Annotated in this window: 41 protein-coding genes and 3 pseudogenes; 28 read left to right on the top strand and 16 right to left on the bottom strand. The window is 62.3% G+C overall.

Annotation, left to right across the window (positions count from 1 at the left end):
- Nucleotides 1–854: 854 nt before the first annotated feature.
- The 3 genes from rpsT to mutM form a co-directional block, all read right to left on the bottom strand.
- Nucleotides 855–1,133: a 30S ribosomal protein S20 gene (gene rpsT, locus N2A41_RS24160; RefSeq protein WP_003556028.1), complete on the bottom strand. Its 279-nt coding sequence runs from the start codon at nt 1,131–1,133 to the stop codon at nt 855–857.
- Between the two features lie 192 nt (nt 1,134–1,325).
- Nucleotides 1,326–2,099, bottom strand: coding sequence for an enoyl-CoA hydratase (locus tag N2A41_RS24155; RefSeq protein ID WP_260109923.1), 774 nt, complete (start codon nt 2,097–2,099; stop codon nt 1,326–1,328).
- A gap of 37 nt (nt 2,100–2,136) precedes the next feature.
- Complete coding sequence (gene mutM / locus N2A41_RS24150) at nt 2,137–3,042, bottom strand: bifunctional DNA-formamidopyrimidine glycosylase/DNA-(apurinic or apyrimidinic site) lyase (protein ID WP_260109922.1); 906 nt, start codon at nt 3,040–3,042, stop codon at nt 2,137–2,139.
- Nucleotides 3,043–3,191: 149 nt separating this feature from the next.
- Here mutM and ubiE point away from each other — a divergent pair, with 149 nt between their 5' ends.
- The 8 genes from ubiE (at nt 3,192) to N2A41_RS24110 (ending at nt 13,266) form a co-directional block, all read left to right on the top strand.
- Entirely contained in the window at nt 3,192–3,968 is a 777-nt protein-coding gene (ubiE, locus tag N2A41_RS24145; RefSeq protein WP_222292450.1) for a bifunctional demethylmenaquinone methyltransferase/2-methoxy-6-polyprenyl-1,4-benzoquinol methylase UbiE, read from the top strand.
- Nucleotides 3,969–4,030: 62 nt separating this feature from the next.
- On the top strand, nt 4,031–5,605 hold the full coding sequence (gene ubiB, locus N2A41_RS24140; protein WP_222292447.1) for a 2-polyprenylphenol 6-hydroxylase: 1,575 nt from the start codon (nt 4,031–4,033) through the stop codon (nt 5,603–5,605).
- A gap of 202 nt (nt 5,606–5,807) precedes the next feature.
- Nucleotides 5,808–7,376, top strand: a complete 1,569-nt coding sequence (locus N2A41_RS24135) for an aromatic amino acid lyase (RefSeq protein ID WP_222387242.1) — start codon at nt 5,808–5,810, stop codon at nt 7,374–7,376.
- A gap of 97 nt (nt 7,377–7,473) precedes the next feature.
- Nucleotides 7,474–8,853: a dihydroorotase gene (locus tag N2A41_RS24130; RefSeq protein ID WP_222387241.1), complete on the top strand. Its 1,380-nt coding sequence runs from the start codon at nt 7,474–7,476 to the stop codon at nt 8,851–8,853.
- Complete coding sequence (locus N2A41_RS24125) at nt 8,850–10,175, top strand: Zn-dependent hydrolase (RefSeq protein ID WP_260109921.1); 1,326 nt, start codon at nt 8,850–8,852, stop codon at nt 10,173–10,175. The genes N2A41_RS24130 and N2A41_RS24125 overlap by 4 nt, the downstream gene beginning before the upstream one ends.
- Nucleotides 10,156–11,253, top strand: coding sequence for a DUF917 domain-containing protein (locus N2A41_RS24120; RefSeq protein WP_222387239.1), 1,098 nt, complete (start codon nt 10,156–10,158; stop codon nt 11,251–11,253). Before N2A41_RS24125 ends, N2A41_RS24120 begins: the two co-directional genes overlap by 20 nt.
- A gap of 3 nt (nt 11,254–11,256) precedes the next feature.
- The gene (locus N2A41_RS24115) at nt 11,257–11,586 is read left to right on the top strand and encodes a TfoX/Sxy family protein (RefSeq protein WP_020052607.1); all 330 of its coding nucleotides are present in this window, start codon (nt 11,257–11,259) and stop codon (nt 11,584–11,586) included.
- Between the two features lie 18 nt (nt 11,587–11,604).
- Complete coding sequence (locus N2A41_RS24110; RefSeq protein WP_222387238.1) at nt 11,605–13,266, top strand: urocanate hydratase; 1,662 nt, start codon at nt 11,605–11,607, stop codon at nt 13,264–13,266.
- Between the two features lie 17 nt (nt 13,267–13,283).
- Here the strand turns inward: N2A41_RS24110 and N2A41_RS24105 are convergent, their stop codons facing one another.
- Both N2A41_RS24105 and N2A41_RS24100 read right to left on the bottom strand, forming a co-directional pair.
- Nucleotides 13,284–13,670 carry a VOC family protein gene (locus N2A41_RS24105; protein ID WP_260109920.1) on the bottom strand — a complete coding sequence of 129 codons (387 nt, stop codon included), beginning with the start codon at nt 13,668–13,670 and terminating at the stop codon, nt 13,284–13,286.
- On the bottom strand, nt 13,667–14,917 hold the full coding sequence (locus tag N2A41_RS24100) for an MFS transporter (RefSeq protein WP_260109919.1): 1,251 nt from the start codon (nt 14,915–14,917) through the stop codon (nt 13,667–13,669). Before N2A41_RS24100 ends, N2A41_RS24105 begins: the two co-directional genes overlap by 4 nt.
- Before the next feature lie 91 nt (nt 14,918–15,008).
- Here N2A41_RS24100 and N2A41_RS33475 point away from each other — a divergent pair.
- Nucleotides 15,009–15,131 (top strand): annotated as a pseudogene (locus N2A41_RS33475) (LysR family transcriptional regulator); the annotation flags it as partial.
- Nucleotides 15,131–15,379, top strand: a pseudogene (locus tag N2A41_RS33355) (LysR family transcriptional regulator); the annotation flags it as partial. The pseudogenes N2A41_RS33475 and N2A41_RS33355, both read left to right, overlap by 1 nt.
- A gap of 103 nt (nt 15,380–15,482) precedes the next feature.
- Here N2A41_RS33355 and N2A41_RS24090 read toward each other — a convergent pair.
- On the bottom strand, nt 15,483–16,388 hold the full coding sequence (locus tag N2A41_RS24090) for a LysR family transcriptional regulator (protein ID WP_260109918.1): 906 nt from the start codon (nt 16,386–16,388) through the stop codon (nt 15,483–15,485).
- Between the two features lie 126 nt (nt 16,389–16,514).
- Here N2A41_RS24090 and N2A41_RS24085 point away from each other — a divergent pair, with 126 nt between their 5' ends.
- The 3 genes from N2A41_RS24085 to coaBC all read left to right on the top strand — a co-directional run bounded on the left by N2A41_RS24085 (nt 16,515) and on the right by coaBC (nt 19,502).
- On the top strand, nt 16,515–17,279 hold the full coding sequence (locus N2A41_RS24085) for an SDR family oxidoreductase (RefSeq protein ID WP_260109917.1): 765 nt from the start codon (nt 16,515–16,517) through the stop codon (nt 17,277–17,279).
- Between the two features lie 128 nt (nt 17,280–17,407).
- Nucleotides 17,408–18,157: an SDR family oxidoreductase gene (locus tag N2A41_RS24080; RefSeq protein ID WP_260109916.1), complete on the top strand. Its 750-nt coding sequence runs from the start codon at nt 17,408–17,410 to the stop codon at nt 18,155–18,157.
- A gap of 139 nt (nt 18,158–18,296) precedes the next feature.
- On the top strand, nt 18,297–19,502 hold the full coding sequence (gene coaBC, locus N2A41_RS24075) for a bifunctional phosphopantothenoylcysteine decarboxylase/phosphopantothenate--cysteine ligase CoaBC (RefSeq protein WP_260109915.1): 1,206 nt from the start codon (nt 18,297–18,299) through the stop codon (nt 19,500–19,502).
- A gap of 30 nt (nt 19,503–19,532) precedes the next feature.
- On the opposite strand, the gene N2A41_RS24070 is transcribed toward coaBC, so the two are convergent.
- A complete protein-coding gene (locus N2A41_RS24070; RefSeq protein WP_260109914.1) occupies nt 19,533–20,345 on the bottom strand; it encodes a class II glutamine amidotransferase in 813 nt (270 codons plus the stop codon).
- A gap of 256 nt (nt 20,346–20,601) precedes the next feature.
- Here N2A41_RS24070 and N2A41_RS24065 point away from each other — a divergent pair, with 256 nt between their 5' ends.
- From N2A41_RS24065 to N2A41_RS24045, 5 genes are all read left to right on the top strand, one after another.
- Nucleotides 20,602–21,513, top strand: a complete 912-nt coding sequence (locus tag N2A41_RS24065) for a pirin family protein (RefSeq protein ID WP_260109913.1) — start codon at nt 20,602–20,604, stop codon at nt 21,511–21,513.
- 332 nt (nt 21,514–21,845) lie between these two features.
- Nucleotides 21,846–22,523: a FadR/GntR family transcriptional regulator gene (locus tag N2A41_RS24060; RefSeq protein WP_260109912.1), complete on the top strand. Its 678-nt coding sequence runs from the start codon at nt 21,846–21,848 to the stop codon at nt 22,521–22,523.
- A complete protein-coding gene (locus N2A41_RS24055) occupies nt 22,520–23,812 on the top strand; it encodes a CynX/NimT family MFS transporter (RefSeq protein WP_260109911.1) in 1,293 nt (430 codons plus the stop codon). The genes N2A41_RS24060 and N2A41_RS24055 overlap by 4 nt, the downstream gene beginning before the upstream one ends.
- Before the next feature lie 101 nt (nt 23,813–23,913).
- A complete protein-coding gene (locus tag N2A41_RS24050) occupies nt 23,914–25,446 on the top strand; it encodes a S10 family peptidase (RefSeq protein ID WP_260109910.1) in 1,533 nt (510 codons plus the stop codon).
- A 10-nt stretch (nt 25,447–25,456) separates the two neighbouring features.
- Nucleotides 25,457–25,858 carry a GFA family protein gene (locus N2A41_RS24045; protein WP_260109909.1) on the top strand — a complete coding sequence of 134 codons (402 nt, stop codon included), beginning with the start codon at nt 25,457–25,459 and terminating at the stop codon, nt 25,856–25,858.
- A gap of 26 nt (nt 25,859–25,884) precedes the next feature.
- Here N2A41_RS24045 and N2A41_RS24040 read toward each other — a convergent pair whose 3' ends face one another.
- Nucleotides 25,885–26,466, bottom strand: coding sequence for an Lrp/AsnC family transcriptional regulator (locus N2A41_RS24040; RefSeq protein ID WP_260109908.1), 582 nt, complete (start codon nt 26,464–26,466; stop codon nt 25,885–25,887).
- Nucleotides 26,467–26,493: 27 nt separating this feature from the next.
- Here N2A41_RS24040 and N2A41_RS24035 point away from each other — a divergent pair, with 27 nt between their 5' ends.
- Nucleotides 26,494–26,880, top strand: coding sequence for a RidA family protein (locus N2A41_RS24035; protein WP_222387229.1), 387 nt, complete (start codon nt 26,494–26,496; stop codon nt 26,878–26,880).
- 46 nt (nt 26,881–26,926) lie between these two features.
- Here N2A41_RS24035 and N2A41_RS24030 read toward each other — a convergent pair whose 3' ends face one another.
- The gene (locus tag N2A41_RS24030) at nt 26,927–27,634 is read right to left on the bottom strand and encodes a glutathione S-transferase family protein (protein WP_222387228.1); all 708 of its coding nucleotides are present in this window, start codon (nt 27,632–27,634) and stop codon (nt 26,927–26,929) included.
- 114 nt (nt 27,635–27,748) lie between these two features.
- On the opposite strand from N2A41_RS24030, the gene N2A41_RS24025 reads away from it, so the two are divergent.
- The 4 genes from N2A41_RS24025 to N2A41_RS24010 all read left to right on the top strand — a co-directional run bounded on the left by N2A41_RS24025 (nt 27,749) and on the right by N2A41_RS24010 (nt 35,979).
- Nucleotides 27,749–28,639, top strand: coding sequence for a LysR substrate-binding domain-containing protein (locus N2A41_RS24025; RefSeq protein WP_260109907.1), 891 nt, complete (start codon nt 27,749–27,751; stop codon nt 28,637–28,639).
- Nucleotides 28,640–29,275: 636 nt separating this feature from the next.
- Complete coding sequence (locus N2A41_RS24020; protein ID WP_260109906.1) at nt 29,276–32,818, top strand: DUF5801 repeats-in-toxin domain-containing protein; 3,543 nt, start codon at nt 29,276–29,278, stop codon at nt 32,816–32,818.
- An 81-nt stretch (nt 32,819–32,899) separates the two neighbouring features.
- Nucleotides 32,900–34,624 carry a type I secretion system permease/ATPase gene (locus N2A41_RS24015; protein WP_260109905.1) on the top strand — a complete coding sequence of 575 codons (1,725 nt, stop codon included), beginning with the start codon at nt 32,900–32,902 and terminating at the stop codon, nt 34,622–34,624.
- A gap of 20 nt (nt 34,625–34,644) precedes the next feature.
- A complete protein-coding gene (locus tag N2A41_RS24010) occupies nt 34,645–35,979 on the top strand; it encodes an HlyD family type I secretion periplasmic adaptor subunit (protein WP_260109904.1) in 1,335 nt (444 codons plus the stop codon).
- 91 nt (nt 35,980–36,070) lie between these two features.
- On the opposite strand, the gene N2A41_RS24005 is transcribed toward N2A41_RS24010, so the two are convergent.
- The gene (locus N2A41_RS24005; RefSeq protein ID WP_260109903.1) at nt 36,071–37,654 is read right to left on the bottom strand and encodes a peptide chain release factor 3; all 1,584 of its coding nucleotides are present in this window, start codon (nt 37,652–37,654) and stop codon (nt 36,071–36,073) included.
- A gap of 91 nt (nt 37,655–37,745) precedes the next feature.
- On the opposite strand from N2A41_RS24005, the gene dut reads away from it, so the two are divergent.
- Both dut and N2A41_RS23995 read left to right on the top strand, forming a co-directional pair.
- Nucleotides 37,746–38,216, top strand: a complete 471-nt coding sequence (gene dut / locus N2A41_RS24000) for a dUTP diphosphatase (protein WP_260109902.1) — start codon at nt 37,746–37,748, stop codon at nt 38,214–38,216.
- 70 nt (nt 38,217–38,286) lie between these two features.
- Nucleotides 38,287–39,057 (top strand): hypothetical protein, encoded by a 771-nt coding sequence (locus tag N2A41_RS23995; RefSeq protein WP_222385532.1) that lies wholly within the window; start codon nt 38,287–38,289, stop codon nt 39,055–39,057.
- 86 nt (nt 39,058–39,143) lie between these two features.
- Here the strand turns inward: N2A41_RS23995 and N2A41_RS23990 are convergent, their stop codons facing one another.
- Nucleotides 39,144–39,608, bottom strand: coding sequence for an Lrp/AsnC family transcriptional regulator (locus tag N2A41_RS23990; RefSeq protein ID WP_222385533.1), 465 nt, complete (start codon nt 39,606–39,608; stop codon nt 39,144–39,146).
- A gap of 99 nt (nt 39,609–39,707) precedes the next feature.
- Here N2A41_RS23990 and N2A41_RS23985 point away from each other — a divergent pair, with 99 nt between their 5' ends.
- On the top strand, nt 39,708–40,622 hold the full coding sequence (locus N2A41_RS23985) for a DMT family transporter (RefSeq protein ID WP_222385534.1): 915 nt from the start codon (nt 39,708–39,710) through the stop codon (nt 40,620–40,622).
- 41 nt (nt 40,623–40,663) lie between these two features.
- Here N2A41_RS23985 and N2A41_RS23980 read toward each other — a convergent pair whose 3' ends face one another.
- Nucleotides 40,664–41,182, bottom strand: coding sequence for a Dps family protein (locus N2A41_RS23980; protein ID WP_222385535.1), 519 nt, complete (start codon nt 41,180–41,182; stop codon nt 40,664–40,666).
- A 233-nt stretch (nt 41,183–41,415) separates the two neighbouring features.
- Here N2A41_RS23980 and N2A41_RS23975 point away from each other — a divergent pair, with 233 nt between their 5' ends.
- On the top strand, nt 41,416–42,033 hold the full coding sequence (locus N2A41_RS23975; protein ID WP_260109901.1) for a LysE family translocator: 618 nt from the start codon (nt 41,416–41,418) through the stop codon (nt 42,031–42,033).
- Nucleotides 42,034–42,177: 144 nt separating this feature from the next.
- Nucleotides 42,178–43,140, top strand: coding sequence for a cysteine synthase A (cysK, locus tag N2A41_RS23970; RefSeq protein ID WP_260109900.1), 963 nt, complete (start codon nt 42,178–42,180; stop codon nt 43,138–43,140).
- A gap of 218 nt (nt 43,141–43,358) precedes the next feature.
- On the opposite strand, the gene N2A41_RS23965 is transcribed toward cysK, so the two are convergent.
- The 4 genes and pseudogenes from N2A41_RS23965 to N2A41_RS23950 form a co-directional block, all read right to left on the bottom strand.
- A complete protein-coding gene (locus N2A41_RS23965) occupies nt 43,359–43,697 on the bottom strand; it encodes a hypothetical protein (RefSeq protein WP_260109899.1) in 339 nt (112 codons plus the stop codon).
- A 79-nt stretch (nt 43,698–43,776) separates the two neighbouring features.
- Nucleotides 43,777–44,343: a hypothetical protein gene (locus N2A41_RS23960; protein WP_260109898.1), complete on the bottom strand. Its 567-nt coding sequence runs from the start codon at nt 44,341–44,343 to the stop codon at nt 43,777–43,779.
- A gap of 123 nt (nt 44,344–44,466) precedes the next feature.
- A pseudogene (locus N2A41_RS23955) lies at nt 44,467–44,727 on the bottom strand (magnesium chelatase domain-containing protein); the annotation flags it as partial.
- Between the two features lie 41 nt (nt 44,728–44,768).
- Nucleotides 44,769–46,301 carry a YifB family Mg chelatase-like AAA ATPase gene (locus N2A41_RS23950; RefSeq protein ID WP_260109897.1) on the bottom strand — a complete coding sequence of 511 codons (1,533 nt, stop codon included), beginning with the start codon at nt 46,299–46,301 and terminating at the stop codon, nt 44,769–44,771.
- Nucleotides 46,302–46,444: the final 143 nt, after the last annotated feature.

Genomic DNA, 46,444 nt, shown 5'->3' with positions numbered 1-46,444 from the left:
AATGCCGCCTTTCAATTCCACCGGGCGGCATCCGCTAATACGGCCGCCCGATCATCCCCGCTTTGGCGGGCTGACGGATCCTCATGAGCCGCTCGCCTGCCGGTTCACTCAAACACTGCCCCATAAGGGACCGGCGCAGAACTCCGTTGCAGGTGGCGCGCTCATGCGGCAACCTTCATCGGCTTTCCGTGCCAGGCTGGCGGTCGAACCTCGTTTTCGGCCGACCAGCCCGAACGCAATATAACTTTAACCTTCTCCGCTGGCCTCGCCTTAAACGTGTGGCCAATGAAGGCACAAAACATCCCCGCTCCGTAACAGCCACGTTACGGCTCAAATCCGTCGAGTGCTTGAAAAAACGGAAGCGCAAGGCTCCGTAACAAAAGGCACAAACTCATCGCCCTGCCGACGTGGCAGTTAAAACCGAGCCTCTGCAGGTGATGTCCGCGCCCTTTGTTGGAAGCCATTTAGGCAGGATCAAACGGCAATATCAACGATGAATTTTACGCAAAATTAACAGGCGGGCATTGACTCCGCCTGCCCTTTTCGGGCGTCACACCAGCGTCAAAAAAGAATCGCAGTTGAATCAAAGAGATTCCCCCGTTCGGGCTATTTTGACACGCATTGAAAGAAAAAAAATAAAATCCTCTTGACTCCCCTGTGGTCCCGGAAGCTTGGGGCAGAGTCGCGCGGCGTGAAAGCATCCTTGCGCAAGCCATTGTTTTTAAAGGCTATTTCCTGTCATGGCGCTGACACGAAACAGTCGTGAGATTAACCATGCAGGGCCGATCGGCGGAATCGAAAAAGCCCGGTAAAATTACCGGGCTAATCATAAAGAAGAAGTTGTTAATGGAAGATTACGCGGTCGTGGTGACCGAAAGAGCCTTCACACGAGCGGCCAGGCGCGAGACCTTGCGCGATGCCGTGTTGGCATGCAGCACGCCCTTGCTGGCGGCGCGGGCAAGCTCGGGCTGAGCAGCCAGGAAAGCTTCCTTCGCCTTGGCGGCATCACCGGATGCGATGGCCTCTTCGACCTGGCGAACGAAAGTACGAACGCGCGAGCGACGAGCCTTATTGACGTCGGTACGGCGGGCGATCTTGCGGGTCGCTTTTTTCGCCGAAGTTGTATTGGCCATGGATGCCTCTCTCAAGAATTCGAACAAACTCCGCCATTACCGCGGGCCCTGCGGCCACAAAATCCAGCAATGCGGGAGCAATCGCGGAAAACCAAACCGGCTTTCCGAACCGTGGGCGGGCATATAACTCTAAAGCCGGCCCACGTCAACGCGGATTTTCAAGCTTTACCGCTGGCAACCGCCGAAAAGCATTCAACGGTGCGTAAAAGCCGGTTTGCGCTTCTCGACGAAGGCCGCCATACCTTCTTTCTGGTCGTCCGTGGCAAAGAGACTGTGAAACAGGCGGCGCTCGAAACGCAAGCCCTCCTCCAGCGTCGTCTCGAATGCGCGGTTGACCGCCTCCTTGGCCATCATCACCGAGGGACGCGAAAGCGAAGCGATCTTTTCGGCCGCGGCAAAAGCCTCGTCGAGCAGACGCTCGGGGGCCACCACACGCGAAACGAGTCCCGATCGTTCGGCTTCCGCCGCATTCATCATCCGGCCGGTCAGGATAAGATCCATCGCCTTCGCCTTGCCGACGGCGCGCGTCAGCCGCTGCGAACCGCCCATGCCGGGAATGACGCCCAGGGTAATTTCCGGCTGGCCGAATTTCGCCGTCTCCGAGGCGATGATGAAATCGCACATCATGGCGAGCTCACAGCCGCCGCCGAGCGCAAAACCGCTGACCGCAGCGATCACCGGCTTGCGCGCCTTGGCGACCTCATCCCAGCCGCTGATGAAATCACTCTTATAGATATCGGCGAACTCAAGCGGCTGCATCTCCTTGATATCGGCGCCGGCGGCAAAGGCGCGCTCGGAGCCGGTCAGCACGATCGCCCCGACCGTCTGGTCGGCGTGGAAGGCGGCATAGGCCTCTTTCAGCTCTTTCAGGACGGTGGAATTCAACGCGTTCAGCGCCTGGGGTCGGTTCAGCGTGACGAGGCCGACATTGCCTCGGGTTTCGACGATCAGGGTCTCATAGGCCATGCTCTTCTCCCGGTTTCTCACTCTTCTTCTGGCAGGCTTACTTCTGGCAGGTGGCGCAATAGAAAGTGGAGCGACCCGCCTGGACGATGCGGGCGACCGTAGCGCCGCAGCCGGGCGTGCGGCAAGCCTGACTTTCGCGATCATAGACGGAGAAGGAATGCTGGAAATAGCCGAGCGATCCGTCGGTCTGGATGTGATCACGCAGCGACGATCCGCCGGCGGCGATCGCATCGGCGATGACGTCGCGGATCGAGGCGACGAGCAGGTCGAGCTGCGCCTTCGGCCGGCCCCCTGCCGTCACCAGCGTGCCGGCGGCGCGGATCGGCGAAAGATGCGCGCGCCACAGCGCCTCGCAGACATATATATTGCCGAGACCGGCAATGTTCTTTTGATCAAGCAACGCGCTCTTCAGCGGCTGCGCCTTGTCCCGGAAGCGTTCGGCCAGATAGGCGGCGCTGAGCTCGTTTCCTGTCGGCTCCGGGCCGAGATCGCGGAAGAAGGGATGGGCTGCGAGATCGGCACGTCCCACCATATCCATGAAGCCGAAACGCCGCGGATCGTTGTAGATGACACGACGCGGGCCGCTTGCGGCTTGCAGATGGAAGACGACGTGATCGTGCTTCTCGTCCTTCGAGCGGGCATGGTGGAATTCGCCCGGCACGCCGGAGGCGGCTCCCTCCTCAATGCGGCCCTCCTCAATGCGAAAAGAACCGGACATGCCGAGATGCGAAATCAGCGTGTTGCCGTCGTCGAGATCGACCAGCAGATATTTGGCGCGGCGGCCAAGGCCAACGATGGTGCGGCCGGAAACTCTATCTGCGAAAGCGTCGGGAAAGGGGAAGCGCAGATCGCCGCGGCGCAGCTCCAGCCTGGTGATGCGGGTGGCCTCCATCGCCGGCGTCAGGCCGCGTTTCACCGTTTCGACTTCTGGCAATTCCGGCATCTTAACCCATCTATCTCTAACGTGTTTCAACCGGCGACGATGTGCGCTATAGCGCCAGTGTGCCGTGGAGAACGCGGCCCATAGATAACGTCGCGCGCGGTCTTTCGCTATGGCCGCGGCGCCCGAATCTTCAGGAACGGAGCAGTCTGATGTCAGAAAGCCGCACTTCCGCCGATGGCGGCATGGAGACCTCCTACGGCTTCCGCGAGGTGCCTGATGGCCAGAAGCAGGGCCTGGTCAACAAGGTATTCCACAAGGTCGCCAAGCGCTACGACATCATGAACGACGTCATGTCGATGGGCATGCACCGCGCCTGGAAGGACGCGATAATTTCGGCGCTGAACCCGCGCAAGGAGCCTGGCTACAAGGTGCTCGACGTTGCCGGCGGCACCGGCGACATAGCCTTCCGCATCGTCGAGGCTTCGGGCAGACAGGCGCATGCCACCGTGCTCGACATCAACGGCTCGATGCTCGGCGTCGGTGCCGAGCGGGCAGAAAAGAAGAAGCTCTCCAGCAATCTCACCTTCGTCGAGGCGAATGCCGAGGAACTGCCTTTCGATACAGGCAGCTTCGACGCCTATACGATCGCCTTCGGCATCCGCAACGTGCCGAGGATCGATGCGGCGCTGTCGGAGGCGTATCGCGTGTTGAAGCGCGGCGGGCGGCTGCTGGTGCTGGAGTTTTCCGAAGTCGATATGCCGCTTCTCGACAAGATCTACGATGCCTGGTCGTTCAATGCCATTCCGCAATTCGGCAAGGCGATCACCGGCGATGCCGAACCCTACCAATATCTGGTGGAATCGATCCGCAAGTTTCCGAACCAGGAGAATTTCGCGGCAATGATCCGCCAGGCCGGCTTTTCGCGCGTCACCTTCACCAATTATACCGGCGGCATCGCCGCACTCCATTCCGGCTGGAAGCTCTGACGCATGACGCCGAAAAGTGTAGAGCGGTTTTCGAATAGCGTCGCGCGAGAATCAAACAGAACATGAGTACTTTCGGCGCATATTTCCGCCTTTGGCGCGTCGGCTGGGTGCTCGTGCGTGAGGGTGTCGTGTCAGCCCTTCCTTCCGAAGGATTGCCGCCGCCGGTGGCGCTTGCCAAATCCTTCGTCACGATTTTCGAGCGAAGCAAGGCGCGGCATCAGAAGCGCAGCGACCGGTTGGCGAAGGCGGTCGAGCGGCTCGGCCCTTCCTATGTAAAGATCGGGCAGTTCCTGGCGACGCGGCCGGATGTCGTCGGCGTCGAATTCGCCAACGACCTGTCGCAGCTCCAGGACCGCATGGCCTTCTTTCCCTCGGCAGCCGCCAAGGCCAATATCGAAGGCTCGCTCGGGCGGCCGATCGGCGAACTCTATGCAAGCTTCGGCGATCCGATCGCCGCCGCCTCGATCGCGCAGGTGCATCCGGCCGAGGTCGACAGCGCCGAGGGCCGGAAGAAGGTCGCCGTCAAGATCGTGCGGCCCGGCGTGCGCCAGCGTTTTGCCCATGACATCGAGGCAATGTATCTCGTTGCTCATATGCAGGAGCGTTTCCTGGCGTCCAGCCGGCGGCTGCGGCCGGTCGAGGTGACGAAGACGCTGGAGCAGACGACGAAGGTGGAGATGGATCTTCGCCTGGAGGCGGCAGCCCTTTCCGAGATCGCCGAGAATACCGAAAAGGATCCCGGCTTCCGTGTGCCGAAGGTCGACTGGGAGCGTACCGGGCGCGACGTCATCACCATGGAGTGGATCGACGGCACGAGGATGTCCGATGTCGAGGGTCTGCGCGCGGCGGGCCACGATCTCAACCTGCTTGCCGATACGCTGATCCAGTCGTTCCTGCGTCATACGCTGCGCGACGGCTTCTTTCATGCCGACATGCATCCGGGCAATCTCTTCGTCGATGCGGGCGGCATGATCGTCGCTGTCGACATGGGCATCGTCGGGCGGCTGGGCAAGAAGGAACGGCGGTTCCTCGCCGAAATCCTCTATGGCTTCATCACCCGCGACTATATCCGCGTCGCCGAGGTGCATTTCGAGGCCGGCTATGTGCCCGGCCACCACAATGTCGAAAGCTTCGGCCAGGCGATCCGGGCGATCGGCGAGCCGATCCATGGACAGCCGGCCGAGACGATCTCGATGGGCAAGCTGCTGACGCTGCTGTTCGAGGTGACCGAGCTCTTCGACATGGCGACGCGTCCGGAACTGGTGATGTTGCAGAAGACCATGGTCGTGGTCGAGGGCGTATCGCGCATGCTCAATCCGCGCTTCAACATGTGGAAGGCCTCCGAGCCTGTCGTCGGTGACTGGATCCGTACCAATCTCGGACCGAAACGGATCGCCACCGATCTCAAGGACGGGCTGAAGGCGGCGGTCAAGCTCGCCGAAGCCGTGCCGGAAATTGCAGCGAAGACCGAAAAATTCCATCATCAGCTGCTGCATATGAGCGAGCACGGCTTACGTTTCGACGCTGAGACGGCGGAAGCGATCGGCAAGGCCGAGGCGCGGCACAACCGCTCGGCCAAGATTGCTTTGTGGGTTATCGCATTGACGCTTCTCTATATTGCCTGGATGCTGAGCTGACCGCCTGCCAAAAACATGCTGTGTTCGGGATTTGGGATATCCCATGTGACGGCGGGCTCGCTTAGTCTCGCAGTCAAAGCATGATGCCGAAAAGTATGAGCGGTTTTCGGGCGACGTCATGCTCTGACTCTTTAATTGAGAACAGGATTCAGATTTTAGGCCGATCGGCCTAAAATCATCTTGTTCTAGGGAGACACAGCACATGAAGCACGAACGCCCTGGCATCGAACTTTCCGGACGACCGCTCGGTTTTGCCGAGATGGTGACGATCGGGGCGGGCAAGGCTGCGGTTTCGGCTTCGGCGACAGGCATGGCCCGCATCGCGATCGCCCGCGAGGTCGTCGAGGATGCGATTGCCTCCGGCATGCCCGTTTACGGCTCGACGACAGGCGTCGGAGCCATGAAGGACGTGGAGTGGTCGGCCGACGAACTCGACACCTTCAATCTCGGCCTGGTGCGGGCCCACCATTTCGGCACCGGCACTCCCTTTTCCTGCAATATCGTGCGCAATGCCATGGCGATCCGTATCAACACGGCGCTGACCGGCCAGGTCGGCTGCACGCCGGAATTGATCCAGGCCTATATCAGGATGCTCGAGGCCGATCTCATCCCGGTCGTGCGCCGTACCGGCTCGATCGGCTGTGCGGATATCGGTCTGATGGGACAGATCGGCGCTGTGCTGACCGGCGTCGGCGAAGCGATGTATCGCGGCAACCGGATGCAGGCGGCCGAGGCTTTCCGGGCGGCCGGGCTGGAACCGATGCGGATGGCGCCGCGCGACAGCCTCGCCTCGCTCAGCATCAATGCGGTGAGCTTTGCCTCGGCGGCGGAAACGACGCGCAATGCTGCTGCCTCGATCCGCGTCCTGCTGGCGACAGCGATGATGGCGGCCGGCGCGCTCGGTGCTTCCCGCGATCCCTGGAAGGCGGTCAGGCATGTCGGAACGGCGCGCGAGGCGTTGATCGGCGCCTGGCTTTGCAATGCCTCCGACGAATGGAACTGGCCCGTCGCAACGCATGTGCAGGATCCGCTCAGCCTGCGCATGATCGCGCAGGTGTTCGGCGCGGTGATCGAGAACCTTTTATCGACCGGCCACAAGATCCTTGCCGCCACCGGGCGCTCGGACGACAATCCCGTCGTGGTCGAAGGCCGTGTGATGACGTCGGGCGGTTCGCTTCCGCTCGATGTGACGATCCTGCTCGAATCGGCAGCACTCTGCATGGCGCATGCAGCGCGCAACGCCTTCAACCGTTGCGTCATTCTCGGCAACGGCCAGCGGCGCGACCTGCCGGTCAATCTCGTGCCGCCGGGGCGGATTGCCACCGGTTTCGGGCCGATCATCAAACTTGCCGGCGAGATCTTCTCGCGTGTGCTGTCGATGTCCAATCCCGTGTCGGCCCAGTCGCTGGTCGTTGCGGCCGGGCTGGAGGACGAAGCTGCCTTTTTGCCGCTCGTTATCGAGCGTTTCGACCGGCAGATGCGGGCGCTGAAGCGCCTTGCAGCCCTCGAGGCGCTGCTGTCTGCCCAGGCAATCGACATTCTCGGCGATGAGCCGAAGGGCGTCGCCGCCATGCTCTATGAGGTCGTGCGCAAACATGCGGATTTCTATACGGTCGACCGGCCGCTTTCGGCTGAGGTCGAGGCAATTGAGGAGGAACTTGGTTCGGACGACTTCGTTTCGAAGCTGACCGATCAGGTTCCGATCGCGTCCTTCGACGATTTCTTCGCCCTTGCGTCGCAGGAGCGTGTCGAGGAGCGGCTGACCAGCTAAATTAAAGAGTTAGAGCATGATGCCGTCCGAAAACCGCTCACACTTCTCGACATCATGCTCCAGCCGGCAGTCTGATCCAGTTTAGGGAGGAAGCGGCATGGATTTCGATCTCGTTTTGCAGGGCACGGTGGTGCTGCCGGACCGCATTCTCGACGAGGGTTATGTCGCCGTGCGCGACGGCAAAATCGCTGAAGTCGGCCTCGGCGTGCCGCCTGCGGGCCGCGAACGGCATCTGCTCGGAAAAGCGCTGATCCTGCCCGGTGCGATCGACGCCCAGGTGCATTCGCTTTCCCAAAAAGACCAGGAAGATTTCCTCTGGTCGACGCGATCGGCAGCGGCCGGCGGCGTGACGACGATTGTCGACATGCCCTATGACGAGGGCAATCTCGTCTGCTCGGCAGCGGCGGTGAAGCGGAAGATCGACCACGCCGGTCCGCAGGCGCGCGTCGATTTCGCGCTTTACGGCACCGTCGATCCGGAAGAAGGCCCCGCACGGATCCGTGAAATGGTGGAGGCAGGCGTTGCGGCCTTCAAATTCTCGACATTCGGTACCGACCCCAAGCGCTTTCCGCGCATTCCGCCGGCCCTGCTCGACGCCTGCTTTGCGGCAATCGCGCCAACGGGACTGACGGCGGGCGTGCATAATGAAGACGAGGAGGCGGTGCGCACTTACATAGAACAGGTGGAGGCGAGCGACATCTCTGATTGGCGGGCGCACGGCCTGTCACGACCGCCGATCACCGAGCTGCTGGCGATGCATACGATCTTCGAGACGGGCGCTCATACCGGCTGCCCGGCACATGTGGTGCATTGCTCGCTCGGGCGCGGCTACGATATTGCGCGCGCCTATCGCCGCGACGGCTTTGCGGCGACGGTGGAATGCTGCATCCACTATCTGACGCTCGACGAGGAAAACGACGTGAAGCGCCTTGGCGGCAAGGCGAAGATCAATCCGCCCGTGCGGTCGCGCGCCGAGGTGGAGACGCTCTGGCGGAAGGTGGCCGAGGGCGATGTCTGGCTGGTTTCGACCGATCACGTCAGCTGGTCGGAAAACCGCAAGACCAATCCCGACATGCTCGCCAATGCCTCCGGCGTTCCCGGTCTCGAGGTGATGGTGTCGCTTTTCGTCAAAGGTGCCACCGAACGCGGCATTCCGTTGACATGGGCAGCCAGGCTGATGGCGGAGAACCCGGCGAAGCATTTCCGGCTCGACCATATCAAGGGCGCGCTGACCCCGGGCAAGGATGCCGATATTGTCGTGCTCGAGCCGCGCGACAGCGTCTATGACGCCGCCGCGAGCGGCAACAATGTCGTCGGCTGGAGCCCCTATAACGGCATCCGCCTGCCCTGGACCGTCTCGGCCACCTACCTCAGCGGCGAAAAGATCGCCGAGGGTGCCAAGGTGCTGGCCAAGCCCGGCACCGGCAGGTTCGTGCGGCCGCTGCCGCGCCAAGTCATTGCGGGAGCTGAAGCATGAGCCGCAATCTACCCGTCAATGCGGGCCGGATCGCTGAAGATATCGAGGCGCTGGCCGGGATCACCGAGCCGGGGCATCCCTGGACGCGGCGGGCCTTCTCGCCGCTCTTCCTCGACGGCAGGGCCTATATCGAAGCGCGGATGAAGGCGGCGGGACTGGAAACGCGGATCGATGCCGCCGGCAATCTGGTCGGCCGGCGGACAGGCCGGAAGCCGTGGCTCGGCACGATCATGGCCGGCTCGCATTCCGACACGGTGCCGGACGGCGGCCGCTTTGACGGCATTGCCGGGGTAATTGCGGCGCTGGAGGTGGCGCGCGCGCTTCGCGATCAGAATATCGAGCTCGATCACGATCTCGAAATCGTCGACTTCCTTGCTGAGGAGGTCAGCATCTTCGGCGTGTCCTGCATCGGCAGCCGCGGCATGACCGGCCAACTGCCGGAGGCCTGGCTTTCGCGTGTCAGCGACGGGCGCGACCTGGCCGAGGGCATCGCCGAGGTCGGTGGCCGACCCGACGTGCTGATGCAGCAGAACAGACCCGATATAGCGGGCTTTCTCGAGCTTCATATCGAACAAGGCCCGGTGCTCGAAGCCGAAAAGGAGGATGTTGGGATCGTCACTGCGATATCGGGCATCACCCGCATCGAGATCACCGTCGAAGGGCGGGCCGACCACGCCGGCACGACGCCGATGGACCGCCGGGCGGACGCACTGGTGGCGGCGTCACAGCTGGTGCTCGACATCCGCAATGCCGCCGCCGAGCTTGCCAAAACGCCGGGGCATTTCGCAGCGACGGTTGGCGAATTCAGGATCGAGCCGAACGCCGCCAATGTCGTGCCTTCGAAGGTGGTGCTGCTGATCGATGGCCGTGCCGAAAGCCGCGCCGACATGCAGGCATTCTGCCGCTGGCTCGACGGCCATGTCGAAAAGCTGGCGGGGGCCTATGGCGTGACGATCAAAACGCCGAACCGGGTTTCCGACAATCAGCCGACACCTGGCGATGCCGGTCTGCTGTCGATCTTGGAGGCTGCCTGCGAACGGGTCGGCGCGAAACATCGGCGCATGGCCTCCGGCGCAGGGCATGATACGGCCTGGATCGCCAAGGTGGCGCCGGCGGCGATGATCTTCGTGCCCTGCCGGGACGGCCGCAGCCATTCGGCCGACGAGTGGGCAGACAATGACGATATCGCACTCGGCGCCGCCGTGCTTTTCGAGGCGGTGCGCGAGATGGACAAGGGCTTGATTGACAGGGGCTTGATTGACAGGGGCTTGATTGACAGGGGCTTGAATCAGGAGAAGGCGAATGGGACGCATACTCGTTGAGAAGGACGTGGAAGCTGCCGTCAAGGGCGGCTCCGTCTATGCCGCCGGCGGCGGCGGCTGGGCCGATCACGGGCGGATGCTTGGGCTTGCCGCCGTCAATGTCGGCAAGCCGGAGCTTGTCTCGATCGACGAATTGCAGGACGAGGACTGGATTGCGACCGCAGCCGCGATCGGCGCACCGGCCTCCACGACGCCCTGGGAAATGCAGGGCATCGACTATGTGAAGGCGGTGCAATTGCTGCAGGAGGCGCTCGGCGAAAAGCTTTCCGGGCTGATCATCGGCCAGAACGGCAAATCCTCGACGCTGAACGGCTGGTTGCCGTCGGCAATCCTCGGCACCAAGGTGGTCGACGCGGTCGGCGACATCCGCGCGCATCCGACAGGCGACATGGGGTCGATCGGCATGGCCGGTTCGCCCGAGCCGATGATCCAGACCGCTGTCGGCGGCAATCGCGCTGAGAACCGTTACATCGAGCTGGTGGTGAAAGGGGCGACGGCAAAGATCTCGCCGGTGCTGCGCGCCGCCGCCGACCAATCCGGCGGCTTCATCGCCAGCTGCCGCAATCCGCTCCGGGCCTCCTATGTCCGCAGCCATGCGGCGCTCGGCGGCATCTCGATGGCGCTTGCACTCGGCGAGGCGATCATCGCGGCGGAGAAGCGCGGCGGATCTGCCGTCATCGACGCGATCTGCAAGACGACGGGCGGACATATCCTTGCCGAGGGCGTCATTACCCGCAAGGACGTCGTCTACACCAAGGAAGCCTTCGACATCGGTACGATCACCGTCGGCGCGGGCGAAAAATCGGTGACGCTGCATGTGATGAACGAATATATGGCGGTGGACGATGCGGATGGCAAAAGGCTTGCGACCTTCCCCGCGGTGATCACCACGCTTTCACCGGAGGGCGAGCCGCTCAGCGTCGGCCAACTCAAGGAGGGCATGCATGTCTTCATCCTGCATGTGCCGATGGAGATCATTCCGCTATCGGCAAGCGTGCTCGATCCAACCGTCTATCCTGTCGTCGAAAAGGCGATGGGGATCGAGATCGCACGTTATGCACTGGCAACGAGGGCCTGAGCCGTGGCGCGTGATCCAGGCCTTGAAGAACTGATGCGTGAGGAACTCGGCGATCGGCCGGGTCTTGCCGAAAAATCCATGTTCGGCGGCTGGGCCTTCATGCTGAACGGCAATCTTCTCTGCTGCGCGCGCCATGACGGCATGCTGATCCGTCTCGGCAAGGGCAATGACGGCTGGGCGCTGGCACTGCCAGGCGTGATCCAGATGCTGTCGGGCGAACGGGTGATGCATGGCTGGGTGCGAGGCGGTGCCGAAGTTTACGGCGACGATGCCCTGAGACGGCGTCTGCTCGATGCGGCGCTCGCCTATGTGGAATCGCTGCCGAGCAAGTAGCAAAACGAGGAACCCACGATGCCGAAGGCCAATCCACGTCATCCGAAATTTCCGATTCCCGGCGGACCGGAGCTGCGCGCCAAGGGCTGGCGGCAGGAAGCGCTGTTGCGGCTGCTCGAAAATGTGCTGTCCGTCGGCGAGGACCCCGACAATCTGATCGTCTATGCCGCGCTCGGCAAGGCGGCCCGCAACTGGGCGGCGCACAAGGGCATCGTCAAGACGCTGACCGAGATGGACGAGGACCAGACGCTGCTCATCCAGTCCGGCAAGCCGATCGGGCTGGTGCGCACCCATGCCAAGGCGCCGCTTGTTATCATGGCGAACTGCAATATTGTCGGGCAATGGGCAAAGGCCGAAGTGTTCTACGAGCTGCAGCGCAAGGGGCTGATCTGCTGGGGCGGGCTGACCGCCGGCGCCTGGCAATATATCGGCAGCCAAGGCGTCATCCAGGGCACCTACGAGATCTTCATGCGCATCGCCGAGCGGCGCTTCGGCGGCGATCTCCTCGGGCGGTTCGTGCTGACGGCCGGCCTCGGCGGCATGGGCGGGGCGCAGCCGCTCGCCGGCCGTATGGCAGGCGCTGCGATCCTCTGCGTGGACATAGACCCGGAACGCGCCCGCAAGCGCCAGCAGATCGGCTATCTCCAGGAAATCGCACCCGATCTCGATACCGCCCTTCAGATGATCGATGCGGCGGTGAAGGACAGGCGGGCGCTGTCCGTCGGCCTCGTCGGCAATGCGGCGGAGGTCTATCCGGAAATCGCCCGGCGCGGCATCGTGCCTGATATCGTCACCGACCAGACCTCGGCGCATGACCTCGTCTACGGTTACGTGCCGAAGGGCATGAACCTCGATCAGGTCAAGGGCCTGCGCGACGATGGCCAGGGCCAGTTGATGGCGGCAAGCCGCGCCTCGATCGTCGAGCATGTGACGGCGATGCTGGAATTCCAGAAGCGCGGCTCGGAAGTCTTCGACAACGGCAATCTGATCCGCACGCAGGCCAAGGAGGGCGGCGTTGCGAATGCCTTCGATATTCCAATTTTCACCGAAGCCTATCTGAGGCCGCTGTTCGCCCGGGCGATCGGCCCATTCCGCTGGATGGCGCTATCGGGCGAGGAGAGCGATATCGCCCGGATCGACGATTTGCTGCTCGAGATGTTCCCTGACAACAAGATCATCACCAACTGGATCCGGCTGGCGCGCGAGCACGTGCCCTTCGAGGGGCTACCGGCACGGATCGCCTGGCTCGGCCATGGCGAACGCACGGCACTCGCAAGGCGTGTCAATGCGCTGGTTGCAAGCGGCGAACTCAAAGGCCCGGTTGCCTTCTCCCGTGACCATCTCGACGCCGGCGCCATGGCGCATCCGAATATCATGACCGAGCGAATGAAGGACGGCTCCGATGCGATCGCCGACTGGCCGCTGATCGATGCGATGATGCTCTGCTCGTCGATGGCCGATCTGGTCGTCGTCCATTCCGGCGGCGGCGGTTACGCCGGCTACATGACGAGCTGCGGTGTCACCGTCGTCGCCGACGGCACGGACCCCGCCGACGAACGGCTCGACCATGCGCTGACCAACGATACCGCGCTCGGCGTCATGCGTTACGCCGATGCCGGTTACGAGGAGGCGCTTGATGAGGTGGCAAAGAAGGACGTGCCCTATATCCGGCTTGGTTGATGTGCGGGAGGCGGACGTCAAGCGATCCGATTGGAGACTTCGAGGAGGTTGCCGTCGGGGTCCCTGAAATAGACCGAGCGCAAACGCCCAGTCGCACCGGTGCGTTCGACCGGGCCCTCTTCGATTGCAACGTCCGCGGCCTGTAGATCAGCGATGACATCGGCAAGCGGCGTCTCGGCGATGAAGCAGAGGTCGCCGGAGCCGGCTGTGGGATGTCTCGCCTTGGGATCGAATTCGCGGCCGGCCTGATGCAGGTTGATCTTCTGCCCGCCGAATTTCAGTGCCTTGCGGCCTTCCGCGAAGGTTTCGACCGACATGCCGAGGATGCGGGAATAGAAATCGCAGGTGATCGCGATATCGGCGACGGTCAGCACGAGATGGTCGAGGCGGTCTATGCGGATCATGCTTTTCTCCTCGCAAGGCGCTGGGCGACACAGGCGGAGATAAAGGCCAGCGCCAGCATGGCAAGGGTGAAGATAACGACGGCGGCCCAGCCTTCAATCGCGAAGAACCACCCGCCCGCCGAACCCATGAGGCTGGAGCCGACATAATAGGCGAGCATATAGAGCGACGAGGCGTGGCCTTTGGTGCCATGCGCCAACTTGCCGACAAGGCCACTGGCGATGGAATGGCTCATGAAGAAGCCGGTCGTGAGCACTATTATACCGAGGATGATGACCGGGAGCGAGGCAAAGAGCGTCAACGCGCTGCCGGCGGCAGTGAGCGCCAGACCGAAGAGAAGCACGGAAAAATGCCCGATCCGGTCTCCGAGCAGACCGCCGATCGAAGAGGCGCCGATGCCGAAGAGATAGACAGTGAAGATCAGGCCGAGTTCGGTCTGGTTGAGGCCGTAGGGCGGCGCCACCAGGCGGAAACCGGCATAGTTATAGATCGTCACGAAGGAGCCCATCGCCAGGAAAGCTATGGCGAAGATGAAGGGCAGCGCCGGATTGGTGAGATGGCCAAGCCAGGCTTTTGCATGAAAGCGCGGATCGAAGCCCGGCCTGCGGACGAAATTGCGTGACGGCGGCAAGAGGGCGATGAAGCCGATCGCGGCGGCAAGGCCAATGGCGCCGATGAGAAAAAGCGCCGGACGCCAGGTGAGATATTCGGCGAAGATACCGGTCAGCACGCGGCCGGACATGCCGCCGAAGGCCGTGCCGCCGACATTAAGGCCCATGGTGGCGCCAAGACCGCGCGGATCGATTTCCTCGGCGAGATAGGCCATGGCGACGGCCGGCACGCCGCCGAGAACGAGGCCTTGGAGAGCGCGGATGACGAGGAGCAAGTGCCAGTTCGGGGCAAAGGCGGTGGCAATGGTCAGCAATGCCGCCCCAACCAGCGATATCGACATCAGGCTGCGGCGGCCAAGGCCTTCCGAGACGGCGGCGGCGCAGACGATGGCAACCGCCAGGAAACCGGTGGAGAGCGACAGCGACAGCGAGCTTTCGGCCGGGCTGACGGCGAATTGCTGCGAGAAAATCGGCAGCAGCGGCTGGACGCAATAGAGCAGCGAAAAGGTGGAGAAGCCGGAGAGGAAGAGCGCCAGGCTGGCGCGGCGATAGGCGCCCGTTCCGCGGGTCAGATAGTGTTTTTGCCCTGGGATCGCAGCTGTCTCGGCGGTCTTCATTGCATGCGCTGACGTCGGCATCTCTTCATCCTTCCGACCTTCGATCTAGTCAACGCCACGCCATTTGTCCAATATATGAAACTGGCGATTTCGATAGGTTTTGGAGATGACGATCGAGCTGCGGCACTTGCGATATTTCCTGGTGGCGGAAGAAGGCAACTTCACCCGTGCCGCCGGCAAACTCGGCATCGGGCAGCCGCCGCTCAGCCAGCAGATCCGCGACCTGGAACGGAAGACGATGTCGTGCTCGCTTGCCGCGGGGCGGGGTTCGAGCTGACCGTGGCGCAGGAGGCGCCGCAGATTTCCTTCTGGTGCCGCCGATCTCGGCGTCTCGATCGTGCCGGCCTTCATTTCACAGATGAAGCTCGAAGGTGCGGCCTACCGGCCGATCGAGGGGCCGCCGGCCGTGGCGGCCTGGCGCTGGCAATGCTGAAAACACATCGCTCGCCGGTCACCGAGAACCTGATCAGCTTGCTGAGCTAGCTAAAGCGCGTCGCGATCTTTCAGATTCGCTCTTCGCGCTTTAGGTCTTTGTTTTGCGCATGTCGTTTCCGCAAAACCGCTGCACACTTTTGCGCGACATGCTCTAACCAACCGGATCCCAATAGGGCGGATCACCAAAACTCTTCTTCAGATGATCGGCGATGGCGCGGAGCTTGGCGGAGGGATTTCGGCCTTCGGGATGGGCCATGTAGATGAATTCGGCCTCAGGCTTGTGGCCGACATCGATTTCGGCAAGCCGGCCCTCGCGGATGGCCGGGCCGGCGATGAAGGCCGGCAGCAGCGCGATGCCGAGCCCGGCAATCGCGGCGTCGCGGAGCATGTCGCCATTGTTGATGCCGAGCGCCGGTTTCGCGCGCACGACGATTGCGCCCTCTGGTGTCTGGAAGCGCCAGTCGGCAACGCCGCGATTGGTGTAGAAGATGCCGCGATGGCTGTTGAGATCATCAAGCGACGACGGAATTCCCTGGCGGGCGAGATAATCCGGCGAGGCGCAGAGAAGACGGCGGCTGCGTGTGAGTTTCCAGGCGACCAGCCGGCTGTCGGCGATCGCGCCGTTGCGGATGATGGCATCATAACCGTCCGAGGCGGCATCGACCCGCCGGTCATCGATATCGAGGGTCAGTTCGATCTCGGGATGTTCGGCAAGAAAAGGATAGAGCGCCGGGCCGAGATGCATGCGGCCGAAGGTGACGGGGGCGGCGATGCGGATCGGGCCGGACAGCGTTCCGCGCCGCTCGGCCATATCTGCGGCGGCCTCCTCGATCTCGCGCACGATGCGCGCGGCGCGCTCCAGGAAGACCGCGCCATCCTCCGTCAAGGTGAGCTTGCGGGTCGTTCGGTGCAGCAGCATGCCGCCCAGCGACTTCTCCAGTTCGGTCAGCCTTTCGCTGATGACGGATTTGGACAGCCGCAGGCGCCGCGCCGCCTCGCTGACCGAGCCCGCCTCAACCACGGCGACGAAAGCCGCAATACCTTCGATCCTGATCATCGTTCGGCTTTTCCGAATTCGAGTTCCCCGATCTGGAGACTAATCCGAACGAAAGGAAAATGCCATCTTCCCTTCATCGAAAGGGACGGCAGGGGCCGCCTCACCTTAAACGCAGGAGATGGAACCATGAACCGCTTGAACAACAGGGTCGCAATCGTCACCGGCGCAAGCTCCGGCATCGGCCGCGCCACGGCAAAGCTCTTCGCCGCCGAAGGCGCCAAGATCGTCGTCGGCGCCCGCCGCGAGCGCGAACTCGACAGCCTTGTCGCGGAGATCAAGGCAGAGGGCGGCGACGCCATCGCCATTGCCGGCGACGTGCGCTCGGAAGACTATCACAAGGCGCTGGTCGCTGCCGCCGTGACGAATTACGGCAAGCTCGACATCGCCTTCAACAATGCCGGCACGCTTGGCGAGGCCGGTCCGAGCACCGCCGTTTCGGAAGCAGGCTTCAGCGAGGCGCTGGCGATCAATCTGACGGCCTCCTTCCTCGCCGCCAAGCACCAGATCGGCACAATGGTGGAGAATGGCGGCGGCTCGGTGATCTTCACCTCGACCTTCGTCGGCTACAGCTTCGCTTTTCCGGGCGTTGCCGCCTATGCCGCCAGCAAATCCGGCCTGATCGGCCTGACGCAGGCGCTTGCCGCCGAATTCGGCCAGCAGGGCGTGCGCGTCAATGCCATCCTGCCGGGTGCTGTTGATACCGACATGTATCGGGACATGAACGACACGCCTGAGAAGCAGGCCTTCGTCACCAATCTGCATGCGCTGAAGCGTGTCGCGACACCCGAAGAACTTGCCCGCTCGGTTCTCTATCTCGCCTCCGACGATGCGAGCTTCGTCACCGGGACGGCCTCGCTGGTCGACGGCGGCGGTTCGATCACCCGCACCTGAGACGGCGCGGCGCGATTATCCGCTGCCGGTTGATGATCCTTCAACGCGCCGGCTTATCGCGCCGCCTTTTTCAGGGCATTCTCCCAACAACGGGCCGCGGCCCAAAATTCGATCAAAGGAACGTCATCATGTCACGCCTGCAAAACAAGACAGCCCTCATCACCGGCGGCACCAGCGGCATCGGTCTCGAGACCGCCCGCCAATTCATCGCCGAGGGCGCCCGCGTCGTCGTTACCGGCAGCAGCGCGGCAAGCGTCGAGGCGGCCCGCGCCGAACTTGGCGGCGAAGCCACCGTCATCCAGGCCGATGCCGGCAATGCGGTCGGCCAGAAGGCCGTCGCCGATAGCGTGAGAGAGGTTTTCGGCACGCTCGACATCCTCTTCGTCAACGCCGGGGTCGCCGAATTCGGGCCGCTGGAACAGTGGAGCGAAGCCGCCTTCGACAAGTCGGTTGATATCAACGTCAAAGGACCGTTCTTCCTGATTCAGGCGCTGCTGCCGATTTTTTCGAAGCAGGCCGCGATCGTGCTCAACACCTCGATCAACGCCCATATCGGCATGCCGAACTCCAGCGTCTATTCGCTGACGAAGGGCGCGCTGCTGACGCTTGCCAAAACATTGTCGGGCGAACTCATCGGCCGCGGCATCCGCGTCAACGCCGTCAGCCCCGGTCCGATCGCCACGCCGCTTTACAGCAAGCTCGGTGCTTCGGAAGCCCAATCCAAGGCGATGGCCGAGCAGATCCAGGCCCAGATCCCCGTCGGCCGCTTCGGAAATCCCGGCGAAGTCGCCAAGACGATCGTCTTCCTCGCCTCCGATGAGGCGGCCTATATCGTCGGCAGCGAACTCATCATCGACGGCGGGATGAGCAACCTCTGACCCGACGAAGATGACAGCTGACGTCATGAACGGGGCGGACCCGCCGGCTGCGGCCGATGGGTGCCGTCCCCGCGATTGCATGTTCAACGCCAAAGGCTTAGGGTCGAGGGTGGTCAGAAAAGGCAACGGGAAGAAGGCCATGGCTCTCAGCGGCAAACGCATCCTCCTCATCATCTCCGGCGGCATCGCGGCCTATAAGAGCCTGGATCTGATCCGCCGGCTGCGCGAGCGCGGCGCGAGCGTGCGCCCCGTCATGACCAAAGGCGCGCAGGAATTCGTCACGCCGCTTGCCGTTGGTGCACTGGCGGCGGACCATGTCTTCCTCGATCTGTTTTCGCGCCAGGACGAACAGGATATCGGTCATGTAAGGCTGGCGCGCGACTGCGACCTCGTGCTAATCGCCCCTGCCACCGCCGATCTGATGGCGAAGATGGCGAACGGGCTTGCCGACGATCTCGCTTCGACCGTGCTTCTGGCGACGAACAGGCCGGTGCTTGCCGCACCGGCGATGAACCCCGCCATGTGGGCGCACCCGGCGACGCGGCGGAATGCGGCGATGCTCCGAGCCGACGGCATCCGCTTCGTCGGGCCGATGGCCGGCGAGATGGCGGAAAGCCGGGAGGCCGGGCTTGGCCGGATGGCGGAACCGCTTGACATTGTCGCTGCGGTCGAAACGATGCTCGACGATGGAGAAAAGCCGCTCAAGGGACGCAAAGCGATCGTCACGTCAGGACCGACGCACGAACCGATCGATCCGGTGCGCTATATCGCCAACCGCTCCTCCGGCCGGCAGGGGCATGCGATCGCCGCAGCCCTTGCAAAGCTCGGGGCTGATGTGACGCTCGTATCGGGGCCGGTGGCGATCGCCGACCCCGTCGGCGTTGGCACCGTGCATGTCGAACGGGCGGAGGAAATGCGCGATGCCGTGCTTGCGGCGCTGCCGGCCGACATCGCGGTGATGGTCGCGGCGGTTGCGGACTGGCGCGTCGCCTCGGCCGCCGACCAGAAGCTGAAGAAACATCCCGGCGAATCCATTCCGACGCTGGCGCTGACCGAGAACCCGGACATCCTGAAAACCGTCGGCCATCATACGATGCGGCCGAGGCTGGTGATCGGCTTTGCCGCCGAGACGCAGGACGTCGAAAGCAATGCGAAGGCGAAACTCGAAAGGAAAGGCGCCGACCTGATCGTCGCCAATGACGTTTCCCCTGCGACAGGTATCATGGGCGGCAGCCGCAACAGCGTCAAACTCATTCGCCACAGCAGTGTCGAGCAATGGCCTGACCTGACGAAGGAAGAGGTTGCCGAAAGGCTCGCGGCGCTGATCGCCAAGCAGATCGGCTAACGCCGAGCGGCTCAGCTGATCGCAAGCGGCTCAGGCTGGAATAGCGACCCGTAGCGGCTTGGACGCGCTCCGCTTCTCCGGCCGGAAGTCGGCGACATCGATGCCGCCTTTACCGACGGTGACGGCGCTGCCGTTCGGGATCTCGGCCCAGGCATCGCCATCGTCGTTCAGCGGCTCGGACACAAGGCAATAGCCCGCGCCGACGGGAGAAGCATAGAGCGTCGGGGCCCTGCGATCTGTGGCATAACGGATCGCATAGAGCGTGTTGCCATCGGAGAAGGCAGCGGTAAAACGCAGCAAGATCGAGCCGATGGTGTTTTCCGCCAGGTCCTCGATGAAGCCGATCATTTCCGCCATCGCGGCGACCGGCGCTTCGCGCAGGCCGAACTGCAGCGCCAACAGGAACATCAGCTCGGAATCGGTCGTGCCGCCGCGGGCATTGAACAATTCATCGTCGAGCATCGCCTCCATCGGCCGGCGCAGGCGCTCGAAGCCGGAGATCTGGCCGTTGTGCATGAAGGACCAGGTGCCATTGGTGAAGGGATGGCAGTTGTCGCGGCGCGTGCCGCCGCCTGTGGCAGCGCGGACATGGGCGAGGAAGAGCGGCGAACGGATCTGCCGTGCCAGGCTCTTCAAATTGCAATCCGACCAGGCCGGCAGGATATCGCGGTAGCGGCCGGGCTCGGGCCTGTCACCATACCAGGCAATGCCGAAACCATCGCCATTCGTCGCCGTCTTGGCGCGGGTGGCGCAATGCGACTGCTCGATCAGGGAATGGGCGGGCGAGGATACCAGATCTTCGAGATAGAGAGGGTCTCCGCGATAGGCTGCCCAGCGACACATGGCTCTTTGCTCCGGAACCCGCCGCATCGGCGGGAAATGCTGAAACTCAACTGAATTGTCGAATGTCGTCGCTAATAACAGCTTAACGCCCGGCCGGTTTGCAAGTGAAACATGACGATTCCTTGACGCCTGACCTCTTCAAATTCGGCGAAACGCTGTGTTCTTTTGTGAACACTGCGTTGTCTGCCCCGCAGACTTCGCGCCCGGCAGCCGGGCGGCTATAGTCGCCGCCAAGTTGAACCCCTAGGAGGACGCCATGTCGATCCGCCCCGTCAAGCATGAAAGTACTGCCACACCGACCATGGAAGGCGCCGGCGTAAAGCTGCACCGCGTCTTCGGCTTCGGCGATCCCGCGATGACCGATCCATTCCTGATGATGGATGATTTCCGCAACGACAATCCAGCGGAATATATCCGCGGTTTTCCCTGGCATCCGCATCGCGGCATCGAGACGATCACCTATGTGCTCGCCGGCACCGTCGAGCACGGCGACAGCTTGGGCAATAGCGGCCTGCTCGGCGCCGGCGACATCCAGTGGATGACAGCCGGCAGCGGCATCATGCACCAGGAAATGCCGAAGGGCGATTTTGCTGGCCGAATGCACGGCTTCCAGCTCTGGGCGAACTTGCCCTCCTCGCTGAAGATGACGGCGCCGCGCTACCAGGACGTCAAATCCACCGATATTCCTGTCGTCGTCGATGATGACGGCACGGCGGTGCGGGTGATCTGCGGCGATTTCTGGGGCAAGGCCGGTCCGGTCGATGGCGTCGCCGCCGAGCCGATCTATCTCGACGTGTCAGTGCCGCCCGGCCGGAAGAAGCGCCTACGGGTCGATACCTACCGCAATGCCTTCGCCTATATCTTCGCCGGCTCCGGCACCTTCCGCGATGCATCGAAACCCTTCGGCGTGCGCGTCGAGAAGGAAGTCGACGGCGAGGAATTGAATATCCGCGACATGTCCGGCAACCGCACGCTCGTGGTCTTCGACAGCGGCGACGAAGTGACGGTGCAGGCAGGCGACCAGGGCATCCGTTTCCTGCTTGTCTCCGGCAAGCCGATCGAGGAGCCGGTTGCCTGGCACGGCCCGATCGTGATGAATTCGCGCGAGGAAATCATGCAGGCGATGCGCGAACTGCAGAACGGCACCTTCATCAAAGCTGCGCATTGAACGGATTTCTCTCTTGCATCTGCGAAGAATCAGCCTAACTTTAAGTCATCAGCAACAGAACGAAAGGAAGGTGATCCAATGTCTAATGAGATTTCGGACCTCGTAACGGGCATGGAAGAGGTGACGAAGGCGAGGCAGCCCTCGCTCTAATCCCCGCCTTCCTAGGGCTGCATAGACAGTCCAGGCCAGTTAGAGGCCAAACTCATGGAAAGGGTCGCTGAGGCGGCCCTTTTTTACTGTCTTGATGTCTTTATTGTCTTGATGCCAGGCGTTGACGAAAGATCGAAATTTCAATACTCATAAAGTCATCTGATGACTTTATGAGTATTGAAATGCGAGCGCTCAGCAAAACCAATCTCGCCGATGAGGCGATCGAGGCGATCCGCGGCGACATTCTCGGCAAACGCTGGGCGGTCGGCGAAAAATTGCCGAATGAAGCCTCGCTCTCGGCCATGCTGTCCGTCAGCCGCGGCACGGTGCGCGAGGCGGTGCGCGTTCTCGCCTCTCAGGGTTATCTCGAAACAAGGCAGGGTTCGGGAACCTATGTCCGCGCGACCAGCGACGCCGGACGGCCACTGACGATGGCGCGGCGCGCCAGCCTGCGCGACCAGTTCGAGGCGCGCCTGGCGCTCGACGTCGAGGCCGCCCGGCTGACGGCGATGCGCAAGACGCTGGAGACGATTGCCGGGCTTCGCAGGCTGCTTGCCGAACGCGGCAATTACGATGGCGGCAATCAGGCCGCCTTCATCGAACGCGACCTCGCCTTCCACAAGGCTGTCATCGCCGCTTCCGGCAACCGGGCGATGATCGAGATCTATGATTTCTTCTCGGCCTCGATCGCCGATACCATCGCGGCGACGCTCGGCAAGGATATTCCGGAACCCGATATGCAGGCGCATGCCGATATCGTCGACGCCATCGAGACCGGCGACCCCGATAGTGCGGATGCGGCGGTGCGCCGCTTCATGGCGCCGGTTCTTGCCGCACTCGACCGGATGATCCTGTCATGAACACGCCTGCCAACCATGCCGCCAGCGCGCTTGAGCCTGCCGACGATCTGCTTGTTGATGCCGAGGCCGGCAGCCTTCCACCGCCGCAGGCAACGCCGGTACGGGGAGTTGCGGATCGGTTTCTGCTGGGCGCAAGCCTGGTGCTGATCGCCTTCAACCTGCGCCCGGTCTTCTCCAGCGCCTCGGCGCTGCTGCCGGAAATCCGTGGGGAATTCGGCCTGAGTGCGCTGGGCGCCAGCCTGCTGACGACGCTTCCGGTCGTCTGCCTCGGCGCCTTCTCGCCGCTTGCCCCTCGTCTTGCTCAGCGCTTCGGGACTGAACGCACGCTGTTCGGCGTTCTCCTGCTTCTGGCTCTCGGCACCGCATTGCGCGGGCTTTCCTCCATACCGCTGCTCTTCATCGGCACGGCCCTTGCGGGCGCCTGCATTGCCGTCGGCAATGTGCTGCTGCCGGGGCTGGTGAAGCGGGATTTCGCCGGGCGCGCCGCGCTGATGACCGGCTTCTACACGATGGCGCTTTGCGCCGGGGCGGCCAGTGCCGCCGGGCTGACGCTGCCGATCGAGCACGCACTCGGCGGCTCTCTCGCGGGCGCGCTCGCCATCTGGGCGCTACCCGCCCTCGCCGTCAGCCTGCTCTGGCTGCCTGAGGTTCTTCGCAGCGGCACCCAGGCAAGACGAAACGGCTTCCACCTCAAAAGCCTCTGGCGTGACCGGCTCGCCTGGCAGGTGACGCTGTTCATGGGGCTGCAATCGGCGCTTGCCTATTGCGTCTTCAGCTGGCTGGTTCCGATCTTGCGCGAACGCGGGCTCGACGGGGTCACTGCCGGGGCAATCGTTTCCCTGTCGGTGATGGTGCAGGCGGCATCCTGCCTGATCGTGCCGCATATCGCCGTGCGCGGCCGCGACCAGCGGCTGATCAATGCGAGCCTCTGTGGCGTTGCCGTCATCGCCCTGCTCGGCCTGCTCTTTGCGCCGCTTTCGACGGTCTGGCTGTGGGCGGTACTGCAGGGCATCGGCCAGGGTGGGCTGATCGCGGCGGCCATGACGACGATCGTGCTGCGCTCGCGCGATCCCGATGTCGCCGCCCATCTTTCCGGCATGGCGCAATGCGTCGGTTACCTGCTCGCCGCCATCGGTCCGCTCATCGTCGGCCTCATCCGCGGCTGGACCGGAAGTTTTTCCTGGTGCGCGGCTCTCTTCATTGCGCTCGGGCTTGGAGCGGCGATCAATGGCTGGAAGGCCGGGCGGGCGGTCGAGATCAATGTCCATGCGGTCGAAAAGGACGGCTGAGCCCTTCGCTCACCTGTCCATCACCATCTCTTGATGCCCGTCGTCGGCCGCGGATGCTACGCTATCTCAGCCTCTCATTCCCCACCGCCGGAGGAGACATCTTGCGCATACGAACCCTGTTTCTGCTCGCCGCACTTGCGGCAATGCTGACCCCCGCCCTTTCCTATGCGCAGGAAAGCAGTCAGCCGAGGGCAAATGTCCACAGCGGCGCGCGCGACGGCGTATTGAAGCTGCTGCCGGCCGATTCCGTCACAGAGCACGCGCTGACGATCGGCGACCGGAAGCTCGCCTATACTGCAACCGCCGGCACGCTGGATCTCTTCGGCCAGGACGGCGCGCAGACCGGCGCGATCTTCTACACCGCCTATGTCGCGCGGGATGCCGGGCCGAACCGGCCTCTGACCTTTGCCTTCAACGGCGGGCCGGGTGCTGCTTCCGCCTTCCTGCATCTCGGGCTGGTCGGGCCGAAGGTGCTCGATTTCGGGCCGGACGGACGCGACGGCGCCAATGCGAAACTCGTCGATAACGAGCAAAGCTGGCTCGATTTCACCGATCTCGTGCTGATCGACCCGATCGGCACCGGCTGGAGCCGGACGGCGAAGGCCGACGACGCCTCCAATTATTATAACGTCAACTCAGATGCTGAGAGCATCGCCAAGGCGATCGCGCTCTATGTCGCGCACAACAACCGTTCCAACTCGCCAAAATATCTTCTCGGCGAGAGTTATGGCGGCTTCCGTGCGGCCAAGGTCGCCTCGGTGCTGCAGGAAAGCCAGGGAATCATTGTCGCCGGCGCGGTGATGCTTTCCCCCCTGCTCGAGGGCCAGTTGATGTTCAATGCCGATCAGTTCGCGCTCGGCGCAGCGCTGGAGCTGCCGTCACTGGCGGCAGCCGAACTCGACCGGCACAAGGCCTTTGACGAAGAGAAGCAGAAGGCGGCCGAGATCTTCGCGCTCGGGGACTATCTGACGACGCTGGCCGGGCCGCCGCCGACGGGTGCCGACGCCGCCGTCTTCTATGGCAGGATCGCCGGGCTGACGGGCATTCCCGAGGATATCGTTACCCGCAACCGCGGCTTCCTCGGCAATTCCTACGTCAAACATTCGGACGCCGGCAGCGGCGAGGTGATGAGCGCCTACGACGCTTCCTTTGCAGCACCCGATCCCTATCCGGAATCGGATTACGATCGCGGCGACGACGCCATCCTCGACGGCTTCGCCCGCGCCTATGGCGGCGCCTTTGCCGATTACGCCCGCAACGAGCTCGGCTTCAAGACCGAGATGACCTATTCGCTGCTCGACGGCGATATCAGCCGACGCTGGGAGTGGGGTGGAGGACGTGGCGGCGGATCGCGCTTCCAGGCCAGCGCCACCGACAACATCCGGCAGCTGCTCGCCTCGAACTCGGCCTTCCATCTGCTGATTGCACATGGCTACAGCGATGTGGTGACGCCCTATGGCGTCAGCCGTTACGTGGTCGACCATCTGCCGCCCTCGCTCGCCGGCGGCCGCGTCGGGCTGAAGCTTTATCGCGGCGGCCATATGTTCTATACGAAAGCCAATCAGCGGGCGGCCTTCACGGCGGATGCGAAGGCCTTCTACGCCACACACCCGGCCGCTCCGCCGGCAGACTGAGGAATCGCCGATGCATATCACCGGAGGATGCCACTGCGTGGCGATCCGCTATCAGGCGGAGATCGACCCGGAGCGGGTCTCGATCTGCCATTGCACCGATTGCCAGCGGTTGACGGGCTCCGCCTATCGCATCACAGCACCCGCGCGGCCGGGAAGTTTCACACTGACTTCAGGTGAGCCAAAAGGCTACGCAAAATATGGCGACAGCGGCGGTCTCAGCCGTCAATTCTTCTGCCCGAATTGCGGATCGCCGCTCTACCGCACAGACGGCGAAGGCGGCGCCATCGGCATCCGCGTCGGCGGCATCGACCAGCGGCGGGAATTGGTGCCGAAAAAGCAGATATGGTGCCGCTCGGCTTTGCCTGGGCTGGCGAATATCGAAAAGCTGCCACGCTTCGAGAGAGAGGATTAGGCTCAGGCCGGCTTACCATCGCGCCTTTATTCCGGCAGAGGCATACCAGGCCAGCTGTCGGTCACGCCGGCCTGGACCGGACGCTCCAGATAGGTGGATAGGGCGATATAGCTGCGGGTGCCGGTGACGCCGGGGACGGCATGGATCTGGGCGAGAAAAGCTTCCAAGGCCTGCGGGCTGGCGGTGCGGACCTTGAAGAGAACGCTGGCGTCGCCGGCGACCGAATGCATCTCCTCGACCTCGGGAAACTGCAGGAGCTGCACCAGCCGCTCGCTCTTGCCCCAGCCCGCCGCCTCCACATGCACGAAGGCAAGCAACGGTTTGCCAAGGGCTGCGCCATCCAGCGCGGCATGCACGCCCTTGATGGCGCCGGATTGTCTCAGTCGGCGCACACGCTCATGCACGGCCGGCGCCGAGAGGCCGACCGCTTCGCCAAGCCTGGCATAGCTCTGGCTGCTGTCGGCGGCGAGCGCGGCTAATATCCTTCGGTCGAAGGCATCGATGACCGGCTGCTGGGGCCGTCTCTGCCGAAGATCGTCTGTATTTTTCGCCATTCCGCAAACTCCCCTTTCTGCCGAAGAATAATCGCCGATACTGGCATTCTTCAATAGGATATTCGGAGGAAGAGAAATCTCATGGAGATGATCGCGCACAATCCAGCAAACGGGATCTATGCGGCCAGCCCTGATTACATCCATGCGCTGGAGGTCAGGCATCCATCCCGGCTGCTCTTCGTCAGCGGCACCATGGGTCTCGATCAACAGGGAATGGCGGCGGCCGATCTGGAAGGCCAGTTGGATCTCATCTGGTCCAATCTGCGCACGATCCTCACGTCCGCTGATATGACGGTGGACAATATCGTGCGGCTGACGAGCTATCTCAGCGACGGCGCCTTTATCGAGGCGAACCAGAATGCCCGTCTTGGAGCCCTTAACGGCCGCGCCGTGCCGACCACGGCGATCATCGTCGAAACGCTCCGCGACGACTGGCTCGTCGAGATCGAGATCGTCGCCGCCGGCTGACGGCAGATTGGCCGTCGCATCCGCAGGGGTGCGACGGCTGCGGCAATCAGGCCGCCTGTTTCAACAGGCCGAGCGCCTCGGCCAGGTCGACCTCGCCGCGGAAACCGCCACTGCTTTTCGCCTCCTGCCGATGCTCGATCGCATGGGCGAAACGCACGGCCGGCTCCTGCTGCATGCGCTCATAGAGGCGATGCAGGCCGGGAAACTGCCGGCGGTCGACGACCTGGTGAAAGTCGTTCCAGCGGGCGATGCCGACGAAATAGGCATCCGCCAGGCCCGGCCCGTTGCCGAGAAGCCATTCGCGGCCGTCGAGCAGACGCTCCAGCGTCTGATGCGCCTTTTCGACCGCGGCGATGCCATAGGCGGTGAGGACCTGCTTCTCTTCGGGTTTCATCGGATGCTCGATCGCATACCAGAGCGGGCCGAAGGCCTTGAAGAAGGTGGTGTTGAGAAAGGCGAGCATCTGGTTCAGCCGATCGAAATCCGCCGACCCCTGCACAAAACCCAGACCTTTGCCGACTGCGCGGGCGCCGATATGGTGGAGGATCGCCATGCTTTCGCTGATCGCCCTGCCATCTTCGAGCAGCAGCGACGGCGTTTCGCCGACTGCGTTGATCCGTTTGTATTCTTCGCTGGAGACTATTTCCGGCATCTCAACGCGGCAGAGCCGATAAGGCAGGCCGGACCATTCCAGCGCGACGATCGAGCCGAAGGAGCAGCCTTCAGGGACGCCGTAAAACAATATGGGTGACATCAATCGTTCCTTTCAGAATTGAACCCGTTTGGACGCGATGAATATGAGGATGTGGACGATCTTGCGGTAGAGGCTATAAATGCTTCGCAATGTCCACGTATCTGGAAGCTGACGATGGCGCTTTTCAACCTCAACGACCTCCATCTTTTCGTCCAGGCCGTCGACAGCGGCAGCTTTACGGCTGCGGCGAGACATCTCGCCATGCCGAAATCGACGGTGAGCAAGCGGGTTGCAGAGCTGGAGAGGCGGCTTGGCGTGCGGCTGATCCAGCGTACGTCGCGAAGCTTCGCGCTGACCGAACTCGGCCGGGCGTTCTTTCAGCATGCCCGGGCCTCGATCATCGAGGCGGAGATGGCCGAGGGCATCGTGCGGCGGCATCTGGCCGAACCCGCCGGCAGCGTTCGCCTGACCGCCTCGGTGCCGACGGCACAGTTCACGCTGAAGGAGCATCTGCCGGCGCTGGCGGCGCGATTTCCGAAGCTCCGGCTTTCCGTGCATGTGACGGACCGCTTCGTCGATATCGTCCAGGAAGGTTTCGACATCGCGCTGCGCAGCCACCGGACGCCGCTGCCGGATTCGGCGCTGGTGCAGCGGAAGCTCGCCAGCCATCCTTTCTTCATCCTCGCCTCGCCGGATTATATCAGTGCCCATGGCGAGCCGCGCCGGCCGGAGGAACTGACACAGCATGCGACGATCATGACCAGCCTGACGGAGGACCAGTGGCGGCTTTATTCGGGCGGCGATGAGGCTCTCGTCACGCTGCATTCCGTCATGGCGGCGGATGAGCCCTACGTCTTGAGGGAAATGGCCATGGCGGGGCTTGGCATTACCTGCCTGCCGACATCCGTCTGCCGCAAGGCGCTGGCGGACGGGCGGCTGGTGCGGGTGCTGCCGGAATGGACGGCCGGCAGTATCGAGACGACGATCCTGATGCCGCATCGGCGTGGCCAACTGCCGGCAGTGCGCGCCGTCGTCGACTTCCTGGCGGAACGGCTGGCGGGATAACGCTCCGCGGCATAACGCAGCAGACGGAGAAACACTACATTTCGAAGGGTATTCGGCCATCAGCCGCTCCTTCAGGACGTCGAGCTGCGGGGCCTTTAGCCTCCTCTTATCACAACCACTGCCTCGCTTTTTCGACGATCCGCGACGCCCCGGGTCTCCCGCCAGTACTCAGTAAAATCTGAAATGCGGTGTATTCGTCCACGAGCAGATACAAAACGCTCAATGCAGTTCAATACAGCTCCACATTGTAGCTCGAACTGGCTAAGTGCATAACAGTTGAATTTGTAGTATATATAATATTGAGGAGAAATTCGCGTGAGGGGCGCGAGGGGTTAACATAGCTTTCAAAGGACATTTCCGAACTTTACCAACTCTTTCTTGCATATCTGAGGAAGTAATCTTGGGAGTTGTCATTATGCAGCCCTAGTTACGGACTTTAGTCCTAATGTGCTTATAGGCTTTGGTCTTAATACCCTTCCAACTGAGATGGACTAGTGCGCGCTATCGACGACACAATGCTCGTCGATAGAGAGCCGCAAATTCAATGCGCAAAGGGGTAGACCCGCGCGGATGCAATTCGGCATCTGGGGCCGGTATCTCCCCTGCTAATGCGACAGAAACCGAGGGAGAAACTCCATGGCACTCGACATCACGACCCAAGACATCATCATCGACGAGACCACCGGTCTAACGGACAACGATATCAACCCCGCCACTCCGCCGCACAACAATACCACGGTGCAATATTTGTTGGGTCTCGACGCTGCCGGCGGGCTGACCCCACCGGAGGTCGCCTACCAGAGCAATTTCGTCGTGGCCTCGGCGAGCGCCGGGGAAACCATCACCTCGGTCGTTCTCACCCAGAGCGCCTCCGGGACCCCGTTTTCCACCACGGTCGGCGTCAACAGCGGCATCCGCACCGTCGACGGCAATTATGTCTGGCTGTTCCAGGACCCGACACATTCGAACGTGGTGATCGGCGTCATCGGGACCTCTAACCCGCTCACCGAGCCGGCTGAAACCGGGCCGCTCGCCTTCTCGCTGGCGCTGATCGGCACCAGCGCCACCAATGCCGACCTGTACACAGTCCAGTATGTGCCGTTGTTCCATCCCGATGCGACCAATGCCGACGACCGCATCGATCTGACGAACAAGGTGTTCGCCTCGGTCAGTGGAACCTCGGTGGTCAATTTCAGCCAGCTTGGCGATGCCCCGTCCGGACATAACAACTGGTATATTCTCGACGCCGATGCAGCCAGCCCCCAGAAGATCCTGGTCACCGCGCACGACAATGGCGTGCAGGCGGAAGTCAACGTCAGTACCCAAGGCCTGGGTGTCGCATCGCAAGACGTGCGTTTCGGCCGCGAGCTCCAGATCGACCTGATCACCGGCGGCACCCAGAGCGCCGGCAAGAACTTTACCAGCACGCCAACCGCGCCCGACTACGGCACCCACCTCGAGAACGTCTCCACCGCCGGCTTCTCGATCTCGCAGTCGACGCCGACCAGCACCGTCGCCGACATTGAGATCCACGCCTACAATAATAACGACAACGTAGAAGGTGCTGCCTTCCCCACAGACGACAACGATGCCGAGATCAACATCACCGGCGTGACGTTCAAGCTGAACGGCGTGACAAAAACAGCCGCGGAGCTCGGCATCACGGTCAATCTCGCCGGCACTGGATTGATCCTCGGGAAAGTCGGCGAGGGCGTGACGATCGACTTCACGACCGCAGGCGGAGCTGGCGGAACATTCGATCGCTTCACCATCAGGAATATCGACACGGAGAAAGACTTTTTCGATGTCAAAGAGGTGCATTATGGTGGCGAGGTCGGCAACGCTCACAACGAAGAGGTTGGCTCCTTCATCAACTTCGACGACGACGGGCCAAGCATCACGGCAACCGGCACCCCGCCGGTACTGACGGTCGATGAGACCAACCTGACCACCGATGCCAGCGGCGACTTCGCGACCTCCTTCACCGCGAATGCCGGCGCCGATGGCGACGCCATCACCTATGCGCTCGGCATCAGCCAGATCACCAATGTCAGCGGCCTCACCGACACCGCAACCCACCAGTCCGTGCTGCTCTTCCTCGAAGGCGGCAGTGTCGTTGGCCGCGCCGGAGCCGGCGGCCCGGTCGTCTTCACCGTCAGCGTCACCGCTGCCGGCCTCGTCAGCCTCGACCAGGCGCGGGCCGTGGTCCATGCCGACGCCAGCGACCCGGACGACAGCATCACTCTGGCCGCCGCCGACCTCGTCACGCTGACCGCGACCATCACCGACGGCGACGGCGATCACGCCGCAGCCACCCACAATATCGGCCAGAATTTCAACTTCGAGGATGACGCGCCGATAATCGGGATAAAAGGCGGCCCGTTTCCACTGATCGTCGACGAGACCGACCTGACGACCGATGTCAGCGCCCTCGGGGCCGCCTTCGTCGCCTTCCCCGGAGCCGATGGCGTTGGCAACGGTATCACCTATGCGCTCGGCATCAACCCGAACAACAATGTCAGCGGTCTTACCGATACCGAAACCGGCCAGTCCGTCCTGCTCTTCCTGGAAGGCGGCAGCGTGGTCGGCCGCGCCGGAGCTGGCGGTCCGATCGTCTTCACCGTCGGCGTCAGCGCTGCCGGCGTCATCACCCTCGACCAGACAAGGGCGGTCGTCCATGCTGATGCCAACGACCCGGACGACATCACCACCCTGGCGGCTGCCGACATCACCCTGACCGCAACCATCACCGATGGCGACGGCGATCAGGCAACCTCCACCGCCCATATCGGCCAGAGCCTCTACTTCAAGGATGACGGGCCTACGATCACGGTGCCGTTTGACGGCAACCCGGCTCTCATAGGCATCCAGCACGAAACCCTGGCCAACGTGCTCAACGCCTCGGCCAGCGGCGCCTTCGGCTACAATATCGGGGCGGATGTCCATCCGGCGGCTTTCTACACCGCTGGCGGTTCCGACTTTGTCGACCAGGATAGCGGGACGGCCGGTGTCCAGATCGGACTGACCGGCGCGATTACCGGCGGTGGCGGCGGCAATCTCGTCACCTCGAATGTGACGCTGGCGTCAGAGAGCCTCACCTCGGCGACGTTCAACTTCAACTTCACCTATGACAAGGATCCGGCAGCCGGCGTCCAGGCGGGCACGGCGGGCGGCACGCTTGTCTTCGACAAGGCCGGCGACACCTATACCGTCAACCTGACCGACCCGCTGGAAGGCTTCAGCTTCGACGTTCTCCACACCAGCGAGCTCCTGTCCAAGGAGCCGACGAGCAATACCGGCCATCCGCAGATCGTGGTGGAGGGGCTGCAGAAGGATGACCCGAACACGCCTGATGATGAAGACTTCTACGTACAGTTCACGGGCAACGCGATCGACAGATCCCACCCATTCAGCTTGACGAGCAATGGCCAGGGGTCATCCGCCGACTCCACCTTCACCCTCGGTGGTCACGAGATGGTGAGTAACACCAATGAAACATGGGTGTCTGCGACGCAGAGCACCAATGGTGTTGCCGGCGACACCATCCAGAAAGACGAACTGCTCACCCTGCGGTTCTTCAGCAGCAATGTCGGCATTGCCAGCGAGGCCACGACCCCGACGGCGACCGCCGGCGCAATGGCCATCAAGTTCGACGGCATCGGCAACAGCGAGGACCTGATGCTGATCCTCAATCTGATCGACAAAAACGGCGCCGACAATATCGCCGGCACCGCGGACGACAACACGACGATCACCCGGGCCATGTATGTGTCGAATGACGCCATCTACAAGACAGGCCAAGTCCCGACCGCCTACAGCAGCGAGTTCACGCTCGACCAAAATGACGGCCTCGTGATCGTCGAGCAGAACGACTACAACGCCGCCGGCGAAGACTACGTGCTGCAGGGCGCGCAGATCATGCAGTCGGGCAACGGGATCACCGGCAACAATACGGCGATCGACCTGGTGAAGGCGACTGGCGCCAATGGCGGCAGCAATGCGATCGGCGGTCTGGTGAACTTCGACGCCACCGATAATGACGTGTTGAAGATCACCGACATCGGCTTCACCTCGACCGTGACCGAGACGCCGAACGCCAACCTCGACTTCGCCTTCCAGGTGGTCGATGCGGACGGAGACCAGACGGTGATGCAGCACATCCTTGTTGACGTCGCCTGACATATGACCAGCGGGGGCAGCGAAAGCTGCCCCCGTTCTGCCATTGCATGACGTGTTGTCTCGAGTACCAGAGCTGGAAAGATGAAAACCAAACAGCCGCCCCCGGCGCTTCAGGTGGTGATGAAAGAAGCCAGACGGGCGATCCGACCGCTTATCTGGTTCAGCGGCGGCATCAATGTGCTGATGCTGACCGGGGCATTTTACATGCTGCAGGTCTACCACCGTGTTTTGTCCAGCCACAGTCTGGAGACGTTGGCAATGCTGTCGCTGATGGCGGCGGGCGCACTTGCGGCTATGGCGGGGCTGGAGGTGGTGCGCGGCCGCCTTCTGGCAACCGTCGGATCGTGGATGAACGCGCGTCTGGCGCCGGTTCTGCTGACCGCATCGGTGGAATATGCCGCCTCAGCGCCCGGCCAGGTCAACGCCCGTCCGCTGCGCGACCTCGATCAAGTCCGAAATTTCTTCACCAGCCCAAGCATCTTTCCGATTCTTGACGCGCCGTGGGCGCCGCTGTTTTTCGCCGCCATATTCTTCATGCATCCGTGGCTGGGCTGGTTGGCGCTTTGCGGCGGGGCGGTGCTCTTTGCGCTGGCCTTGCTCAACGAATGGCTGACCCGCAAGCCGTTGACCGAGGCGGCAGGCGCACAGTCGCGCGCCTATGTCCAGGCCGAGGCCGCAATCCGCAATGCCGAGGTCGTCCAGGCGATGGGGATGTTGAAGCCCTTGATGGAGGGCTGGAAGACGCAGCAGGACGAGGCAAACAGGGGCCAGGTGCTTGCCGCCAACCGCGGCGGCATCATCTCCGCCATCGCCCGTTGTCACCGGCTGGCCCTGCAAATGGGGATACTCGGCCTTGGGGCTTATCTCGTCCTTCGCAACGAAGCTTCAGCCGGAATCATGGTTTCCGCCTCCATCCTGATGGGTCGCGCCTTGTCCCCGGTCGAACAAGCGATCGGCACGTGGAAGGCGACGGTCGGAGCGCGTGCCGCTTACCGGCGTCTCACCGCCGTCGCCGGGCAGCACCCGGAGGCGACACCGGTTCTGCCACTCCCGCGGCCGAAAGGTAAGTTTGAGGCCGACAATATTGTGCTTACCCGACAGGGCGGCGAGCCTATCCTGAAAGGGATCGACTTCCACCTCGAGGCCGGTGAATCGATGGCGCTGATCGGCCAGAGCGCGGCCGGCAAGACGAGTCTGGCGCGAATACTGGCCGGCGCCTGGCGTCCATCCGGAGGGCGTGCATTACTTGATGGCATGGACGTTGCCCAATGGGCGGCAGAAGACCGTGGTCACTATGTCGGTTACCTGCCGCAGGACATTGAGCTCTTCGCCGGTACCGTCTCGGAAAACATCTGCCGCTTCGCAAAGCTCAGCCCGGTGGTCTTCGACAAGGTGGTCAAGGCCGCGCAATTGGCGGGTGTCCACGAATTGATCAAAGGACTGCCGAAGGGTTACCTCACCGAGATCGGCGAATCCGGCGCGGTGCTGTCAGGCGGACAGCGCCAACGCATCGGCCTGGCGCGAGCACTCTACGACGACCCGGCGCTCATTATCCTGGACGAGCCCAATTCCAATCTCGACCGCGAAGGGGAGGAGGCATTGATCGCCGCCCTCAGCACGGTCAAGGCGACAGGCACGACTGTCATCCTGATCGCGCACCGGCCGAACATCATGGAGACGGTTGACAAGATATTGATCCTCAACCGGGGCCAACAGGACCTCTTCGGTCCACGCGACTATGTCTTCAACGAGCTCGCCGCGCGCGCCCGCAAGGTTAGCCAGATGCCGACCATAGTGGCGAAGTAAGCACGGAAGAGAAAACAGATATGCAGGATATGAAGGTCGTTCCGCTACCCGTTTCGCCACCCGCCGCGCCGGTCCCCCTGCGTCTCACCGGCGTGACGTTCACCGGCTTCGCAATCATGTTCCTGTTCTTCGGCATGGCGGGGGGGTGGGCGACGCTTGCACCATTGGACAGCGCCGCCGTGGCACCGGGCGTTATCAAGGTTGCCGGCGACCGCAAGCTCATCCAGCACCTCGAGGGCGGCATCATCGCAGAGCTGCACGCCGCCAACGGTGATATCGTCAAGGCGGGCAAGGTCCTCATCCAGCTCGACAACACACCGGCAAAGGCGAGGCTTGATCTGATCCAGAACCGGATAGCAACGCGTGAGTCGCTTGCCGCTCGTCTCAGGGCTGAGCGTGACGGCAAGGTCGACATCGAGTTTGATCCGGCATTGCTCGCAAACCCCGCCAAAGCCGCAAAGGACGCGGTGGCCTCACAGCGTGACGTGTTCGCCGCGAAGCACGACAATTTGAAGGACGAGCGGGAAATTCTCAGCCAGCGCCGTCACCAGACCGAGGAAGAGATAACGGGACTGGAGGGGCTTATCGTCACCGAGGACAAGCAGATCGAAGCGCTGGAGGGCGAAACCAAAGACCTAGAAAGCCTGATCAAGCGTGGGCTGGTCACACGCGAGCGGAACCTGATGCTCAGGCGACAACAGCGGGAGATCGAGGGGGAACGCGCCACCAACGTCGCGGCCATCGCTCGCGCCAAAAGCGCCATGGCCGAGATCGACATGCAGATCTTGAACCTCGGCACGGTGCGCCTCAACGAGGCCGTCGAGGAGTTGAGCAAGGTCGAGGCGGAGTTGTTTGACCTCAGACAGGAGGAGCGTTCCGCCAAAGACGTGCTTGCCCGTACCAATGTCGTCGCCCCCGTTGACGGCATCGTCATGGATTTGAAGGTCCACACGGCGGGCGGCGTCGTAAAACCCGGCGAGACACTGATGACCGTCGTGCCGCTCGGACAGCAACTCGTGGTCGAGGCCATGGTCAGGCCAGAGGACGTCGAGACGATCGCCCCCGGACAGCTCGCGCGCGTCAGTTTCCCGGCCTTCGCCCGCTACAGCCTGCCGCCGCTCGACGGCGTCGTGGAGGTCGTATCGGCTGACCGGATGACGGAGGAGCGCAGCGGTGCACCTTATTTCGCCGCGACCGTGGTGATCGACAAGAGCGAACTCGCCAAGCTGGAGGGCCGCAAGCTGATGCCCGGCATGTCGAGCGAAACGATGATCCGGACGGGTGCTCGCACCGTGCTTTCTTATCTGGCTGAGCCGATCGCCCAGAACTTCCGCCGAGCGATGCGGGAAAAATAGCCGTAGGCGGCCCAACGGCTTTTTTGTTATCTGATTGGGCTTGATGACGTGCCAACATCAGCGCCGCCGCGACCGCCTCCCGGTCAATCGCTCACGCCGCCTTGGCGGCGTGATATTCCTTGATGGCGACCATCTTGATCGCCGGATGGCGCTCGGACTCGTAACGCAGCGAAAAACCGTCCTGGGCGAGGAAGACCGGATCGCCGTCGAGATCGCGGGCGATATCGCCGCGTTTGACGGTGAGGAATTTTTCCAGATCGGCCGGCAGATCGGCCGAGATCCAGCGGCAGACGGAGAAACGCGACATTTCGAAGGAGACCGGCAGGCCGTATTCGGCCATCAACCGCTCCTTCAAGACGTCGAGCTGCAGGGCACCGACGACGCCGACGATCGCCGGCGAACCGTCTTCCGGCGAAAACAGCTGGACGACCCCTTCTTCGGCCATCTGCTGCAGGGCTTCCTTCAGCTTCTTCGCCTTCATCGCGTCTTCCAGGCGCACGCGGCGCAGGATTTCCGGCGAGAAGTTCGGCACGCCCTGGAAGACCAGCGATTCACCCTCGGTCAGCGTATCGCCGATCCGGAGCGTGCCGTGGTTCGGAATGCCGACGACGTCACCGGCATAGGCGGTGTCGGCGAGCTGGCGCTGCGAGGCGAAGAAGAATTGCGGCGCCGTCAGGCCGAGCTGTTTACCGGTGCGGGCGAGCCTTGCCTTCATGCCACGCTCGAGCTTGCCGGAGCAGATGCGGGCAAAGGCGATGCGGTCGCGGTGGTTGGGGTCCATGTTGGCCTGGATCTTGAAGACGAAGGCCGTCATCTTGTCGTCGGTCGCATGCACGGTCCTGGTATCGGCGACCTGGTCACGCGGCGGCGGCGCAAAATCGCCGAGCGCGTTGATGAGGTCGCGAACGCCGTAATTGCGCAGCGCCGAGCCGAAAAAGACCGGCGTCATATGGCCTTCCAGGAAGGCTTCGCGGTCGAAGGGACGGCAGGCCTCAATCGCCAGCTCGGTCTCCTCGATGAAGACCTGGCGCTCGTTTTCCGGCAGCCTGTTGGCGACGCTTTGCGGGCCGTTGACCGGTGTTCCCTCGATTTCGGTATCCGAACCGCGCACCGTGTTGGCGGCGATATTGTAGGAGCCGCAAAAGGTCTTCGAGCGGCCGATCGGCCAGGTGATCGGCGCCGTATCCAGCGCCAGCTTCTCTTCCACCTCGTCGAGGATCTCGAAGGGATCGCGGCTTTCGCGGTCCATCTTGTTGATGAAGGTAATGATCGGGATATCGCGCATGCGGCAGACTTCGAAAAGCTTCAGCGTGCGCGGCTCGATGCCCTTGGCGGCATCGATCACCATGACGGCGGCGTCGACGGCGGTCAGCGTGCGATAGGTGTCGTCGGCGAAATCCTCGTGACCCGGCGTGTCGAGGATGTTGAAGACATTGTCGTTATATTCGAAGGTCATCACCGAGGTGACGACGGAGATGCCGCGTTCGCGCTCGATCTTCATCCAGTCGGAGCGCGTCTGCATGCGATCCTTCTTCGCCTTGACTTCGCCGGCAAGCTGAATGGCGCCGCCGAACAGCAGCAGCTTTTCGGTGAGCGTCGTCTTACCCGCGTCCGGGTGGGCGATAATAGCGAATGTGCGGCGGCGGGAGACCGCCTCGGCGAGACTTTCGGCCATGCTTGTGAATCCTGTGGAATTGCCGCGTATCTAGCGATTAAAGCCCGGCAATGCAATTGACCTCGGGCCCTCGGGCGCAAAGTAATAGGCCATGACCATTCATCACGATCTCAGCCCGACGCTGAACCTGATCCGCTTAGCCAATGGCGAAGGGCTCGATCTGCCCGCCTATGAAAGCAAGGGAGCGGCCGGTTTGGACCTGCGCGCTGCCGTCGACGAGGCAGCGCCGCTGACGCTTCTGCCCGGCAAACGGGCGCTGGTGCCGACAGGCTTCATCTTCGAGATTCCCGAAGGATTCGAGGGACAGGTGCGGCCACGCTCCGGCCTGGCCTTCAAAAACGGCATCACCTGCCTGAATTCGCCGGGCACCGTCGACAGCGACTATCGCGGCGAGGTGAAGGTGCTGCTGGTCAATCTCGGCGACGAGCCCTTCGTCATCTCGCGCGGCATGCGCATCGCCCAGATGGTGATCGCACCGGTGACTCAGGCACGGGTGGCGGAGATTACCGCGGCAAGTGAAACGATGCGCGGCGGAGGCGGCTTCGGCTCCACTGGCGTGTGATCGACCGGCTCAACCATTGAAGCCGCTGATGGGTTGATCGGCGGCGAACAGCATTTTGTTGGGGGCGCTTATGTTATTCAAGAGGGCGCTATGGCGCCTGGTTGCGGGACTGGCCGCAGCGCTGGTTGGAACACCTGCGCTTGCGATCGATACTACAAAGCTGCAGTCAATTCGCTCTTCGTTGTCGGTGGAAGAGATCGTGGCTTTTGCCATGGCGAAATCAACAGCGCCGATTCTCGACATCAACAGTCCAATCGACATCAACATCGTCATCAATGCGAAGGGCATGGAGAGGAGTGATATTCAAGCTTTGCAGCTAGAGTTTTTCCGCGTGTTTTTTTGGCTAATGGCTTACGCAGACGTTCGTCTCAATTTCAACGCCAGCCAGTCGATAGATTATTCAGTTGGAGCGCCATATGCCCCTTTCGGTGATCAGAACCAGCTGTCAAACGCCCAGACCGTCGAAGTGTTCGTTGATCGTGATGCACTCAAGCTGGCAAAATTGGGCCAGATAGCAGTGCACGATATAGACACGCTTCGAAGCAAGCCGGACACATTAGAATGCTACCATGAGCGCCGAAAAGGATACCCGGTTATCAACGTGATCGTTGACCGTGATATTAATCCGGTAGGCTGCCTTTACTCAGTGCTGCTGCAGTCGATCGGAATTGAGGGACCTTTCGGTGGGGTTGCTCCAACATATCGCGCCGGGGACGTTCCCGGCTTCAGACGCAATGCCGAAATGGCGGCAGCATATGCCATTCGCGAATGCCGATCTGTCGTCGATAAAAAAGATCAGCTTGAGAAATGCCTGAGAGGAGTTCTCAAGGAAGGGAACTAAGGACCGCGGATTGGCCGATGCCGCCTCGAATTTCCGCGCGAGGCGCCGGCGATGGCAAATTTCCAGGGCTCCTGCTCAGCCAATACCTACCTTTTCCGTGAAAGCGGCGGCAGGCGGCGCTTGACGGGGGAGGCTTTGATCATCGCGGTGTTGGTCTCCGCCCTTTCGGCGACCTTATCGAGGATGCCGTCGAGGTCGGCCATCGACCGGATGACCAGGCGGGCGATAAAACAATCCTCGCCCGTCACCTTGTCGCATTCGATGATTTCGGGAATGTCCTGGATGATGCGCTCGACGATATGCAGCTGCCCCGGCAGCGGACGCACGCGCACGATCGCCTGCAGGGGATAACCGACGGCGGCGGGATCGAGATCGATGGTGAAGGCCTTGATGACGCCGCGCTCCTCCAGCCGGCGCAGGCGCTCGGCGGCACTCGGCGAGGACAGCCCGACCTGCTGCGCCAGTTCCTTCAGCGAGATCCGCGCATTGCCGGCCAGCGCCTCCAGAATGGCTTGATCGATTTCGTCGAGCAATTGCACATCATTAGCCACAGCGGGATATTCTCCTCGTATGATTAGGCGAGATCGGTCGTTTTCCTTCTTATCCTTATATAAAATCGCCCTTCGCCACAATATCCTTATGCCACCAAAATGGAGGCAATCATGGGCAGCGACATCAGACGAGGCACGGCGGAAATGACGGCAGCGATGCTGATCTCGGGGACGATCGGCTGGTTCGTCGTCATATCGGGACAGCCGGTCAGCGGCGTTGTGTTCTGGCGCTGCCTGTTCGGCGCGCTCACTTTGCTTATCATCTGCGGCGCTCTCGGGCTGCTGCGGCCCGGCATCATCACGCTGCGCGCTTTCGGCATCGCCATATCAGGCGGCATCGCCATCGTCTTGAACTGGCTGCTGCTGTTTGCCTCCTATTCTCATGCGACGATCTCGATCGCCACGACGGTCTATAACACCCAGCCCTTCATGCTGCTGGTGCTCGGCGCGCTCTTTCTCGGCGAGAAGATCACCGCCACCAAGCTGTTCTGGCTGGCGCTCGCCTTCGCGGGCATGGTGGCGATCGTCGAAGCAAAACCGGGGACAGGCGGGGCGGCGTCTGACGGTTACGGCCTCGGCATCCTGATGGCGCTCGGTGCGGCCTTCTTCTACGCGCTCGCCGCCCTTGCCGCGAAATGGCTGAAGGGCACGCCGCCGCATCTGATCGCGCTCATCCAGGTCGCCACCGGCATGCTGATGCTGGCGCCGATGACGGATTTTTCAAATCCGCCCGCTGATGTTGGGTCCTGGGCGATCCTGGTAACCGTCGGCGTCGTCCATACCGGGCTGATGTATGTGCTGCTCTACGGCGCGATCCAGAGGCTGCCGACACATCTCACAGGCGCCCTGTCCTTTATCTATCCGATCGCGGCGATCATGGTCGACCGGCTGGCCTTCGGCCACGCGCTGCAGCCGATGCAGATCGCCGGTGGAGCGATCATCCTGCTTTCCGCCGCCGGCATGAATCTCGGCTGGACGCCGCGGTGGCTGCGGTCGCGGGCGCTGGAGAGCTGAACCGGGCGTTCCGATAGGGGGCTGAGACGCCCGGGCCGACATTACCTCTGCGGGCGCATCGTTTCGAACAGGAACCAGGTGCGGCGCTCGCCCTCGTCGATCCAGTTCTCGATCAGGCTGGCGCTCGCGACGTCATTATGCTCGTCGCAGAGGTCATGCACCTCACGCAGCAGCGAAACCAGCTGAGCGTTGTCCTCGCGCAGTTCCGACAACATGTCCTCGGGCGTGACGAAATCCGCGTCATTGTCCGAAAGGCGCTGCTGGCGAGCGATCTGGCCGATGGAGCGCAGCGTCGTGCCGCCGATCTTGCGGGCCCGCTCGGCAATGTCGTCGGTCATGGCGAAGATCTGTTCCGCCTGTTCGTCGAGCAGCAGATGATAGTCGCGAAAATGCGGGCCGGACATGTGCCAGTGGAAATTCTTGGTCTTCACATAAAGCGTAAAGACATCGGCGAGCAGTGCGGTCAGCGCCGCCGAAATATCGGTGATGGCATTGGTCGACAGGCTGGACGGCGTCTTGAGTGGCGAAAGTCTGCGGGTTTCGGCCGGCGTATGGGACATTTAATCTCTCCTTGGTGATGAAAATCTCCAGCGCCACCGGCCGGGAAAACCGCGGCGGTCCGCGCTGCTCGCGCATTTGCAGAGAGAGAAATAGCAAGGCCTGGTCGCTTTCCAAGTAGATCATGGTCTAGCAGACCTATTCCTTATGGTTATGGATCGATCAGCGCCAAAGCATTGATGAGGAAGCGGCGCTTGCCTATAGATGGGCGGTGGAACCCCTGAGGGTTAAGAAGATGAGCCTTACCGACCTGATCACCTATGCCGGAGCGCTGTTCATCGCCGCGGCCATTCCGGGACCCGGGATCACCGCGATCGTCGCGCGTGCGCTCGGCTCGAATTTCCGCGAGACCTTCTTCATGGGTCTCGGCCTGGTGCTCGGCGACATGACCTATCTCACGGCGGTCATTCTCGGCCTTGCCTTCGTGGCGCAGACCTTCACCGAGGTTTTCATCGTCATCAAGATCGCCGGCGCCCTCTATCTCGGCTACATCGCCTGGAAACTCTGGACAGCGGGATTGCTGCCGCAGGATATCGCGGCACGCAAATCCACCAATATCGGCCTATCCTTCCTCTCCGGCTTGCTGGTGACGCTCGGCAATCCGAAGACGATGCTCTTTTATGTCGCCCTGGTGCCGACGCTGATCGATATCGGCAATATCGGCCTGCGAGACTATGCGATCCTGCTCGCCGTCACCTTCGTGGTGCTGATCGTCGTGCTCGTGCCCTATATGCTGCTTGCCTCGCGGGCTCGCACGATGCTGAAGCAGCCGCGCGCCTTGCAGGCGCTGAACCGGGTTGCCGCCGGCATCCTCGCCGGCACGGCCACCTTTATCGCCACGCGGGCGGCCTGAAATAAACATTCGGCAAGAAACGGTTTTCAAAGGTTTTTTTCTCTCCTGATCGCTCCTCCAGGTCGAACGCGGTCTGGCCTAGACGGGCCTTTGACCCTATTCTCCCCTCGATTTTAGGAGCAGGATTTCAAAGGGAGAGCACCCATGTCGCACAAGCCCGGCCGCGGCCGCATCTATTCCTCGATCACCGAGACCATCGGCGACACGCCGCTCGTGCGCTTCGACAAGCTGGCGCGGGAAAAAGGCGTCGTCGCGAACCTGATCGGCAAGCTCGAATTCTTCAATCCGATCGCCTCGGTCAAGGACCGCATCGGCGTCGCGATGATCGAAAGCCTCGAAGCCCAGGGCAAGATCACGCCCGGCAAGACGGTGCTGATCGAGCCGACCTCCGGCAACACCGGCATCGCGCTTGCCTTTGCCGCCGCCGCCAAGGGTTACCGGCTGATCCTCACCATGCCGGAGACGATGTCGGTCGAGCGCCGCAAGATGCTGGCGCTGCTCGGCGCCGAGCTGGTGCTGACCGAGGGACCGAAGGGTATGAAGGGTGCCATTGCCAAGGCCGAGGAACTGGCGTCCTCGCTTCCCGATGCCGTCATCCCGCAGCAATTCGAAAACCCGGCCAATCCCGAGATCCACCGCAAGACGACGGCCGAGGAAATCTGGAATGATACCGAAGGCACGGTGGACATCGTCATCTCCGGCATCGGCACCGGCGGTACGATCACCGGCGTCGGACAGGTTCTGAAAAGCCGCAAGCCCGAGATCAAGATCATCGCCGTCGAGCCGGCCGATTCGCCGATCCTCTCCGGCGGCAATCCCGGCCCGCACAAAATCCAGGGCATCGGCGCCGGCTTCGCGCCGAAGATCCTCGATACCGGCATCTATGACGAGGTCGTCACCGTCACCAATGACGAGGCCTTCGAACAGGCGCGCCTCGTCGCCCGGCTCGAAGGCGTGCCGGTCGGCATCTCCTCGGGTGCGGCGCTGACCGCCGCCATCAAGGTCGGCATCCGTCCGGAGAACGCCGGCAAGAACATCGTCATCATCATCCCGTCCTTCGCCGAACGTTATCTCTCGACGGCGCTGTTTGAGGGGCTTGGGAGCTAGGCTGGCTTTGGCCGCGGGTTTCCCGGACGTAAATCTTCGCAGAGTCTAGGGGCGCTTTGGCGCCCCTATTTGCTACGCCGCAGCCGTCAGTCTCTCTCGCCTGGAGGGCTCTCGATGAAATCGTCCGGCGGAAGGCCCCGCACGGAGTGAACATGCTTACGACGTAAGCAGTAATCGGTCACTACCACTAACACCGGGTCCCACATTCAAGGGGCCACCTATATGGACTGCGTGCTAGCTACAGGGTTCTTTTCCCAATACGTCGGCAGATAGGACAGGAACAGTTCGTCCAATGCACGGCAGCGATATTTGAACCATTTTCGGGAGCGCTTCCCCCGGAAACCTTTCCAGCGATGCTGTTCCCAAAGCAATTTCTCAATCCTCAGCAAGGTAATCCAAAGGTATAGCAGGCCGTGGGCAAGTGTCGCCCTCGACGCCTCACCTACGTCTCCGAGCATCGCGAGCGGTCGAGAGTTTCCAGCAAAATCTTCTGGATGAGCTGCAACAATGTGAGCAACAAAATTCACATGAACGAAGTTAGAAAGCCACTGATACATATCCTTTCTGACTTCGTTCGGCGTCTGATCGATTGGGATGGAAAGCGGATCGTCGTCTTCCAGCAGCGAAACGGCAGCCCTAAATTTTCGATGGAGATAGATGGCTTCTCCAGTGTTTGTAGCTCTCGTTAGGGTCTTCAAAGGATTTTATGAATTCTCGATACGTCGCTTCACTTGCCAAGACCATAATCAGCAAGTCCGCAGTCTCGATCACTCCTCTGAAGGTTGCTCGGGCCTGCCCTTCGAATCCATGAAGAATCAGTAGCCGAAAGGCCTGCATGGATTGGGCTAGGTTGGAGGCCAAAACATAGAAAACGGCATTAGGAGATGGCTGGACTGGTAATTGGGCTTCTGGCCATATCACTCGGCTTCGATGATGTGCATTCTTCAGCCCGAAGTGTGACAGGTCGCAGACCTGCAACAGCGCCAAATCATATAGGAGGCACAGGGGCTGTAGCGCTTGTTCAGCGGAATCATAGACGGTTTTACGATCCTGCCATATCGCTCCGAGGAAACCCGATATCTCATCTTCAATTGATTTTGCACTCTCGTCTGGGGATTCTCGTTGGCTCCTTTGTAAATCAGGGTGACTTGCTGCCGTGGCTTCGCATGCCGCTTTGAGCAGTTCATGTTCCTCGGGTTTCACGCTGAATCTCCGCATACAAATCATCTCGCCGCGAAACGACCGGTGGCGGCGACCCACATCCATAAATTCTGAACGCTCCAATTGGTAGATCGGCGACCTGCACGTCCTGGGCTAACTAACCACGAGCGCATTGGCGCCGATCGCAGCCGGCAGCGCGCCCGATATGGCGGCGATCGTGCCGTCGAGGTTGAGCTCGCCGACGACAACAAAATCCGACAGCGCATCGGCAGGAATGGCGCCGACGGCGGCCATCAGGGCGAGCGCGATCGGCAGATCGAAATGCGAGCCTTCCTTCGGCAAGTCGGCAGGCGCCAGATCGACCGTCACCCGCTTCGCCGGCAGCGCCTGGCCGGAGGCGTGGAGGGCGGCCTGCACGCGCTCGCGGCGACCGCCTTGTCAAACAGTCCGACAATTGCCCCCTCCCCTTACGCCGCAGCCGTCAACCTCTCCCCAGCGATCCTGTAGGAGATTGCTTCGGCGAGATGGATGCGGCCTACTGTCGGCTTGCCGTCGAGATCGGCCAGGGTGCGGGCAACCTTCAGCACGCGATGGTAACCGCGGGCGGAGAATTTCATCTTTTCGGCGGCGTCGCGCAGCAGCTGCAGGCCGCTGGCATCGGGCTCGGCCAGTTTCTCGATCATTGCGGTGGAGCAGCGGGCATTGGTGCCGATGCCCTTTGCGCCGGTGCTTTCGAAGCGCTCCTGCTGGATTTCACGGGCGCGGGCGACACGGCGCGCAACGTCGGCGCTGGTTTCGGCGGCCATCGGCCGGATGAGATCGGCGGCGGAGACGGCCGGGACGTCGATGCGGATATCGATGCGATCCATCAGCGGGCCGGAGATGCGGGCCTGGTAATCGCTCATGCAGCGCGGGCCGCGGGCGCAGCTATGGCCCGGCTCGCCGGCCATGCCGCAGCGGCAGGGGTTCATCGCCGCGATCAGCTGGAATTTGGCCGGATAGGAGACGCGGTGGTTGGCTCGCGCAATGACGCATTCGCCGCCTTCGAGCGGCTGTCGCAGTGCATCGAGCGCCTGCGGCGTGAATTCGGGAAACTCATCGAGAAAGAGCACGCCGTGATGGGCAAGCGAGGCTTCGCCCGGGCGGGCGCGTATCCCGCCGCCGACGAGGGCTGCCATGGTGGCGGAATGATGCGGCGTGCGGAAGGGCCGGCGATCGGAAAGCTTGCCGCCGGAGAGCTGGCCTGCGATCGAATGGACCATCGACACCTCCAGCAGTTCGGCGGCCGAAAGCGGCGGTAGGATCGACGGCAGCCTGGCCGCCAGCATCGATTTGCCGGAGCCCGGAGGACCGACCATCAAAAGATTATGGCCGCCGGCGGCGGCCACTTCGAGCGCGCGCTTGGCGCTTTCCTGGCCCTTGATCTCGGCGAGATCCGGCAGGTTTGCGGCATTGGCGCGGATCGACGCTTCCGGCCTGGACAGGACCTGCGTGCCGCGGAAATGATTGGCAAGAGCAATCAGGCTGCGCGGGGCGAGGATATCGACCTCGGCGCCTGCCCAGGCGGCTTCGGCGCCGCTTTCGGCCGGGCAGATCAGCCCCTTGCCGAGCGCATTGGCGCCGATCGCCGCCGGCAGCGCGCCTGAGATGGCGGCGATCGTTCCGTCGAGATTGAGTTCGCCGACGACGACAAAATCCGACAGCGCATCGGCAGGAATGGCGCCGAGCGCCGCCATCATGGCAAGCGCGATCGGCAGGTCGAAATGCGAACCTTCCTTCGGCAGGTCGGCCGGCGCCAGATTGACGGTCACGCGCTTTGCCGGCAGCGCCAGGCCGGAGGCGTGTAGGGCCGCCTGCACGCGCTCGCGGCTTTCGGCCACCGCCTTATCGGGCAGACCGACGATCTGCATGCCGACCTTGCCGGGCGCGACCATGACCTGAACCTCGACCGGCACACCTTCGATGCCCTGAAATGCCACCGTACTGACACGCGCGACCATATGCCCATCCCCTTGCCGCAAACTCTTATACCGCCCGCCGACCCCTCAAGCGCGTCGCATCGATGCGATGCGCTTCAGGTCTTTATTTGATGCATGTCGTGGCCCCAAAACCGTTTCGCACTTTTGGGCGACAGGCATTAAGG

Source organism: Rhizobium sp. SRDI969 (genome assembly GCF_025152725.1).
Taxonomy (GTDB): Bacteria; Pseudomonadota; Alphaproteobacteria; order Rhizobiales; family Rhizobiaceae; genus Rhizobium; species Rhizobium leguminosarum_I.
The sequence above is the reverse complement of the archived record's forward strand: the minus strand, read 5'-3'. Positions and strand labels throughout refer to the sequence as shown.

Bases quoted from the DNA above. Each gene is read 5' to 3' on its own strand.
- rpsT (WP_003556028.1), bottom strand. From the start codon at position 1,133: ATGGCCAATACAACTTCGGCGAAAAAAGCGACCCGCAAGATCGCCCGC.
- N2A41_RS24155 (WP_260109923.1), bottom strand. From the start codon at position 2,099: ATGGCCTATGAGACCCTGATCGTCGAAACCCGAGGCAATGTCGGCCTC.
- mutM (WP_260109922.1), bottom strand. From the start codon at position 3,042: ATGCCGGAATTGCCAGAAGTCGAAACGGTGAAACGCGGCCTGACGCCG.
- ubiE (WP_222292450.1), top strand. From the start codon at position 3,192: ATGTCAGAAAGCCGCACTTCCGCCGATGGCGGCATGGAGACCTCCTAC.
- ubiB (WP_222292447.1), top strand. From the start codon at position 4,031: ATGAGTACTTTCGGCGCATATTTCCGCCTTTGGCGCGTCGGCTGGGTG.
- N2A41_RS24135 (WP_222387242.1), top strand. From the start codon at position 5,808: ATGAAGCACGAACGCCCTGGCATCGAACTTTCCGGACGACCGCTCGGT.
- N2A41_RS24130 (WP_222387241.1), top strand. From the start codon at position 7,474: ATGGATTTCGATCTCGTTTTGCAGGGCACGGTGGTGCTGCCGGACCGC.
- N2A41_RS24125 (WP_260109921.1), top strand. From the start codon at position 8,850: ATGAGCCGCAATCTACCCGTCAATGCGGGCCGGATCGCTGAAGATATC.
- N2A41_RS24120 (WP_222387239.1), top strand. From the start codon at position 10,156: ATGGGACGCATACTCGTTGAGAAGGACGTGGAAGCTGCCGTCAAGGGC.
- N2A41_RS24110 (WP_222387238.1), top strand. From the start codon at position 11,605: ATGCCGAAGGCCAATCCACGTCATCCGAAATTTCCGATTCCCGGCGGA.
- N2A41_RS24105 (WP_260109920.1), bottom strand. From the start codon at position 13,670: ATGATCCGCATAGACCGCCTCGACCATCTCGTGCTGACCGTCGCCGAT.
- N2A41_RS24100 (WP_260109919.1), bottom strand. From the start codon at position 14,917: ATGCCGACGTCAGCGCATGCAATGAAGACCGCCGAGACAGCTGCGATC.
- N2A41_RS24090 (WP_260109918.1), bottom strand. From the start codon at position 16,388: ATGATCAGGATCGAAGGTATTGCGGCTTTCGTCGCCGTGGTTGAGGCG.
- N2A41_RS24085 (WP_260109917.1), top strand. From the start codon at position 16,515: ATGAACCGCTTGAACAACAGGGTCGCAATCGTCACCGGCGCAAGCTCC.
- N2A41_RS24080 (WP_260109916.1), top strand. From the start codon at position 17,408: ATGTCACGCCTGCAAAACAAGACAGCCCTCATCACCGGCGGCACCAGC.
- coaBC (WP_260109915.1), top strand. From the start codon at position 18,297: ATGGCTCTCAGCGGCAAACGCATCCTCCTCATCATCTCCGGCGGCATC.
- N2A41_RS24070 (WP_260109914.1), bottom strand. From the start codon at position 20,345: ATGTGTCGCTGGGCAGCCTATCGCGGAGACCCTCTCTATCTCGAAGAT.
- N2A41_RS24065 (WP_260109913.1), top strand. From the start codon at position 20,602: ATGTCGATCCGCCCCGTCAAGCATGAAAGTACTGCCACACCGACCATG.
- N2A41_RS24060 (WP_260109912.1), top strand. From the start codon at position 21,846: ATGCGAGCGCTCAGCAAAACCAATCTCGCCGATGAGGCGATCGAGGCG.
- N2A41_RS24055 (WP_260109911.1), top strand. From the start codon at position 22,520: ATGAACACGCCTGCCAACCATGCCGCCAGCGCGCTTGAGCCTGCCGAC.
- N2A41_RS24045 (WP_260109909.1), top strand. From the start codon at position 25,457: ATGCATATCACCGGAGGATGCCACTGCGTGGCGATCCGCTATCAGGCG.
- N2A41_RS24035 (WP_222387229.1), top strand. From the start codon at position 26,494: ATGGAGATGATCGCGCACAATCCAGCAAACGGGATCTATGCGGCCAGC.
- N2A41_RS24030 (WP_222387228.1), bottom strand. From the start codon at position 27,634: ATGTCACCCATATTGTTTTACGGCGTCCCTGAAGGCTGCTCCTTCGGC.
- N2A41_RS24025 (WP_260109907.1), top strand. From the start codon at position 27,749: ATGGCGCTTTTCAACCTCAACGACCTCCATCTTTTCGTCCAGGCCGTC.
- N2A41_RS24020 (WP_260109906.1), top strand. From the start codon at position 29,276: ATGGCACTCGACATCACGACCCAAGACATCATCATCGACGAGACCACC.
- N2A41_RS24015 (WP_260109905.1), top strand. From the start codon at position 32,900: ATGAAAACCAAACAGCCGCCCCCGGCGCTTCAGGTGGTGATGAAAGAA.
- N2A41_RS24010 (WP_260109904.1), top strand. From the start codon at position 34,645: ATGCAGGATATGAAGGTCGTTCCGCTACCCGTTTCGCCACCCGCCGCG.
- N2A41_RS24005 (WP_260109903.1), bottom strand. From the start codon at position 37,654: ATGGCCGAAAGTCTCGCCGAGGCGGTCTCCCGCCGCCGCACATTCGCT.
- dut (WP_260109902.1), top strand. From the start codon at position 37,746: ATGACCATTCATCACGATCTCAGCCCGACGCTGAACCTGATCCGCTTA.
- N2A41_RS23995 (WP_222385532.1), top strand. From the start codon at position 38,287: ATGTTATTCAAGAGGGCGCTATGGCGCCTGGTTGCGGGACTGGCCGCA.
- N2A41_RS23985 (WP_222385534.1), top strand. From the start codon at position 39,708: ATGGAGGCAATCATGGGCAGCGACATCAGACGAGGCACGGCGGAAATG.
- N2A41_RS23980 (WP_222385535.1), bottom strand. From the start codon at position 41,182: ATGTCCCATACGCCGGCCGAAACCCGCAGACTTTCGCCACTCAAGACG.
- N2A41_RS23975 (WP_260109901.1), top strand. From the start codon at position 41,416: ATGAGCCTTACCGACCTGATCACCTATGCCGGAGCGCTGTTCATCGCC.
- cysK (WP_260109900.1), top strand. From the start codon at position 42,178: ATGTCGCACAAGCCCGGCCGCGGCCGCATCTATTCCTCGATCACCGAG.
- N2A41_RS23965 (WP_260109899.1), bottom strand. From the start codon at position 43,697: ATGTATCAGTGGCTTTCTAACTTCGTTCATGTGAATTTTGTTGCTCAC.
- N2A41_RS23950 (WP_260109897.1), bottom strand. From the start codon at position 46,301: ATGGTCGCGCGTGTCAGTACGGTGGCATTTCAGGGCATCGAAGGTGTG.